At 50.9% G+C, this 57,671-nt stretch carries 55 protein-coding genes and 1 pseudogene (2 of these 56 running past the window's edge); 30 read left to right on the forward strand and 26 right to left on the reverse strand.

Annotated features, from left to right (window positions below):
- Positions 1-1,423 carry the 5' portion of an urea ABC transporter permease subunit UrtB gene (gene urtB / locus OGX99_RS20420; protein WP_286544930.1) on the reverse strand. The gene continues 152 nt to the left of window position 1, outside the view, so 1,423 of the gene's 1,575 nt are visible here — the first part of the coding sequence; its start codon is at positions 1,421-1,423; its stop codon lies off the left edge, out of view.
- Positions 1,424-1,466: 43 nt separating this feature from the next.
- On the reverse strand, positions 1,467-2,738 hold the full coding sequence (gene urtA / locus OGX99_RS20425) for an urea ABC transporter substrate-binding protein (protein WP_286544933.1): 1,272 nt from the start codon (positions 2,736-2,738) through the stop codon (positions 1,467-1,469).
- A gap of 485 nt (positions 2,739-3,223) precedes the next feature.
- Between urtA and mgtS the strand changes: the two genes are divergently transcribed.
- Positions 3,224-3,319 (forward strand): protein MgtS, encoded by a 96-nt coding sequence (gene mgtS / locus OGX99_RS20430; RefSeq protein ID WP_151219161.1) that lies wholly within the window; start codon positions 3,224-3,226, stop codon positions 3,317-3,319.
- 285 nt (positions 3,320-3,604) lie between these two features.
- Here the strand turns inward: mgtS and OGX99_RS20435 are convergent, their stop codons facing one another.
- Complete coding sequence (locus OGX99_RS20435) at positions 3,605-4,531, reverse strand: diguanylate cyclase (RefSeq protein ID WP_151219160.1); 927 nt, start codon at positions 4,529-4,531, stop codon at positions 3,605-3,607.
- 161 nt (positions 4,532-4,692) lie between these two features.
- On the opposite strand from OGX99_RS20435, the gene OGX99_RS20440 reads away from it, so the two are divergent.
- Positions 4,693-5,349 carry a class I SAM-dependent methyltransferase gene (locus tag OGX99_RS20440; RefSeq protein WP_278237932.1) on the forward strand — a complete coding sequence of 219 codons (657 nt, stop codon included), beginning with the start codon at positions 4,693-4,695 and terminating at the stop codon, positions 5,347-5,349.
- Between the two features lie 351 nt (positions 5,350-5,700).
- On the opposite strand, the gene dcp is transcribed toward OGX99_RS20440, so the two are convergent.
- The gene (dcp, locus tag OGX99_RS20445) at positions 5,701-7,746 is read right to left on the reverse strand and encodes a peptidyl-dipeptidase Dcp (protein WP_286544938.1); all 2,046 of its coding nucleotides are present in this window, start codon (positions 7,744-7,746) and stop codon (positions 5,701-5,703) included.
- 137 nt (positions 7,747-7,883) lie between these two features.
- Here dcp and ydfG point away from each other — a divergent pair, with 137 nt between their 5' ends.
- From ydfG to ydfZ, 3 genes are all read left to right on the forward strand, one after another.
- Positions 7,884-8,630 (forward strand): bifunctional NADP-dependent 3-hydroxy acid dehydrogenase/3-hydroxypropionate dehydrogenase YdfG, encoded by a 747-nt coding sequence (gene ydfG / locus OGX99_RS20450; RefSeq protein ID WP_151219158.1) that lies wholly within the window; start codon positions 7,884-7,886, stop codon positions 8,628-8,630.
- 86 nt (positions 8,631-8,716) lie between these two features.
- The gene (locus tag OGX99_RS20455; RefSeq protein ID WP_151219157.1) at positions 8,717-9,403 is read left to right on the forward strand and encodes a GntR family transcriptional regulator; all 687 of its coding nucleotides are present in this window, start codon (positions 8,717-8,719) and stop codon (positions 9,401-9,403) included.
- Positions 9,404-9,594: 191 nt separating this feature from the next.
- Positions 9,595-9,798: a putative selenium delivery protein YdfZ gene (gene ydfZ, locus OGX99_RS20460; protein ID WP_003032393.1), complete on the forward strand. Its 204-nt coding sequence runs from the start codon at positions 9,595-9,597 to the stop codon at positions 9,796-9,798.
- Positions 9,799-9,871: 73 nt separating this feature from the next.
- Here ydfZ and OGX99_RS20465 read toward each other — a convergent pair whose 3' ends face one another.
- The 4 genes from OGX99_RS20465 to OGX99_RS20480 all read right to left on the reverse strand — a co-directional run bounded on the left by OGX99_RS20465 (position 9,872) and on the right by OGX99_RS20480 (position 14,545).
- A complete protein-coding gene (locus OGX99_RS20465; protein ID WP_151219156.1) occupies positions 9,872-11,338 on the reverse strand; it encodes a mannitol dehydrogenase family protein in 1,467 nt (488 codons plus the stop codon).
- Positions 11,339-11,501: 163 nt separating this feature from the next.
- The gene (locus OGX99_RS20470) at positions 11,502-12,836 is read right to left on the reverse strand and encodes an MFS transporter (protein ID WP_187252472.1); all 1,335 of its coding nucleotides are present in this window, start codon (positions 12,834-12,836) and stop codon (positions 11,502-11,504) included.
- Positions 12,837-12,896: 60 nt separating this feature from the next.
- A complete protein-coding gene (rspA, locus tag OGX99_RS20475) occupies positions 12,897-14,111 on the reverse strand; it encodes a starvation-sensing protein RspA (RefSeq protein WP_151225436.1) in 1,215 nt (404 codons plus the stop codon).
- A gap of 107 nt (positions 14,112-14,218) precedes the next feature.
- Entirely contained in the window at positions 14,219-14,545 is a 327-nt protein-coding gene (locus OGX99_RS20480; protein ID WP_151219153.1) for a YnfA family protein, read from the reverse strand.
- 153 nt (positions 14,546-14,698) lie between these two features.
- Between OGX99_RS20480 and OGX99_RS20485 the strand changes: the two genes are divergently transcribed.
- Both OGX99_RS20485 and speG read left to right on the forward strand, forming a co-directional pair.
- Positions 14,699-15,040: a DUF1283 family protein gene (locus tag OGX99_RS20485; protein WP_151219152.1), complete on the forward strand. Its 342-nt coding sequence runs from the start codon at positions 14,699-14,701 to the stop codon at positions 15,038-15,040.
- 35 nt (positions 15,041-15,075) lie between these two features.
- Positions 15,076-15,636, forward strand: a complete 561-nt coding sequence (speG, locus tag OGX99_RS20490) for a spermidine N1-acetyltransferase (RefSeq protein ID WP_151219151.1) — start codon at positions 15,076-15,078, stop codon at positions 15,634-15,636.
- 7 nt (positions 15,637-15,643) lie between these two features.
- Here the strand turns inward: speG and OGX99_RS20495 are convergent, their stop codons facing one another.
- Positions 15,644-16,354 (reverse strand): YnfC family lipoprotein, encoded by a 711-nt coding sequence (locus OGX99_RS20495; protein WP_151219150.1) that lies wholly within the window; start codon positions 16,352-16,354, stop codon positions 15,644-15,646.
- A 102-nt stretch (positions 16,355-16,456) separates the two neighbouring features.
- Between OGX99_RS20495 and OGX99_RS20500 the strand changes: the two genes are divergently transcribed.
- From OGX99_RS20500 to clcB, 6 genes are all read left to right on the forward strand, one after another.
- Positions 16,457-16,765 (forward strand): DUF1161 domain-containing protein, encoded by a 309-nt coding sequence (locus OGX99_RS20500; RefSeq protein ID WP_151219149.1) that lies wholly within the window; start codon positions 16,457-16,459, stop codon positions 16,763-16,765.
- Positions 16,766-16,913: 148 nt separating this feature from the next.
- Positions 16,914-19,352, forward strand: a complete 2,439-nt coding sequence (ynfE, locus tag OGX99_RS20505; protein WP_286544941.1) for a selenate/tellurate reductase subunit YnfE — start codon at positions 16,914-16,916, stop codon at positions 19,350-19,352.
- Between the two features lie 10 nt (positions 19,353-19,362).
- On the forward strand, positions 19,363-19,980 hold the full coding sequence (locus OGX99_RS20510; RefSeq protein ID WP_210905053.1) for a DMSO/selenate family reductase complex B subunit: 618 nt from the start codon (positions 19,363-19,365) through the stop codon (positions 19,978-19,980).
- A gap of 1 nt (position 19,981) precedes the next feature.
- The gene (locus OGX99_RS20515) at positions 19,982-20,836 is read left to right on the forward strand and encodes a dimethyl sulfoxide reductase anchor subunit family protein (protein ID WP_252838363.1); all 855 of its coding nucleotides are present in this window, start codon (positions 19,982-19,984) and stop codon (positions 20,834-20,836) included.
- Positions 20,837-20,878: 42 nt separating this feature from the next.
- The gene (gene dmsD, locus OGX99_RS20520) at positions 20,879-21,493 is read left to right on the forward strand and encodes a Tat proofreading chaperone DmsD (RefSeq protein WP_151219147.1); all 615 of its coding nucleotides are present in this window, start codon (positions 20,879-20,881) and stop codon (positions 21,491-21,493) included.
- A 119-nt stretch (positions 21,494-21,612) separates the two neighbouring features.
- Positions 21,613-22,902 carry a voltage-gated ClC-type chloride channel ClcB gene (gene clcB / locus OGX99_RS20525; protein ID WP_286540681.1) on the forward strand — a complete coding sequence of 430 codons (1,290 nt, stop codon included), beginning with the start codon at positions 21,613-21,615 and terminating at the stop codon, positions 22,900-22,902.
- On the opposite strand, the gene bioD is transcribed toward clcB, so the two are convergent.
- The 3 genes from bioD to ynfL all read right to left on the reverse strand — a co-directional run bounded on the left by bioD (position 22,858) and on the right by ynfL (position 25,926).
- Positions 22,858-23,553, reverse strand: coding sequence for a dethiobiotin synthase (gene bioD, locus OGX99_RS20530; protein WP_151219145.1), 696 nt, complete (start codon positions 23,551-23,553; stop codon positions 22,858-22,860). The two genes, clcB and bioD, sit on opposite strands and share 45 nt — an antisense overlap.
- 125 nt (positions 23,554-23,678) lie before the next feature.
- Positions 23,679-24,899, reverse strand: coding sequence for a sugar metabolism global transcriptional regulator Mlc (gene mlc / locus OGX99_RS20535; RefSeq protein ID WP_151219144.1), 1,221 nt, complete (start codon positions 24,897-24,899; stop codon positions 23,679-23,681).
- A 118-nt stretch (positions 24,900-25,017) separates the two neighbouring features.
- Complete coding sequence (ynfL, locus tag OGX99_RS20540) at positions 25,018-25,926, reverse strand: multidrug efflux transcriptional activator YnfL/SxtR(Kp) (RefSeq protein ID WP_286544944.1); 909 nt, start codon at positions 25,924-25,926, stop codon at positions 25,018-25,020.
- Positions 25,927-26,033: 107 nt separating this feature from the next.
- Here ynfL and ynfM point away from each other — a divergent pair, with 107 nt between their 5' ends.
- On the forward strand, positions 26,034-27,287 hold the full coding sequence (gene ynfM / locus OGX99_RS20545) for a multidrug efflux MFS transporter YnfM/SxtP(Kp) (protein WP_151219142.1): 1,254 nt from the start codon (positions 26,034-26,036) through the stop codon (positions 27,285-27,287).
- A gap of 161 nt (positions 27,288-27,448) precedes the next feature.
- On the opposite strand, the gene OGX99_RS20550 is transcribed toward ynfM, so the two are convergent.
- Both OGX99_RS20550 and OGX99_RS20555 read right to left on the reverse strand, forming a co-directional pair.
- Positions 27,449-28,939: a sensor histidine kinase gene (locus OGX99_RS20550; protein ID WP_187252480.1), complete on the reverse strand. Its 1,491-nt coding sequence runs from the start codon at positions 28,937-28,939 to the stop codon at positions 27,449-27,451.
- A complete protein-coding gene (locus OGX99_RS20555; RefSeq protein WP_151219495.1) occupies positions 28,936-29,658 on the reverse strand; it encodes a winged helix-turn-helix domain-containing protein in 723 nt (240 codons plus the stop codon). The genes OGX99_RS20550 and OGX99_RS20555 overlap by 4 nt, the downstream gene beginning before the upstream one ends.
- Positions 29,659-29,847: 189 nt before the next feature.
- Between OGX99_RS20555 and msrP the strand changes: the two genes are divergently transcribed.
- The 6 genes from msrP to OGX99_RS20580 all read left to right on the forward strand — a co-directional run bounded on the left by msrP (position 29,848) and on the right by OGX99_RS20580 (position 34,562).
- A complete protein-coding gene (gene msrP / locus OGX99_RS20560; protein ID WP_187252481.1) occupies positions 29,848-30,852 on the forward strand; it encodes a protein-methionine-sulfoxide reductase catalytic subunit MsrP in 1,005 nt (334 codons plus the stop codon).
- Positions 30,853-31,479, forward strand: a complete 627-nt coding sequence (gene msrQ / locus OGX99_RS20565; protein ID WP_151225429.1) for a protein-methionine-sulfoxide reductase heme-binding subunit MsrQ — start codon at positions 30,853-30,855, stop codon at positions 31,477-31,479.
- A 45-nt stretch (positions 31,480-31,524) separates the two neighbouring features.
- On the forward strand, positions 31,525-33,012 hold the full coding sequence (locus OGX99_RS20570; RefSeq protein ID WP_286544947.1) for a carboxypeptidase M32: 1,488 nt from the start codon (positions 31,525-31,527) through the stop codon (positions 33,010-33,012).
- 137 nt (positions 33,013-33,149) lie between these two features.
- Positions 33,150-33,470: an acid resistance repetitive basic protein Asr gene (gene asr, locus OGX99_RS20575; protein WP_080625159.1), complete on the forward strand. Its 321-nt coding sequence runs from the start codon at positions 33,150-33,152 to the stop codon at positions 33,468-33,470.
- An 86-nt stretch (positions 33,471-33,556) separates the two neighbouring features.
- On the forward strand, positions 33,557-33,640 hold the full coding sequence (gene ydgU / locus OGX99_RS23925) for a small membrane protein YdgU (RefSeq protein ID WP_458778573.1): 84 nt from the start codon (positions 33,557-33,559) through the stop codon (positions 33,638-33,640).
- A gap of 100 nt (positions 33,641-33,740) precedes the next feature.
- Entirely contained in the window at positions 33,741-34,562 is an 822-nt protein-coding gene (locus OGX99_RS20580) for a trypsin-like serine peptidase (protein WP_286544949.1), read from the forward strand.
- 34 nt (positions 34,563-34,596) lie between these two features.
- Here OGX99_RS20580 and mdtI read toward each other — a convergent pair whose 3' ends face one another.
- The 3 genes from mdtI to OGX99_RS23930 all read right to left on the reverse strand — a co-directional run bounded on the left by mdtI (position 34,597) and on the right by OGX99_RS23930 (position 35,557).
- On the reverse strand, positions 34,597-34,926 hold the full coding sequence (gene mdtI / locus OGX99_RS20585; RefSeq protein ID WP_151219138.1) for a multidrug/spermidine efflux SMR transporter subunit MdtI: 330 nt from the start codon (positions 34,924-34,926) through the stop codon (positions 34,597-34,599).
- Entirely contained in the window at positions 34,913-35,278 is a 366-nt protein-coding gene (mdtJ, locus tag OGX99_RS20590; protein ID WP_161799268.1) for a multidrug/spermidine efflux SMR transporter subunit MdtJ, read from the reverse strand. Before mdtJ ends, mdtI begins: the two co-directional genes overlap by 14 nt.
- A gap of 108 nt (positions 35,279-35,386) precedes the next feature.
- Positions 35,387-35,557 (reverse strand): protein YdgV, encoded by a 171-nt coding sequence (locus tag OGX99_RS23930; protein ID WP_151219137.1) that lies wholly within the window; start codon positions 35,555-35,557, stop codon positions 35,387-35,389.
- A 136-nt stretch (positions 35,558-35,693) separates the two neighbouring features.
- On the opposite strand from OGX99_RS23930, the gene OGX99_RS20595 reads away from it, so the two are divergent.
- A complete protein-coding gene (locus OGX99_RS20595; RefSeq protein ID WP_151219136.1) occupies positions 35,694-36,728 on the forward strand; it encodes an AI-2E family transporter in 1,035 nt (344 codons plus the stop codon).
- Between the two features lie 45 nt (positions 36,729-36,773).
- Here OGX99_RS20595 and pntB read toward each other — a convergent pair whose 3' ends face one another.
- Both pntB and pntA read right to left on the reverse strand, forming a co-directional pair.
- Positions 36,774-38,162, reverse strand: a complete 1,389-nt coding sequence (pntB, locus tag OGX99_RS20600; protein WP_151219135.1) for a Re/Si-specific NAD(P)(+) transhydrogenase subunit beta — start codon at positions 38,160-38,162, stop codon at positions 36,774-36,776.
- A gap of 10 nt (positions 38,163-38,172) precedes the next feature.
- Complete coding sequence (gene pntA, locus OGX99_RS20605; protein WP_151225426.1) at positions 38,173-39,702, reverse strand: Re/Si-specific NAD(P)(+) transhydrogenase subunit alpha; 1,530 nt, start codon at positions 39,700-39,702, stop codon at positions 38,173-38,175.
- A gap of 525 nt (positions 39,703-40,227) precedes the next feature.
- Between pntA and ydgH the strand changes: the two genes are divergently transcribed.
- From ydgH to folM, 3 genes are all read left to right on the forward strand, one after another.
- Positions 40,228-41,172, forward strand: a complete 945-nt coding sequence (gene ydgH / locus OGX99_RS20610) for a DUF1471 family protein YdgH (RefSeq protein WP_151219133.1) — start codon at positions 40,228-40,230, stop codon at positions 41,170-41,172.
- Between the two features lie 186 nt (positions 41,173-41,358).
- A complete protein-coding gene (locus OGX99_RS20615) occupies positions 41,359-42,741 on the forward strand; it encodes an amino acid permease (RefSeq protein WP_151225425.1) in 1,383 nt (460 codons plus the stop codon).
- A gap of 36 nt (positions 42,742-42,777) precedes the next feature.
- Positions 42,778-43,500 (forward strand): dihydromonapterin reductase, encoded by a 723-nt coding sequence (folM, locus tag OGX99_RS20620; protein ID WP_151225424.1) that lies wholly within the window; start codon positions 42,778-42,780, stop codon positions 43,498-43,500.
- On the opposite strand, the gene OGX99_RS20625 is transcribed toward folM, so the two are convergent.
- Positions 43,497-43,832, reverse strand: a complete 336-nt coding sequence (locus OGX99_RS20625; protein ID WP_043016398.1) for a GlpM family protein — start codon at positions 43,830-43,832, stop codon at positions 43,497-43,499. The two genes, folM and OGX99_RS20625, sit on opposite strands and share 4 nt — an antisense overlap.
- 126 nt (positions 43,833-43,958) lie before the next feature.
- Between OGX99_RS20625 and rstA the strand changes: the two genes are divergently transcribed.
- Entirely contained in the window at positions 43,959-44,693 is a 735-nt protein-coding gene (gene rstA / locus OGX99_RS20630) for a two-component system response regulator RstA (protein WP_151219130.1), read from the forward strand.
- A gap of 177 nt (positions 44,694-44,870) precedes the next feature.
- On the opposite strand, the pseudogene OGX99_RS20635 reads toward rstA, so the two are convergent.
- The 3 genes and pseudogenes from OGX99_RS20635 to OGX99_RS20650 form a co-directional block, all read right to left on the reverse strand.
- Positions 44,871-45,062 (reverse strand): annotated as a pseudogene (locus OGX99_RS20635) (HoxN/HupN/NixA family nickel/cobalt transporter); the annotation flags it as partial.
- 332 nt (positions 45,063-45,394) lie between these two features.
- On the reverse strand, positions 45,395-45,919 hold the full coding sequence (locus OGX99_RS20645; RefSeq protein WP_252838358.1) for a hypothetical protein: 525 nt from the start codon (positions 45,917-45,919) through the stop codon (positions 45,395-45,397).
- A 41-nt stretch (positions 45,920-45,960) separates the two neighbouring features.
- The gene (locus OGX99_RS20650) at positions 45,961-46,305 is read right to left on the reverse strand and encodes a DUF1294 domain-containing protein (RefSeq protein WP_187259495.1); all 345 of its coding nucleotides are present in this window, start codon (positions 46,303-46,305) and stop codon (positions 45,961-45,963) included.
- Positions 46,306-46,511: 206 nt separating this feature from the next.
- On the opposite strand from OGX99_RS20650, the gene rstB reads away from it, so the two are divergent.
- The gene (gene rstB, locus OGX99_RS20655) at positions 46,512-47,813 is read left to right on the forward strand and encodes a two-component system sensor histidine kinase RstB (protein WP_151225422.1); all 1,302 of its coding nucleotides are present in this window, start codon (positions 46,512-46,514) and stop codon (positions 47,811-47,813) included.
- Between the two features lie 74 nt (positions 47,814-47,887).
- Positions 47,888-48,817, forward strand: a complete 930-nt coding sequence (tus, locus tag OGX99_RS20660) for a DNA replication terminus site-binding protein (RefSeq protein ID WP_187252487.1) — start codon at positions 47,888-47,890, stop codon at positions 48,815-48,817.
- Here tus and fumC read toward each other — a convergent pair.
- Both fumC and fumB read right to left on the reverse strand, forming a co-directional pair.
- Complete coding sequence (fumC, locus tag OGX99_RS20665) at positions 48,814-50,217, reverse strand: class II fumarate hydratase (RefSeq protein ID WP_252838357.1); 1,404 nt, start codon at positions 50,215-50,217, stop codon at positions 48,814-48,816. The two genes, tus and fumC, sit on opposite strands and share 4 nt — an antisense overlap.
- Before the next feature lie 141 nt (positions 50,218-50,358).
- Positions 50,359-52,005: a class I fumarate hydratase gene (gene fumB / locus OGX99_RS20670; protein WP_286544954.1), complete on the reverse strand. Its 1,647-nt coding sequence runs from the start codon at positions 52,003-52,005 to the stop codon at positions 50,359-50,361.
- Between the two features lie 262 nt (positions 52,006-52,267).
- Between fumB and manA the strand changes: the two genes are divergently transcribed.
- Together manA and OGX99_RS20680 are read left to right on the forward strand one after the other, a co-directional pair.
- The gene (gene manA, locus OGX99_RS20675; protein WP_151225421.1) at positions 52,268-53,443 is read left to right on the forward strand and encodes a mannose-6-phosphate isomerase; all 1,176 of its coding nucleotides are present in this window, start codon (positions 52,268-52,270) and stop codon (positions 53,441-53,443) included.
- A 106-nt stretch (positions 53,444-53,549) separates the two neighbouring features.
- Complete coding sequence (locus OGX99_RS20680) at positions 53,550-55,058, forward strand: YdgA family protein (protein ID WP_286544957.1); 1,509 nt, start codon at positions 53,550-53,552, stop codon at positions 55,056-55,058.
- A 45-nt stretch (positions 55,059-55,103) separates the two neighbouring features.
- On the opposite strand, the gene OGX99_RS20685 is transcribed toward OGX99_RS20680, so the two are convergent.
- Positions 55,104-56,132: a Mal regulon transcriptional regulator MalI gene (locus OGX99_RS20685; protein ID WP_151219121.1), complete on the reverse strand. Its 1,029-nt coding sequence runs from the start codon at positions 56,130-56,132 to the stop codon at positions 55,104-55,106.
- A gap of 169 nt (positions 56,133-56,301) precedes the next feature.
- Here OGX99_RS20685 and malX point away from each other — a divergent pair, with 169 nt between their 5' ends.
- Positions 56,302-57,671 carry the 5' portion of a maltose/glucose-specific PTS transporter subunit IIBC gene (malX, locus tag OGX99_RS20690; protein WP_151225419.1) on the forward strand. The gene runs 223 nt beyond the window's last position, so the window shows 1,370 of its 1,593 coding nt (coding positions 1-1,370); its start codon is at positions 56,302-56,304; its stop codon lies off the right edge, out of view.

The following is a 57,671-nucleotide window of genomic DNA, read 5'->3' on the forward strand; positions in this document are numbered from 1 at the left end:
CCACACTCCCGGCAAGTTGTCCCACGCCGCCCAGCACCACCACCAGAAAGGAATCGATAATGTAGCTTTGTCCCAATTCCGGTCCTACGTTGCCCAATTGTGAGAGCGCGACGCCCCCCAATCCGGCAATACCTGAACCAAGGCCAAAGGCCAGCATATCGACGCGTCCAGTAGGTACGCCGCAGCATGCCGCCATATTTCGATTCTGCGTCACCGCACGTACGCGCAGCCCAAGGCGCGTTTTATTCAACAATAGCCAGGTGAAAAACAGCACCAGAATGGCAAAGCCAAGCACCACAATTCGGTTCCACGGTAAAATCAGATTGGCATAAACCTGAATCCCCCCGGAAAGCCATGCCGGATTGGCAACTTCAAGGTTCTGCGCGCCGAAGGTCATACGCACCAGTTGGATGAGCATCAGACTAATCCCCCAGGTCGCCAGCAGCGTTTCGAGAGGACGCCCGTATAAATGGCGGATCACTCCGCGCTCAAGCAGCATTCCTACCGCCGCGGTAAATAAAAAGGCAACCGGCAGCGCAATAGCCGGATACCAGGCTAACCATTGCGGGAAAAACTGGCCCATCAGCTGTTGCACAATCCAGGTACAGTAAGCCCCGAGCATTAACATCTCGCCATGCGCCATATTAATAACGCCGAGTAGCCCGTAGGTAATGGCCAGACCCAATGCCGCCAGCAGCAAAACAGAACCCAGCGACAACCCCATAAAGGCCTGTCCAAGAAGATCGCCAATCTTCATGCGATACGCGATGGAACTCAGACTGTCGCTGGCGGCAGCACGCACGCTGGCATCGGCCTCATGTTCAGCAAGGGTGAAAGGTTGCAGGCGCGCCTGGGTTTCAGGATCGTTTGAAGCCCCTATAAGCACAATGGCCTGCCGTCTGACCTCAGGCGAGCTGCTGGTTAACTGCAGGTTTGCCAGCGCAATAGCCAGCGCGGATTTCACATCGGCATCGGGCTCCTGTGCCATTCGTTGCTGCAAAAATGGCAGCATGCCTGGCAATGCCTCTCGTTGTAACGTGCGCGCTGCCTCAGCTCTTTTAGTGACACTGTCACTAAAAAGTTGATGGACGGCCAACGTTCCGGCAACCAGATTACGCAGTCGGTTAGTCAGCCGGACTTTTTTTAACTCGCCGTTCGGGCCTTTCGCCGTTCCTAACGGCTGTACGTGCGAGCCGCTTATGATGAACGCGTTTCTTGCGTTATCGGTCAGCAATTGCTCTTCACGCAACGCGTTGAGCATCGGCAAACGCTGAACGTCGGGATTGATCGACCATTGTTCGAGCAAGGCAGCCTGCTGAGTTCGATTTGCGGCTGTAAAGGTATCGGCATCTGATGCCTGCGCTATCCACGGCAAAAACCACGTCAGCAACAACACACCACGAATAAAGCGCATAGCTTTCATGAGCGTTCTCCAAAGCGTTGCCCGCCCGCAGGAGGGCACACGATCAATTGCTGGCAGTTTTAACGGGCTGTGCAGATTTTTTGTCATTACCGGCGATGTACGGACTCCACGGCTGGGCGCGGACCGGTTCATCGGATTGCCACACCACGTTAAACTGGCCGTTGCCTTCAATCTCGCCAATCATGACGGGTTTATGCAGGTGATGATTGGTGGCATCCATGGTCAGGGTAAAACCTGATGGTGCAGCAAATGATTGTCCTGCCATCGCTACGCGGACTTTATCCACATCAGTCGTTCCGGCTTTTTCTACCGCCTGCGCCCACATATGCAAACCAACATAAGTGGCTTCCATGGGGTCATTGGTTACCACCGAATCAGCATTTGGCAGTTTGTGCGCTTTGGCATACGCCCGGTAATCCGCAACGAATTTCTTGTTGGTCGCGTTATCTACAGACTCAAAGTAGTTCCACGCGGCAAGGTTGCCCACCAGCAGTTTGGTATCAATACCGCGTAACTCCTCCTCCCCCACGGAGAATGCCACCACCGGAACATCGGTGGCTTTCAGGCCCTGGTTCGCCAACTCTTTATAGAATGGAACGTTAGAATCGCCGTTGATGGTCGACACCACCGCCATTTTTCCTCCTGCAGCAAATTTCTTGATACTGGCGACGATGGTCTGGTAATCGCTGTGTCCGAATGGGGTGTACACCTCTTCGATATCTTTATCAGCAACGCCCTTCGAATGTAAAAAGGCGCGTAAAATTTTGTTCGTTGTACGCGGATAAACATAATCCGTGCCCAACAGGAAGAAGCGCTTAGCACTGCCGCCGTCTTCACTCATCAGATACTCAACCGCCGGGATCGCCTGCTGATTTGGCGCAGCTCCGGTATAGAAGACGTTAGGCGACATCTCTTCACCTTCATATTGCACCGGGTAAAACAGCAGACCGTTTAGCTCTTCAAATACCGGTAAAACTGATTTACGTGAAACCGATGTCCAACAGCCGAAGACCGCCGCCACTTTGTCCTGGCTCAACAACTGGCGGGCTTTTTCAGCAAATAAGGGCCAGTTCGAGGCTGGGTCAACGACCACTGGCTCCAGCTTTTTTCCTAACACCCCGCCCTTCGCATTGATTTCATCAATAGTCATCAACGCCATATCTTTTAACGGCGTTTCGGAAATGGCCATCGTGCCGGATAACGAATGCATGATGCCGACCTTAATGGTATCGGCCGCCTGAACGCTAAAACTCATTCCCATCGCGACTACAGAGGTGGAAAGTGCAAAAATTTTTAAAAATTTACGACGCTGCATAGTTTCACTCCTGAAATTAGACTTGTTGAAAGCTCCGGTGCAGCCGGGCAGACAAAACGGTGCAAAATAAGGGTGTTCAGAAGTGATAAGGCAAAAACAATGCCAGATATTAAAAAATCATATAAAATCAATGAATTAAAATTAATTTACGAAGAGGGGCATTAAAATTTTCTGCTACAAGGAATAATTGCACGATCAATTGAACCACGATGAGACAACGCTGCATTATAAGCGTGCAACAATTTGTGTCCGTATTACAGCATCATGACAACGTGTCCCGGTATAAAATCAGGGCTATTTGTGCGCAGATAAACGATCCTCGTCACTATTATTTATTTTTCCCGACGTTATCGCGTCAAAACTTTACTTTTTAGCCGAAATATTCAGACAGTTCAGCCTTTGTTTAAGATTGAATTGCTACTATAGTCATAAGCGAGGTGAACTTAAGGTAAGAGAGGAAACTCACAGATAAAGGAGCATTTACTATGCTGGGTAATATGAATATTTTTATGGCTGTTCTGGGAATTATTTTATTTTCCGGTTTCCTGGCCGCGTATCTTAGCCACAGATGGGATGATTGATGAACGGAGATAGTCCTGAACCGACCCGGCCCCTTGTTGCGTAGCTGCACAAGGGGCCATTTTTTTTACCTGCATCGCCCTTCCGCATCTTGTCCCTGATTAGCAGATAAAAAAAACCGCCGGTTAAACCAGCGGTAAATGCTTGCATGGATAGATTTGTGTTTTGCTTTTATACGCTATCTGGCAATTCCCTGCGAAGATAACGGATAGTCAGCTAACCTATCACTGGCAACCCCAATGAAAGCTAAACGAAACGTAACTACTTCGAAACGGTGTTCGCAAATCTCATGCGCTAAGGGGGTATGAGATCACACGATTAGTGTCAACCTGAGTGATCCGCTCGTATTCATCCATAAACATACAGCGATTCCTGCCGTTCTGCTTCCCTTGATACATCGCTCTGTCAGCGCGATCCAGTGCGGTATCCAGCGTTTCACCCTGTTGAACCCGGGTTATTCCAGCCGTTACCGTTATACCAATTTCGCCATCAGCATAGGGTATTTTTTTCTGGCCAATAAGCTGACAAAGCCGCAATCCCGCCAGGCAGACCTGTTCGTCAGTTTTAGTCCGGATGATGATGATAAACTCTTCACCGCCGTAGCGGTACGCTACCTCGTCATATCGCGTCCATGCCAACAAATTTGAGGCCATAGCACGCAACACTACATCCCCCACCAGGTGACCATAAGTATCATTAACGTGTTTAAAACGGTCGATATCCAATAACAATATATAAAGATTTAGCGGTTCGGCGTCGAGTAGTTGTTGATCAAATGACTCATCAAGCATTCTTCTCCCGGGTAAACCCGTTAATACATCGATATTACTGCGGATGTTCAATAAATATATCTTGTAGTCCATTACAGCAGACGTAAATGCCAATAGCGCGTCCTGGAAGCTGTCGAAATGCCATGTATGGCTACGATTCTCCACTATTGCCAATAGCAACTCCTTTCCTATTACATGCATTTTTTCATGAACAGAATAAATCTTGCTCACATAACTACTATCATCCTCATTGTTCAGCGATTGATCATTTATCCATTTTCCAAATCGACAAACAAAATGAGCGTTGTCACCCGTAATATCGGGATGAGTAACATCTGAGGACACAGCGCAGCGGAACATTTTTACCAGCCATTTGTAGTGGGCATCAATTGAGTTGTTCAACTCATTTATGATTGCATCTATTTCCGCTGTGTTTTTCATCATCACGGTTTCCTTCCCTGAATGAACACTTTGAACCGGGATTTTAACCATAAAAAAGAAAATTTATGTAAATTTAGTTATAGAAATCAATGGTGTCATAGCACTTGCCATTTATCGCGATTATTGATTTAATTCCCAGCCAAAACAATAACAGATAGAAACTAATGAATAAAATGACTGATGATGGCGCTAAAATTTACACACCAATGACGCTAAAACTTTATGACTGGTGGGTGCTAGGAGTATCAAATCAATATGCCTGGAAGTGTCCGACCAGGGAACACCTTCTTCCCCATTTTCTCCAGCATTTGAGTAAAACACATCTGGATATTGGCGTTGGAACCGGATTTTACCCCTATCACGCTCCTGACGGCTGTGTAATATCGCTAATGGATTTGAATGAAGCCAGTCTGGACGCTGCTGCATCAAGAATCGGGGAAGCGAAAATTCAGCGCAAAATTAAGCATGACGTGTTCGAATCTTACCCTACGGATTTGCACAATGAGTTCGATTCCATTTCCATGTTTTATCTCCTGCACTGCTTGCCTGGCAATATATCAGCGAAAGCCAGTGTGATAGCAAATGCCGCACGGGCTTTAACAGACACGGGTACGCTGTATGGCGCAACTATTCTTGGCGATGGTGTTATACACAACACTTTCGGAAATAAACTCATGAGCATCTACAATAAGAAAGGTATTTTCTCAAACGCTAATGATTCTGAAGAGGGACTGAAACAGATTCTGTCAGCGCATTTTGAACATGTTAATACGCAAGTAACCGGTACTGTAGCGATATTTTCAGCATCAGGTAAAAAATAGCGCCCTGACATTATTAACTGACAGCCTGGAGCATTACCATTAGGGAAAGACAATAAAAAAAGCCTGTCATTCATGACAGGCTAATGGGGTGGATAATGTTGATAACATTTATTATACCTGTGGTGCCGGGTGCCTCCCGGTGAAACAGCCCCAGCCGGTTAGTTTCGCGTTGCATACCAGGCAAAGGAGGTATGGCTGGACGCCCCACCGCTCAGGGGGATTCACCACCATTGGGAAGATAAAATTATTCATGACGCCAGGCAACGTTCGCTGATGGCTTTTCAGAATCAGATATTTAAATACGCAAATACCGGGCATTACACCCGGTTACTCTCACTATCTGAACAAATCCTACGCGCTCAAACCACGATGTTCCAGCATTGGAGCCATTCGTGGATCGCGCCCGCTCCACTGGCGATAAAGCTCAGCTAAATCACTACTGTTCCCGCAAGATAAAATCGCTTCGCGGAATTTCTGCCCATTTTCACGCGTTAATCCGCCCTGCTCCACAAACCACTGATAGCCGTCATCGGCCAGCATTTGCGTCCACAAATAGGCGTAATAACCTGCGGCATAACCCCCGCCGAAGATATGGGCAAAGTAACTGCTGCGATAACGCGGTGGCACGGCTTTAAGGTCCAAATCTTCCGCCGCCAGTGCCTGCTGTTCAAATTGATCGACCGAGCGAGATGAGTCACTCACATCCAGGGAGTGCCAGCGCATATCCAGCAATGCGGCGCTGAGCAGTTCAGTCATGTCGTAACCTTTGTTAAACAAGCTGGCCTGTTGCATTTTATCCCGTAATACCGGTGGCATTTGCTCCCCGGTATCAACATGACGCGCAAAACGGGCAAAGACCTGCGGATGACTCGCCCAGTGTTCGTTAATCTGCGATGGAAACTCGACAAAATCACGCGGAGTGTTAGTCCCTGAGAGCGTGGCATAACGCTGAGTGGCGAAAAGGCCGTGCAACGTATGTCCAAACTCATGAAATAACGTAACAACATCATCCCACAGCAGCAAGGCGGGTTGGCCCTGAGCGGGTTTCTGATAGTTGCAGACGTTGTAAATCACCGGTCTGGTTTCGTTTAGCCGCGATTGCTCAACAAAATTGCCCATCCAGGCACCGCCGCTTTTTGATTCCCGGGCAAAGAAATCACCATAAAATAACGCCAGTCCTACGCCATCATGATCGAATATTTCCCATACCCGTACATCGGGGTGATAAACCGGAATGTCGAAACGCTCGATAAACTTGATGCCAAACAGTTGATTAGCCGTCCAGAAAACCCCCTCGTTCAGCACCGTATCCAGAGCAAAATAAGGTTTGAGCTGCAGCTCATCAAGCGCATATTTCTCACGGCGGACCTGTTCGGCATAGAATGACCAGTCCCAGGCCTCTGGGCTAAATTGCCCGTTTTCTTTAGAGATAACCTTCTGGATTTCAGCCTGCTCATCCAACGCCCGCGCTCGCGCGGCAGGAACAATCGCCCGCATGAAATTTAGTGCCGCTTCCGGCGTTTTTGCCATTTGATCGGCAATTTTCCAGGCGGCGTAATTGGCAAAACCGAGGAGTTTTGCCTGCTGCATCCGAATATCAACCAGCCGCTGAATGATCGCCCGCGTGTCGTTGGCGTCATTATTTTCGGCCCGTGTCCATGCGCGGGTGAACAGGTTTTCACGGGTCTGGCGATCGCGTAACATCGCAAGCGCCGGTTGCTGAGTCGTGTTTAGGAGCGGAATAACCCAATGCGCTTCAAGCCCTTTTTCCCTTGCTGCTTCGGCGGCAACGGTAATTTCGTCAGCGCTGAACCCGTCCAGATGCCGGACATCGTCCACCACCAAAGCACCGGACTTGTTCGCTGCCAACAGCCGTTGATTAAACTGACTGGTCAGGGTGGCGGATTCCGTGTTGAGCGCTTTCAGGCTGGCTTTATCCGCCTCATTCAGACGGGCACCAGCCAGTACAAAACGCTGGTGGACGATCTCCAACAGGCGTAATGACTCGCTATCCAGACCTGACGTACTGCGCCGTTGCCAGACGGCTTCGACGCGCGCAAAAAGCGCGTCATTGAGGTAAATGTCGTTGGCCAGCGCGGCAAGCTCTGCGGAAAACATTTCGTCGAGGCGCTGTATTTCATCATTAGTGTGAGCCGCCGTCATCGCGAAGAAAACGTTGGTCACGCGTGTGAGCAGCGCGCCGCTTTGTTCAAGTGCCAGCAAAGTATTTGCAAAATCAGGGATCTGTGGGTTTTGCACAATCACTTCGATCTCTGCGCGTTTTTGCCGCACGCCTTCCTCGAAAGCAGGACGATAATGCTGCACGTCTATCAGATCAAATTGCGGTGCCTGATACGGCAATGTGCTGTGGTGTAAAAAAGGATTCGTTAACGACATCTTTCACTCCTGAAAACGATTTGTTTACCAGAGTAGACTTCCCTGTAATCTACCGCAATCGCGTTAAGCAGGAATAGCTCTGAACGGAAATGACGTGCTATGGTAGTGCTACATAAAAAGCGTTGAGGAACAGTGAGATGATCGTTTTAGTAACCGGAGCAACCGCAGGTTTTGGTGAGTGCATTACGCGTCGTTTTATTGAGAATGGGCATAAAGTTATTGCTACCGGACGCCGTCAGGAGCGCCTGCAGGAGCTCAAAGACGAGCTGGGTGACCGCCTCTATACCGCACAGCTGGACGTACGTAATCGTGCATCAATAGAAGGGATGCTCGACGCCCTACCTGCTGAGTGGCGCAATATTGATGTACTGGTCAACAACGCGGGTCTGGCGCTGGGTCTTGAGCCAGCCCATAAGGCCAGCATTGAAGACTGGGAAAATATGATCGACACCAATAATAAAGGTCTGGTTTATATGACCCGTGCCGTTTTGCCAGGCATGGTTGAGCGTAACCGCGGTCACATTATCAATATCGGTTCTACCGCGGGCAGTTGGCCATACGCTGGTGGTAACGTGTACGGCGCGACCAAAGCGTTTGTTCGCCAGTTTAGCCTGAATTTACGTACTGACTTACACGGCACCGCGATTCGCGTTACCGACATTGAGCCAGGCCTGGTTGGCGGTACGGAATTCTCGAATGTGCGTTTCAAAGGCGATGACGCCAAAGCTGAAAAAGCTTACGAAAATACGACCGCGCTGACCCCGCAAGATGTCACAGAAGCGGTATGGTGGGTGGCGTCCTTACCTGCTCATGTCAACATTAACACCCTTGAAATGATGCCTGTCACACAGTCATTTGCAGGACTGAGTATTCATCGGAGCTAATTTCACTGCCCGGCCTTGTGCCGGGTATAGATAGCCTGAAATAAGTGATAAGATCTCTGGGTTAACTCTCTAAAAAGTAATAATTAATGACCGAAGAAACGCAGCTCAACCCTACACAGCCGGTAAATCAACAGATCTACCGTATTCTTCGTCGCGATATCGTGCACTGTCTGATTGCACCCGGTACACCGTTGTCGGAGAAAGAGGTTTCCGTACGCTTTAATGTGTCCCGCCAGCCGGTACGAGAAGCATTCATCAAACTGGCAGAAAACGGCCTGATTCAAATTCGCCCGCAGCGTGGCAGTTACGTGAACAAAATTTCGCTGTCGCAAGTACAAAATGGCTGTTTTGTACGCCAGGCAATTGAATGTGCCGTAGTTCGCCGCGCCGCAGCATTGATCACCGATAAACAGAGCTATCAGCTCGAACAGAATCTGCATCAGCAACGTATTGCGATTGACCGAAAACAAATTAATGATTTCTTTCAGCTCGATGACGAATTTCATCAGAAACTGGCTTTAATCGCCGAGTGTCAGCTCGCCTGGGATACCGTCGAAAATATAAAGGCCACGATTGACCGCGTTCGCTATATGAGTCTGGATCATATCTCTCCGCCAGAAATGCTGCTGCGCCAGCATCACGACATCTTTGCCGCACTTGAGAAGCATGATGGCGATGCCGTTGAGCGCGCAATGATGCTGCATCTTCAGGAAATAGGTGAGTCCGTTCAGCTTATTCGTCAGGAAAATAGCGACTGGTTCAGCGAAGATTAATATTACGCTCACCTCGCGCAGAGGTGAGTTTATTCTGCATCCCCCACTCTCCTGCACATCTGCATAAAAAAAGCTGTGATTTTGATCGAAAACAAAAAAAATCATTAACGAGAAGCGTATTTATATTGCGCCCGTTACGTGGGACTAAAAGCCCACGGGCTTTGACGGTAAGTTGGAAAGGAGAAAACACCATGAAAACATACGATCGTAACCGTAACGCAATCACCACTGGCAGCCGCGTCATGATTAGCGACACCGGACTCACAGGCCGCATTACAGCGATAGATACCGATGGCCTGACCGCTGAGCAAATTCGTCGCGGTAAAACAGTGGAAATCGAAGGGTGTGAAGGTAAATATGCCCCCCTCGAACTGATTCGTTTGGGCATGAACTAATTGGTGTGAATGCCAAAACAATGCGCCATCTGGCCCGTTTACAGCCAGATGGCGAGCTAAATCGATGCTTTTGTTACTTCAGTTTTGCAACATACTTCGCAACTGTTGTCTTTGCCCCTTCAGCCACTAAAGCAAGATATGCTTGTGTAACTTTGTTTTTGAACAATTCGACCTGCGGCAGTTCACGACCAAAAATAGCATCGATCGCCAGCAGCGCCCGAACACGATCTTCGCCCTCGTTACTACTACGCACCGCATTCTGGATCACTGGCAACAACGGATCGCTAATTTCAATCGCCTGGCCCTGCTCATCAACACCGCCGACGTAGCGCATCCAGCCAGCCACACCCAGCGCCAGTAGATCAAAGTGACTGCCGTTTACAATGTGCCAACGAACGGAATCAAGCATACGCTGAGGCAATTTTTGACTGCCGTCCATAGCGATCTGCCAGGTTCGATGACGCAGTGCCGGGTTGCTGTAGCGCTCAATTAACAGATCGGCATAGTGCTGTAGATCCACACCTTTAACTTTTAACGTAGGCGCTTGCTCCTGCAACATTAGCGCGCGAGCGGCAAGACGATAATTTTCATCGCCCATGCAGTCGTTAATGTGCTGATATCCCCCCAGATAACCAAGATAAGCCAGAAAAGAGTGGCTGCCGTTGAGCATGCGCAGCTTCATTTCTTCAAATGGGATGACATCTGCCACCAGCTCCGCTCCTGCTTTCTCCCACTCAGGGCGACCGGCGACAAAGTTATCTTCGATGACCCACTGACGGAATGGCTCACATGCCACGCCTGCCGGGTCGCGTACGCCAGTGATGTGTTCAATTTTGTCCAGCGTTTCTGGGGTAACCGCCGGGACAATCCGGTCAACCATAGTCGACGGGAACGTCACATGTTGCTCGATCCACGCCGCCAGTTCTTCATTCACCGCCCTCGCATACGCTGTGACAACATTGCGCATTACGTGACCGTTTTCTGGCATGTTGTCGCAAGACATCACGGTAAAGGCGCCTAAACCTGCCGCTTTGCGACGTGCCAAAGCCTCAACCACTACGCCTGGCGCAGTTTTTGGCTGTTTTGGGTTTTGCAGATCGGCGGCAATCATTGGATTGTCGAACATCAGTTGACCGGTCGCCGGAGAATGGCAGTATCCTTTCTCCGTTATGGTCAGGGAAACGATCGCGACCTGCGGTTCACACATCGCAGCCAGTACGCTTTCCAGACCATCAACCTGTGCATGCAGCGCTTTTTTCACCACGCCCACGACTCTTGCAGTCCAGGCATCCGCTGACATTTCCGCAACGGTATACAGGTTATCTTGCTGTTTCAGATCGGCAATTTGCTGCTCACCGCCAATCAGGTTCACTTCACAATAGCCCCAGTCACTGTCGTGATCTGCAGCCAGAATGTCAGCGTAAACACCCTGATGTGCGCGATGAAACGCGCCAAATCCCAGATGAACAATACGCGGAACCAGTTTTGTACGATCGTAGTCGGGAAGCGCAGCCTTCGCTGCCAGGAGCTTGTTTTGCATGGTATGGCCTATTTATTTATGAACTCAGGATTGTTTCAGAGTAACGCCTGTAGGGTTGTATGTTTTGACTTGCATTAAGCTTTTCTCGATTGGTATGACATCAATCACTAAGTTATATGTCATCTTAAATGGTGAATATGGCGGCACACTGCCGCCAAAGGTATTAATGTTTCTGCCACTGCTGGTATTCACGTTTTAGTCTCTGTGGCGCGGTTTCAGGCATCATTAGCAATCCAATGACTGAGATGACGCCAAGTACAATCACATAGGTTGCGAGTCCATAATAATGTCCACCGGTTACCTGTAGAATTTTTACTGCCACTAAGCCAAGAATCCCACTGCCTATTAACGATCCCAACTGCCAAATTAATGCTATTCCGCTACAACGAATATGGGTAGGGAAAAGCTCAGGAAAATAAGAAGCCTGAGGTGCATAGCACATACTATGTCCAATACTCAGTACCAGGATCATTACTATTTGCGTAAGCCAAAAACTATCCTGATTAATCGCAAGGAAGAAAGGTATAATCATAACTACCTGTAACAACGCTCCGATAATATAGACTGGTTTGCGTCCAATCTTATCGCATAGCGAGCCCATCAATGGTATTGCTATTATTTCTATAATTACTGCAACAATCATTGTCTCCATCAAGATATTTGCATCAAGATTATTTGCTTTACCGTAAGCAAGGACAATCACAGTAAACATAGCAAATGTGCAAGCTTCTATAAGCTTAGCGCACACACCCTTAACAACAATACCTGGAAAATCACGAATCACTTCGACTAATGGGCGTGATTCCTCTGCTTTTGTCTCCCTAATCTGAGCAAAGACTGGTGACTCATCAATTTTTAAGCGGATAAACAGTCCAACAATAACCAGTAGCAGGCTCAACAGGAACGGTATACGCCATCCATAATCCATCATTGCCTCTGGAGAAAGTGTGGCATTTAACAACGCAAAGAGTGCCAAAGGTAGAAGGAAGCCAACCGGAGCACCGATTTGAACCCAACTAGAGAAAAATCCGCGATGCTTAGGTTCAGAGTATTCAGCAGTCATCAGTACTGCACCGGCCTGTTCACCTCCGACACCAAATCCTTGTAATACACGAATGAAAATAAGTAAAGCGGGTGCCCATACACCTATTTTTTCATATGTAGGTAACAACCCAATACAGAATGTCCCCAAGCCAACGATTAATATCGTAATTACTAGTGCTTTTTTGCGTCCTACTTTATCGCCAATATGTCCAAAGACAATTCCTCCTAATGGCCTTGCAAGAAAACCAACAGCATACGTTGCAAAAGCGGCGAGTGTACTAATTAACGGATCATCGCTTGGGAAAAATAGATGACCAAAAAAGAGTACAGCTGCTGTCCCATATGCAAAAAAATCATAATACTCAGCAGCAGTACCAATTGCGGATGCTGAAGCGACTCGGCGGATAATGGGCTTATTATCTACGTCATTTTTAATATCGACTGAACTAACCATAAGTTTAACCTTCTGTAGGGTATTGGGTTAATCAACATATTTCGTACGTAAAATTTATATTTACCAGTTCCACAGCGTGCCATCTTCCAGGCGGGCTACAGGCAAATATGCAGGGTCATACGGATATTTCGCCGCCAGTTTTTCGTCAAACTCGATCCCAAGTCCCGGTTTGTCTCCCGGATGCATGTAGCCGTTATCAAAGGTCCAGTTATGCGGGAACACTTCCAGCATCTGTTCCGAATACCCCATATATTCCTGTACACCGAAGTTAGGCACCCACAGATCAAAGTGCAACGCGGCGGCCATGCACACGGGTGAAAGATCGGAAGGTCCATGCGAGCCTGTGCGAACCTGATACAGCGAAGCAAAATCGGCAATCCGACGCATACCGGTGATCCCCCCCGCATGGGTGATGGTAGTGCGGATGTAGTCGATCAATTGTTCTTCGATAAGCTGTTTGCAGTCCCAGATGCTATTAAACACTTCCCCGACCGCAATCGGCGTGACCGTATGCTGGCGGATCAGGCGGAAGCACTCCTGGTTTTCAGCTGGGGTTGGATCTTCCATCCAAAACAAACGATACTGCTCAATGCTTTTGCCAAAACGGGCCGCTTCAATTGGCGTCAGACGGTGATGCATGTCGTGCAGAAGATGTTCGTTGAAGCCGAATTTATCGCGCACCGCTTCAAACAGTTTTGGCGTGAAATCGAGATATTTCTCCGTTGACCATAACTGTTCTTCCGGCCATTGCCCTTTGGTCGCGGGTTCATAGGCCAGTCCTTTACCTTTCGACATCCCGTAAGTGGTTTTCATGCCAGGTACGCCGCACTGCACACGAATCGCTTTAAAGCCCATCTCTTTATGACGCGCATAATCTTCCAGTACCTCATCGACGGTATGGCCTGTGGTGTGACAATAAACCATGACCCCTTCACGCGACGCGCCGCCGAGTAGCTGGTACAACGGCATATTGGCCGCTTTCGCTTTGATATCCCACAATGCCATATCCACTGCGGAAATCGCCGACATGGTGACTGGACCACGACGCCAGTACGCGCCTTTGTAGAAAAACTGCCAGATGTCCTCAATTCGATGCGCGTCGCGACCAATCAACTGCGGGCACACATGATCTTTCAGGTAGGACGCTACGGATAACTCGCGTCCGTTTAATGTGGCATCACCCAGCCCGGTGATCCCATCTTCTGTCGTAATTTTTAACGTCACGAAATTACGCCCCGGACAGGTGACAAAAACTTCAGCCCCGACAATCTTCATTTCTTGTTCCTTACATCTGTTCTTGAGATGCAGGAAATTTACCCAACTGAGCTACTACCATACAAGTATAACGATCAAAAAAGCGCTTCTTGATCACAAAAAAGGCGCTATGCGCGCCCCCATCCAGCCACAATGATCAGCATGCCGCACAACGCCACAAGCGCCCCCGACCAGTCGTACAGGCTGAGTTTTACGCCGTCGACGATGCGTAGCCATAGCAGCGCGGTTACCACGTAAACCCCGCCATAGGCTGCATAGACACGCCCGCTTGCTGCCGGGTGCAGCGTCAGAAACCAGACGAATAATGCCAGTGCCCCCCCTGCGGGGATCAGCAGCCAGGCCGTAGCCCCTCGCTTAAGCCAGAGCCAGGGTAAAAAGCAGCCAATGATTTCGCATAGCGCGGTGACGAAGAAAAGCAATGTGGTCTTAAGCATTGATGTTATTCAGTTACCTTCGGTTTAACCATGATACGACAGAATATCATCAGCGTATCCATATCCGCTGAGTGGGTATGCCCACGAAACGTAATAGTGTAGAATTTAACCCTGTTTTACGATTTATCCCCTTTCCCATAAAAGGAATTCGCCATGAATATTACACTGACCAAACGCCTGTGCCTGACGGCTATGCTGACGCTGGCGGCGGCTGTGTACACCTCTTCCGCATTTGCTGAAACCAGTAAACTGGTCATTGAGTCCGGGGACAGTGCGCAGAGTCGTCAACAGGCTGCAATGGAAAAGGAACAATGGAACGATACGCGTCAGCTACGCCAGAAAGTCAATAAACGTGTAGAGAAAGAGTGGGACAAAACCGACGCCGCCTTCGATAGCCGTGATAAGTGCGAACAGAGCGCTAATATTAATGCGTACTGGGAACCCAACACCCTGCGCTGCCTTGACCGCCGCACAGGCCGCACCGTTGCCCCATAAACATTGCACTTTGAAGGATATTGAAAGGATACGATATGACTAGCGCCCTCAGTGTTAAGTTGCGCCCGCTGGAGCGTGAAGATTTACGATTCGTCCATCAGCTTGATAACAACGCCAGCGTAATGCGTTACTGGTTTGAAGAACCTTACGAAGCGTTTGTTGAGCTGTCAGATCTTTATGACAAGCATATCCACGACCAAAGCGAACGTCGCTTTGTTGTGGAATGCAACGGTGAAAAAGCCGGGCTGGTAGAACTGGTTGAAATTAACCATGTGCACCGCCGGGCGGAATTCCAGATCATTATCTCCCCTGATTATCAGGGTAAAGGTCTGGCAACGCGTGCGGCTAAACTGGCGATGGATTACGGCTTTACCGTACTCAATTTGTATAAGCTGTATCTGATCGTTGATAAAGAGAACGAAAAAGCTATCCACATCTACCGTAAACTCGGCTTTATGGTCGAAGGCGAACTGATTCATGAATTCTTTATCAACGGACAATACCGCAACACTATTCGCATGTGTATCTTCCAGCAGCAGTATCTGGCAGAACATAAAACGTCAGGTCCTAATTTGCTGCAACCTACCGCTCAGTAAAGACTGACTAATAGTACTCGATGGTGTTTTCAATTGAGTAATGATGTTCAACTGCCGGCTTCACGCTCTCGTCAACGATAACAAGCTGGCAGTTGACCGGATTAGCATAGTCATCGTACTTGCACGTTTGTTTGACGTTGCCTACAGGACGATTGTTAAGCAGACTCACCGCGGTGTAATCCAGCTTCTTCAACGGATCAACCGAGGGTTTGGCATCAACTTGCAAGGTGTTATCGTTATTGACGGTTGTTTTACCCAGCGGGTAGCCTTCCGCATCATAGCGATATTGCACTTTCATCTCTTTGCCCGTAGCGGAAACGACAAAACCGTTATCATCGGTATCCCAAACCACACCCGCAGCAGGCAGCTCTGCCAACTGACATTTACCCTGTAAGCGGATCCGTTTTTCCAGCGTTTCGGCATCCCGGTAATAGTTAGCATCCAGGACCAGCGCCATGCCGCTATTATTTTCAATATCGTGCAATTCAAGCGTATCGAAGCACCCTTCCTGTGAGAGCGTACCAACAACGCGTTTAGTAACCTCACCTTTGTCATTGAGCAACGTCTGGCTGAAATCTTTCACCGGTCCGCGCAGCGGGTCGAAATCAAATTCATTTGAAAAACTGGCCATTTCCGGCGTAAAGGAAATCAGCCCTTTGGCGTTATCACATCCAACCAGCAAGAGGCACAGGAAACCTAACAAGGTCTGTTTCTTCACATTTTTCACCGGGATAAGAAGATAATTCTCAATCATATTAGCAAATACAGTTATTTACACCAGAAATGCTAATCTTAGTTTAAGTTGATCATAAAGGAGCTGATGATGAAAAACATACCAGGAATTGCCGCGATCATATTGGTAGTCGCTTCCCCGCAGGTTCTGGCTGCCCCGGCGTCATGTGAACGCGTAAAAAGCGATATCGAACAGCGTATCATCAATAATGGTGTGGCTGAATCCAGCTTCACGCTGAATATTGTCCCCAACGATCAGGCAGATCAGCCTGACTCACTGGTAGTCGGACATTGTGCAAACGATACGCACAAAATTCTCTACACCCGGACTAACAGTGGCAACGCCCCCGCGAATAGCACATCTTCGCAAGACGGACACGCCGCCGAACCGCAATAAATCACGCCCTCCGTGCGCGGAGGGTCACTCCAGTTTGATATGCATTAATATGCTCTACCTACAAGTGGGTAAACTCTCTCTATTATTAGCATGCTATTAATTGCGTTATAGAAGTTATTATATAGCGATAACAATAATGGAGTGAGTTATGTCTGAAACTGAGCAATATGGAGGCATCAGCCGCAGGGCGTTAGTGAAATCCTCGGCTATCGGTTCGCTGGCGCTTGCCGCTGGCGGGCTGTCATTACCTTTCGGAATACGCACCGCCGCCGCTGCGGTACAACAAGCTATTCAACCAGCTGAAGAAAAAGTGGTTTGGGGCGCGTGTTCCGTGAACTGCGGTAGTCGTTGTGCCCTGCAACTCCATGTCAAAGATGACGAGGTTGTATGGGTGGAATCCGATACAACCGGAGACGATATTTATGGTCAGCATCAGGTTCGTGCCTGTTTGCGTGGACGATCAATCCGCCGATGGATCAATCATCCGGATCGCCTGAATTACCCAATGAAGCGGGTGGGAAAACGCGGTGAGGGAAAATTCGAACGTATAACCTGGCAGGAAGCGCTGGATACCATCAGTGACAGTTTAAAAAATACCGTGGAGAAATACGGTAATGAAGCTGTTTATATTAACTACACCTCAGGCATTGTAGGCGGCAACATTACGCGCTCCTCTCCTTATGCCTCGCTGGTCGCTCGCCTGATGAACTGCTATGGCGGATTTCTGAGCCATTATGGTACTTACAGCACCGCCCAAATCGCGGCGGCAATGCCCTATACCTACGGCTCAAATGACGGCAACAGCACGTCCGACATCGAAAACACCAAACTGGTGGTAATGTTCGGCAACAACCCTGCCGAAACGCGCATGAGCGGCGGCGGAATAACGTACTTCCTTGAACAGGCCCGGGAACGCTCTAATGCCCGGATGATCGTCATCGATCCGCGCTATACCGATACCGCAGCGGGTCGCGAAGATGAGTGGATCCCTATCCGACCGGGAACCGATGCCGCACTCGTAGCGGGACTTGCCTGGGTTATGATTAACGAAAATCTTATCGACCAGCCGTTCCTTGACAAATACTGCGTCGGTTATGATGAGAAAACCCTGCCCTCCGATGCGCCAGCAAACGGACATTACAAAGCTTATATTCTGGGGGATGGCGATGACGGCATCGCCAAAACCCCCCAATGGGCATCCCAAGTCACCGGAATCCCAGCCGATCGCATTATCAAACTGGCTCGGGAAATCGGCAGCACGAAACCGGCATATATTTGTCAGGGTTGGGGGCCGCAACGTCAGGCTAACGGCGAACTGACCTCACGCGCGATCGCGATGTTGCCTATCCTGACTGGCAACGTCGGCATCAATGGCGGCAATAGCGGTGCACGAGAATCAACCTATACCATCACAATTGAGCGTATGCCGCTGCCAGATAATCCCATTAAGACCCAGATATCCTGCTTTAGCTGGACTGACGCCATCGCCCGGGGTCCGGAAATGACCGCTACCCGCGATGGCGTGCGTGGGAAAGAAAAGCTCGATGTGCCGATTAAATTTATCTGGAACTATGCGGGAAACACCATCACCAATCAGCACTCAGATATCAATAAAACGCATGCTATCCTGCAGGACGATACAAAGTGCGAAATGATAGTGGTCATTGAGAACTTCATGACATCCTCGGCCAAATATGCCGATATCCTGCTGCCTGATTTAATGACTGTGGAGCAGGAAGACATCATTCCTAACGACTATGCGGGCAATATGGGATACCTCATTTTCATTCAGCCAGCAACCTCACCTAAGTTCGAGCGCAAACCGATCTACTGGATCATGAGTGAAGTGGCAAAACGTCTTGGAGATGATGTCTATCAACGTTTTACCGAAGGCCGTACTCAGGAACAGTGGCTCCAGTATCTGTATGCCAAAATGCTGGCCAAAGATCCTGCCCTCCCTTCTTATGACGCGCTTAAAAAAATGGGGATCTATAAACGTAAAGATCCTAATGGCCACTTTGTCGCCTATAAAAAATTCCGCGACGATCCACAGGCCAATCCGCTCAAAACACCGTCCGGAAAGATTGAAATATATTCCAGCCGACTGGCGAAAATTGCCAACACCTGGGAACTGCAAAAGGATGAAGTGATCAGTCCGCTTCCCATTTACGCGTCCACCTTTGAAGGGTGGGATGATCCGAAACGCAGTTCATTTCCGCTCCAGCTGTTTGGTTTCCACTACAAATCCCGTACGCACTCCAGCTACGGCAATATCGATGTTCTCCAGACATCTTGCCGTCAGGAAGTGTGGATCAACCCCGTCGATGCCCAAAAACGAGGCATTGCAAATGGCGATATGGTTCGAGTCTTTAACGATCGCGGTGAAGTACGTATCCCGGCAAAAGTAACGCCACGAATCCTACCCGGCGTAAGCGCAATGGGCCAGGGCGCATGGCATGATGCCGATATGGCTGGCGATAAAATTGATCACGGCGCCTGCGTCAACACGCTGACAACTCAGCGTCCGTCGCCGTTGGCAAAAGGCAATCCACAGCACACTAACCTGGTCGAGATCGAGAAGGTTTAAGGACTAACCCATGACAACTCAGTATGGATTTTTTATTGATTCCAGTCGTTGCACCGGCTGCAAAACCTGCGAACTGGCCTGCAAAGACTACAAGGATCTCACGCCCGACGTCAGTTTCCGCCGGATTTATGAATACGCCGGGGGAGACTGGCAGGAAGACAACGGCGTCTGGCGACAGAACGTTTTCGCCTACTACCTCTCCATTGCCTGTAACCACTGCGAAGATCCGGCCTGCACCAAGGTTTGCCCCAGCGGGGCTATGCATAAACGTGAAGATGGTTTTGTGGTGGTGGATGAAGACGTGTGTATTGGCTGTCGTTACTGCCACATGGCCTGCCCGTACGGCGCACCACAGTACAATGCCGCCAAAGGGCATATGACCAAGTGCGACGGCTGCCACGATCGCGTCGCCGACGGCAAAAAGCCCGTCTGTGTCGAATCCTGTCCGCTGCGCGCGCTGGACTTTGGTCCCATTGATGAGCTGCGCAAAAAACACGGTGAGCTGGCGGCGGTTGCTCCGCTGCCGGGCCCGCACTTCACCAAACCGAGTATTGTAATCAAACCCAACGCCAATAGCCGCCCGACCGGGGACACCACGGGTTATCTGGCCAACCCGAAGGAGGTGTGACATGGGTAATGGATGGCATGAATGGCCGCTGGTTCTGTTTACGGTGCTCGGCCAGTGCGTGGCCGGGGCGCTGCTGGTGAGTGGTTACGGCTGGCTGACCGCTAAAGACGATGCGGTAAAACAGCGTATCGTGCGCAACATGTTTTTTCTGTGGCTGGTGATGGGCATCGCCTTTCTCGCCTCGGTGATGCATCTGGGTTCGCCGCTGCGCGCCTTTAACTCGCTGAACAGAGTCGGCGCATCGGCGCTGAGTAACGAAATCGCCAGCGGGTCGCTGTTTTTCGCCGTCGGTGGCCTGTGGTGGCTGGTGGCGTTTCTCGGTAAAATGCCTGCAGCTTTAGGTAAAATCTGGCTGCTGGCAGGCATGGTGCTGGGTCTGGTATTTGTGCTGGCGATGACCCGCGTCTATCTGATAGACACCGTCCCGACCTGGTATAATGGCTATACGACGCTGGCATTTTTTATGACGATGCTGCTCAGCGGGCCGCTGTTTGCCACCCTGCTGCTGCGGGCTGCAGGTGTTTCCTGTAGCCCTGCCAGATTCGCCGGCGTAAGCGTTCTGGCCCTGCTGGTGACCGTGGCGGTTATCGTTCTGCAGGGACTGGCGCTCGGTGAGATCCACAGTTCGGTACAAAACGCCAGCGCGCTGGTGCCCGACTACGCAAGTTTACAGGTCTGGCGTATCCTCCTGCTGGCTGCGGGTCTGGGGTGCTGGATATGTCCGCTTGTCCGTCGCAAAGAACCGTCCGTTGGCGGACTGGCGTTGGGCCTGGTTTCAGTCCTCGCCGGTGAAATCATTGGCCGCGGTTTGTTTTACGGATTACATATGACAGTCGGAATGGCTGTCGCAGGTTAACTCTCGGGTGCGGGGCAACCCGCACTGTTCAGGATTGTATGCATGACCCATTTTTCACAACGTGACAACTTCTCTACCGCAGCGCGTGTGCTGGGTGCGCTATTTTATTATGCACCTGAAAGCGCAGAAACCTCTGCATTAGTCAATGCGTTAAGAACCGAAGGCTGGCAGGTCCAGTGGCCGCTTGATCAGGCAACGCTTTCTCCGCTGGCAGAAAAACTGCAAGTCGAGGCCGATGAGCCTCTGCCGCAGGCCTGGCAGCGTCTGTTTGTCGGTCCGTATGCACTACCTTCTCCGCCCTGGGGATCCGTCTGGCTGGATCGTGAAAACGTGTTGTTTGGCGATTCCACTCTGGCATTACGCCAATGGATGCGGGAAAACGGCATCCAGTTCGCCATGCAGCAAAATGAGCCGGAAGATCACTTTGGTTCGTTGCTGTTGCTTACGGCCTGGCTTGCTGAGAACGAACGCCATACCGAATGCGAGCAGTTGCTGGCGTGGCATTTGTTCCCGTGGTCATCCCGCTTCCTTGACGTATTTATCGACAAAGCCGACCACCCGTTCTATCAGGCGCTCGGTGAGCTGGCCCGTCTGACACTGGCTAAATGGCAATCGCAGTTACTGATCCCGATAGCCAAAAAACCTCTGTTTCGCTAATTTCCTCACAGGCAGAATGCATCCTGCCTGTGGGACATCCTGTTGCGCACGCTAAGCTTTTGCTTCTGTTGCCAAATAACCGCAAAATGAAGCGTCTGCAACTTCCTTTCTGGACACTCATGCACCATTTACATGCTTATCCTGATCTGCGCGCCATGTTCCGCCGTCTGATGATTGCAGCGCTGATTGGTATTCTTGCCGCGTTAGCCGTTGCAGGATTTCGTCATGCCATGTTCTTGCTTGAATGGTTGTTCCTGAGCAACGACACCGGGAGTCTGGTCAATGCGGCAACAAGTCTTTCGCCTCTAAGACGTGCGCTGACGCCTGCATTAGGTGGTCTGGCGGCAGGTTTACTGCTTTGGGGATGGCAAAAGTTTAACCGTTTACGCCCACAGGCCCCTACCGATTATATGGAAGCCCTGCAAACCGACGGTCAATTTGACGTCAGTGCAAGCCTGGTTAAATCACTCGCCTCATTACTGGTTGTCGCCAGCGGGAGCGCCATCGGGCGCGAAGGCGCCATGATTTTACTGGCGGCGCTGGCGGCCTCCTGCTTTGCTAAACGCTTCACCCCGCGTACGGAATGGAAGTTATGGATTGCCTGTGGAGCCGCTGCCGGTATGGCTGGAGCGTACCATGCTCCACTGGCGGGCAGTTTATTTATTGCTGAAGTATTGTTTGGCACGCTGATCCTCGCATCGCTGGGACCAGTGGTGGTGTCTGCCGTCGTGGCCTTGCTCACCACCAATGTACTGAGCGATAGCAATGCGCTCCTGTATGCCGTACGATTCACGCGCGAGCTACATATGCTGGAATATGTCATGATCGTCAGTACCGGTCTGGCAGCCGGCGTTTGCGGGCCGCTGTTTATGTGGTTGATGACCGCCAGCCATAATGGTTTTTTGCGCTTAAAACTCTCCCCTCCGTGGCAACTGGCACTCGGCGGACTGATCGTTGGCCTGCTGTCGCTGCTCACGCCTGCGGTCTGGGGCAATGGCTACAGCGTAGTGCAGTCATATTTGACCGCCCCTCCGTTACTTGCCGTGGTGAGCGGGATCTTTATCTGCAAAATACTGGCAGTATTAGCCAGCAGTGGTTCCGGCGCGCCAGGCGGTGTGTTTACGCCAACGCTGTTTGTCGGTCTGTCGGTGGGCATGCTACTGGGACGGATGTGGGGATTGTGGTTACCGGGGCCGGATGAGATTGCTATTTTGCTGGGATTAACGGGTATGGCCACGCTGCTGGCAGCAACTACACATGCGCCAATAATGTCGACACTGATGGTTTGTGAAATGACCGGGGAGTACCGTCTGCTCCCCGGGTTGCTAATTGCCTGTGTGGTGGCGTCGGTGCTATCGCGAACGTTACGCCACGACTCGATCTACCGACAACACGCTGCCGAGCATTGACAGGCGGATGAACTGAGACAGCTCGCGCTGCTCTGCGCGAGGCAGATAAGGCAGTTCGCCGATAAGCGGTGCGGGTAATTTTTTGCTCAGCACATCAATGATTTCCGCATAATGCGCCAGCCCTGGATTGATACGGTTCGCGACCCAGCCGATTAACGGCAGTCCGTCGCTGGCAATCGCCTGCGCAGTAAGGATGGCATGATTAATACAGCCTTCCTGGATACCTACCACCAGCAACACCGGCAATTGTTCCTGTACCACCCACTCAGATAACGGACGCAGATCGTTCATCAGGCTCCGCCAGCCTCCTGTGCCTTCCACGACAACGTGATCGACTTTTTCACTGAGGCTTGCGAGGCCGTTAGAGAGCAGGGTGTAATTGACCGGCCCACTATGCGCTACGCTACTTTCGTCTTCACTGAGTGCAATCGGGTTGACCGCCTCGTAGGGCAGCTCGATTGTCGACACGCTTTGTAGCACCAGCGCGTCTTTGTTGCGCAGGCCTTCAGGCGTCTCTTTGCTTCCTTTGGCTACGGGCTTGTAACCCACAACACTTTTACCTCCTGACGCTAACGCTTGTAGTAATGCGCGGGAAACCACGGTCTTCCCAACAGAAGTGTCTGTACCTGTAATAAAGAAACGCTTCAGCATCACTAACTCCACCGTTATGCTTTGAAAATATAAATCAGGAAAATAAAACAGTGGAGAAAGTCTAAGGTATGGCGATAAGAATCGGCTTGAGATAGCGCAATTTTTCGTACAACAGTTAAAAAATGTTAACCCTGTAATAGACGAATCAACAAAGAACCGTTATACATCGCGTCCTTAACGAGCGCCGCACCGGCCATCGTTCCCTGATTGGTGAACTGCGTACTTTCGACGACAATATGCTGACTGTAGGCCGGAAGCGCCTGCTGACGGATGCTGTCAGCAATAGTGGGAAACAAAATATCCGCCGCTTTGCTGAACGGAGAACCAATCAATATCTTTTGCGGGTTGAACAAATTCACCATGATGGCAAGAATTCTGCCTACATGGGTTCCGACGCCGCTAATGATATCCTTCGCCAACAAATCTCCCTGCATGGCCGCCAGACACAGCGCGTCTACCGTTAACGGTTGCCCGTGTAGAGAAGAACTCATTGACTGTTTCAATCGCACCTGTGCGAGTTCCAGCACGCTGTCGACGCTGGCAATCGTTTCCAGGCAACCATGGTTGCCGCAATAGCAGCGTTTACCATAGGGATCCACCTGCGTATGCCCAATTTCAACCAGACTACTGCTGCCAGCATGCAGTAAATGACCGTCGGTGATCACCCCTGCACCCACGTTATGATCGATCACCACCTGAATGACATCGCGCGCGCCACGCGATGCACCAAAAAGTGCCTCGGCCATGGTCCAGGCGCTGATATCGTGCTGAATATACACCGGTACACCAGTATGATTTTCAAGAGCCTGCCCAAGCGGCATCTCTTTGACATCTTCGTAAAACGGCATGCGATGGACGATACCGTTTTCAGTATCAATAATACCGGGTAAGGTGATGGCGATGGAGGTTAAGCGCTCCAGCTTTTGCTGGTGGCGGATGAAAAACTGATCGACCTGGGTAATAACACGTTCCAACAACGGGGTTTCACTGACCAGCGCCATCTCAAGACAATCTTCAACCACCAGCTTGCTGCTCAGATCGCGCAACGCCAAAAAAATCTCTCCGCGACTGATACGAATAGATAAGTAGTGCCAGGCTTCCGTTTCAACAACCAGCCCAACGGCCGGACGCCCACGGCTTCCCGCCTCCTTGATTTCCAGCTCTTGTACCAGGTGCGCCTCGAGCATTTCGCGGACAATTTTAGTAATGCTGGCAGGCGCCAATTGTGCCAGGCGAGAGAGATCAATACGCGATACCGGACCCAGCTGATCAATCAGGCGATAAACCGCGCCCGCATTGGTCTGCTTAATTTGATCGATATGCCCAGGCTGACTATCAGCAACCACCACTTACTCCCTTTATTTTCGCGCTCCGAAATAATCTGTAGACTATGGTGAAGCACTTCAATGGCTCCCGTCAAATTTTTACTTAGCCGTGTGATTTACTGCACATTTTCGCCCATTTTTAAACTAAATTAATCGTATGAACAACCGCCAGCAGTTGCTCGCGAAAGCGCTGTGCGGCGTGACTTTGTTCATGATGCTTAGGCCACACTAACCACATTTCTGAGACGGCATCTTCTTCCGCTATCGGGAGCCAACACATTTCATATAGCTGCACCCGTTTAAAAGAAGCAGGAAGTATAGAAACCCCTAATCCTGCAGCCACCAGCCCGATGATAGTCATCGCTTCGCCAACCTCCTGCGCAATCGTCGGTTTTAGTCCATAGCGACGCATCAGGCCAAGAATATCGTCATACAACCCTGTCCCCACATGGGGGTCAAAAAAGACAAATGGCTCATTCGCCAGCTCGGCCAACGTGACCACGGGTTTTTGCGCCAACGGATGCGCGCGTGGGATCATCGCCATCAGTGGTTCATGCAGAATGATTTCACGCTCCAGTGTTTCCGGAAGCTGCGTATTGCGCAGAAGTCCCAAATCCAACGTCCCTTCATTGAGCGGGGCAATTTGCTCACGTGTGTTCATTTCGCGGGTTTGCATATGCACTGCCGGGTAGCTTTGGCGAAACAGAGATAACGTATCTGAAACGGCTTTGATAAACGGCGCCGACGACGTAAAGCCGATACGCAATTCCCCTGCTTCTCCCAGATGCAAACGCTCAGCCCTGGCAGCAGCTTCATTAACCAGACTAAGGATCTGTCGGCTGTCCGCCAGAAACTGTTTGCCGGCAGACGTCAGCGCCACGCTACGGTTAGTGCGCGCCAGAAGTCGGGCACCGACCTGCTGTTCCAGGATCTGGATTTGCTGGCTGAGTGGCGGTTGCGAAATATTCAGTCGAGCCGCAGCTCGACCAAAATGCAGCTCTTCGGCAACCGCCACAAAGTAACGTAAATGACGCAATTCGATATTCATATTTTTAAAATATTATTTGAGATTATTAATATATTAGACAGAATATTGTGAGTTTCATACTCTTAAGGCCAGACCTGTAGAGGTAATTGATTGAGCAAGGATTTCAAGTGAGCCGTACAACAACTGTCGATACCGCGCCGGCAAGCGATGTTGATGCACAGAGAGTTACCACGCCGGATGGTTTTATCAAACGTGGCACATCCCCATTTATGCGCGTCACGCTGGCGCTATTTTCTGCCGGACTGGCAACTTTTGCTCTCCTCTATTGTGTGCAACCCATTCTGCCCGTGCTCTCACACGAGTTTGGGGTCTCTCCCGCCAGCAGCAGTATTTCGCTTTCCATCTCAACGGCGATGCTCGCCATTGGTTTATTGTTTACCGGCCCACTTTCTGATGCGATAGGTCGCAAGCCGGTAATGGTAACGGCACTCCTGCTTGCGTCCTGCTGTACGTTGCTTTCCACGATGATGACCAGCTGGCACGGTATTTTAATCATGCGCGCACTGATAGGCCTTTCGCTGAGCGGCGTGGCGGCAGTGGGTATGACCTACCTGAGTGAGGAAATTCATCCCAGCTTCGTCGCCTTTTCAATGGGTTTATATATCAGCGGTAACTCGATTGGTGGTATGAGTGGTCGTTTGATCAGCGGCGTGTTTACCGACTTCTTTAACTGGCGTATCGCGTTGGCGGCGATCGGGTGTTTTGCCCTTGCCTCCGCGCTGATGTTCTGGAAAATCTTGCCGGAATCTCGTCATTTCAGACCGACGTCGCTGCGCCCGAAGACGTTATTTATTAACTTTCGTTTGCACTGGCGCGACAGAGGGTTGCCGCTGCTGTTCGCCGAAGGTTTCTTGTTAATGGGATCTTTTGTGACGTTGTTTAACTACATCGGCTACCGTCTGATGCTCTCCCCGTGGGAACTCAGCCAGGCTGTTGTCGGCCTGCTGTCAGTGGCGTATTTGACCGGGACCTGGAGTTCGCCGAAAGCAGGTTCGATGACCACCCGCTACGGACGCGGCCCGGTAATGTTGTTTTCAACCGGCGTGATGCTGGTTGGGCTGTTGATGACCCTTTTTACATCGCTATGGCTAATTTTCGCCGGGATGCTGCTCTTTTCAGCTGGATTCTTTGCCGCGCACTCCGTGGCAAGCAGTTGGATTGGGCCACGGGCAAAACGCGCTAAAGGCCAGGCCTCTTCCTTATATCTGTTCAGTTATTATCTGGGATCCAGCATTGCTGGCACGCTGGGCGGTGTATTCTGGCACAGCTATGGCTGGAACGGCGTAGGCGGATTTATCGCCCTTATGCTGGTGCTGGCGTTGCTGGTCGGCACACGTTTACACCATCGTCTGCACGTGTAATCCTCGATGCCCGGCCTCCGGGCATCATCTTCATGAACCTGACAGTAACATCTGAGCCGCCATTTGCAGGGTAATAACCGTTCAATTCATCACTATATGCAGCATAATCGGCATCAATGCCAGGAAGTGTTATAGCCTCTCTTTACTCAGGAATATCATCGTCAGCTACTCAGTGGAGAGTCCGCCAGCGGCAACGTAAAACGGAAGCAGGCCCCTGCCGATGAATTAACCAGGCTTATATCCCCCCCATGCAGCTCGAGCATTCTTCGCACAATCAGTAAGCCCAGACCACCACGTTCAGCCCGCTGCTCACGGGGAATTAACGCGGTCGGTCGCTGAAATAAGACTTCTCGTACAGCGTCCTCCACCCCAGGTCCGCTGTCCTGCACTTCCGCTAATAGGCGGTCTGCATCACACCAGACTTTCAACCATACATCGCCCCCGTCAGGCGTATGACGGATAGCATTATCCAGCAAATTCGTCACCACTCTTTCCATCATTGATAAATCGGCATTCACCAATGGCAACGGCCCCATTACTTCAAGGTGCAACTGCAAATGACGCGTGGCAACGGGGAGATCAAATTTCTGCGCCACATCCTGGATAAGCTCGCCAATTGCAAAACGCTCGCGCTGCGGTTTTATACCACCATGCTCCAGTCGCGCCAGCTCAAACAACTGTTTCGACAGATGACGAACCTTATGCCCCTGGCGTAACGCGATACTCAGATAATGCCGGTTTTCATCCGGCGTCATCGTATCCGCTTTCAGCGACAGCATTTCCAGGTACCCCAGCAGCGATGTGAGCGGCGTGCGTAAATCGTGTGAGATATTGGCAATAAATTCTCTGCGCTGACGATCGCTGTCAGCCAATAAATCCCACTGCTGTGCGATTTTCTGCGCTAACTCGATAAACGCGTTGTTCAGTAAGGCAATCTCATTCGCCGGAGCCGGATCAGGATTTTTTTGTGCCAGCTGTTTAATAACGCTAATGCTGTCCTGTTCCAGTTTGACCACCTGACCGGTCAGCCTTTTCACCGGATTCGTCACCCATCGCCACACCAGGAACCCCGCGATTGCACCAGCGAATAAAACCAGAATTAACGTCCCGGCCACGGTGTTCCAAAGCGTTTTTTGCCAGGCGTTATTTGCCAGCATATTCAGGTCTTCGCCCTGGAGAATGATGTACAAATAGCCGTGCAGCTCACCGTTGAATAACACTGGCGCGGCGCTAAAAACCTTTTGCTGACTACTGCGCGGATCGTTGCCATATACGGGCAACTCGTTCGAATTAAGGAACGCTTTAATTGGTTGTACGCTAATTTTCTGTCGCTGCAGATGCCCAGGCGGGGCAGCATCAGCGAGTAATTCACCGGACGGTGAAACCAGATACAGCTCCACGCTTGGGTTGAGCGTCATCAGGTGATTGAAAAGTCCTTTTAAGGTCTGGCGATTAACTTGCCCGCTGGAGTCAATAAGTGGCTCACTTTCAACAATCTTACTCGCCAACGCCAACGAGAGCCTTTGCACCATCGCATCACCATACTGTTTACTGCTGCGGATCTGAACAGCGCTGACGGCAACCGCGCAAATCAGCATAATGGCGGTAAAGACCAGGGTCAGTCGCTGGCTCAGCGACAGGCGATAAATCATGACTGATGCTCCGCGTTAACCGCAGCAAGCTTATAGCCTCTTCCCCAAACGGTGAGAATAATTTCCGGCTCAGCCGCATCTTTTTCAATTTTGGTCCGCAGACGATTGATATGGCTGTTCACCGTATGTTCATACCCTTCATGCTGGTAGCCCCACACCTGATCTAACAGTGCCTGACGCGAAAAAACCTCTCCTGGATGACGGGCGAAAAAATAGAGCAAATCGAACTCCCGCGGCGTCAAATCGAGGGTTTTACCTTGCAGGCGGACCTCCCGGGCTAATGGATCAATCTCTACGCCATGAACGGTGATAATCCCGGCCTCCATACGCAGGTTCTGACTCATTGCCTCCTGACGGCGAAATAACGCCTTCACCCGAGCCATTAACTCCAGCACGGAGAAAGGTTTAGCTAAATAATCATCGGCGCCCATTTCCAGCCCCAGAACACGGTGCGTTTCACTGGTACGGGCGCTGATAATGATGACGGGTAGATAGAAACTCATTTGACGAATGCGACGACAAATCTCCAAGCCGTCCACTCCTGGCAGCATCAAATCGAGGATAACGGCATCCCAGACGTGCTTCTCGAGTTGCTCAAGCGCACGCGCACCATTTGCTTCATGTATAATTTCGTACCCCTCATCCTTCAGACTCAGTTGCAAAAGTGAGGCAATATCACTGTCATCTTCCACCAGAAATATCTTTTTTGCGCCAGTCATCAGTGTCATCCCCCTCTCGTCATACTGAAAGCTTACCTCAGGCAAGGGGCGGAAGTTATCACAAAATTTTTAACTTTTCGTGAGGATCAGGGGATACCCCTGCGCCCAGTATGTCGATATAGACACGTCAGGCATTCAAAGCGAAACGTCGCTTTGTTTTCCTCAATATGACAACAAAAAGGAAAAGTTATGCAGAAAAAACGCCTACTTCGGGAAGCTGATGTAACAGCCGAGTCAGTTTTTTTTATGCAACGACGACAGATCCTTAAAGCTCTTGGGATAGGCGCGGCTGCGGCATCGTTGTCTTCCCCGACACAGGCCAATTTGTTGAATTGGTTTAAAGGTAACGATCGTCCACCTGTTCCGGCGGGCAAAACGCTCGAATTCGCAAAACCCGAGCGCTGGCAAAGCAATCTGCCCCTGACGCCGGAAGACAAGGTGACGGGCTACAACAACTTCTACGAATTTGGTCTGGATAAAGCCGATCCTGCCGCGAATGCCGGTAGCCTGAAAACCGAGCCCTGGACGTTAACTATCAGCGGTGAAGTAAACAAGCCTTTGACGCTGGATCATGATGCACTGACCACGCGTTTTCCGTTAGAAGAACGCATTTACCGGATGCGTTGCGTCGAGGCCTGGTCAATGGTCGTGCCATGGGTTGGCTTTCCCTTGCATAAATTATTGGCGTTGGTTGAGCCAACCAGCCATGCCAAATACGTCGCTTTTGAAACTCGCTACGCCCCTGACGAAATGCCTGGCCAGAAAGATCGCTTCATTGGTGGAGGACTGAAATATCCCTATGTCGAAGGTCTGCGTTTGGATGAGGCCATGCACCCGCTCACACTTCTGACCGTGGGCGTGTATGGCAAAGCGTTGCCGCCACAAAACGGGGCGCCAATACGCCTGACGGTCCCCTGGAAGTACGGCTTCAAGGGTATTAAATCGATAGTCAGTATTAAGCTAACGCGAGAGCAGCCACCGACAACCTGGAATATGTCGGCGCCAAACGAATACGGTTTTTTCGCCAATGTAAATCCACAGGTCGATCACCCCCGCTGGTCTCAGGCTTCAGAGCGTTTTATCGGTTCGGGTGGCATTCTCGATGTACAGCGGCAGCCTACATTGCCTTTTAATGGTTATGCCGATGAGGTGGCGTCTTTATATCAGGGCATGAATCTACGGGAGTATTTTTAAGTGAGGTTAACCGTAAAACAGATAACGGGCCTGAAAGTGCTGCTGCATCTCGCCGGTTTTTTACCCCTGGTGTGGCTTTTCTGGGCCGTACAGCATGGCGGATTAGGTGCCGACCCAGGAAAAGATATCCAGCACTTTACAGGTATCACTGCGCTGAAGTTTTTACTTGTGACTTTGCTAATATCGCCGCTCGCACGCTATGCAAAACAACCTTTGCTGTTTCGCACTCGGCGGTTGTTAGGTTTATGGTGTTTTGCCTGGGCCACGCTGCATTTGACCAGCTATGCGCTGCTGGAGTTGGGTATACAAAATCTGGGACTATTGGGACGTGAACTGGTTTCACGCCCATGGCTGACGCTGGGCATAATAGGTTGGATAATCTTACTGTTGCTGACGCTAACGTCCACGCAAGCCGCGCAGCGTAAAATGGGTAAACGTTGGCAAACACTGCACAATTACGTTTATCTGACTGCCATTTTGCTACCGCTTCATTACCTGTGGTCAGTAAAAGTGTTATCCCCGCTTCCCATTATCTACGCCATTTGTTTTGCCGTGCTGCTGGCTTTTCGCTATAAAAAGCTGTTACGGAAAACCGGTTACAAAGGTGTGTTTATGAAAAGTGAATGAATCACGGTAAACTTCTCATACACCTAAACAGAACGAGAACAAAAAATGAGTAGCAATGATAATTACCATCAGCTCACCCGCACGTTCCAGCGGCTCTCTCGCTTCTCCCACCTCTCGGCAATCGCCAGTTGGGACATGTTTACCATGATGCCATCCGGCGGCAGTAAAGCACGCGGTGAAGCGCTGGCCGAGTTGAGCGTGCTCGAGCACCAGCTGTTAACCGATCCGAAGGTGGCAATGTGGATCGCCGCGGCCCAACAGGAAGACCTCAACGATGTTGAGCAGGCCAACCTGCGCGAAATGTCGCGTCTGCATCACCAGGCATCGTTGTTGCCTGAATCGCTGGTAGAAGCGAAATCACTCGCGGGAAGTCGTTGCGAACACGCCTGGCGCAGCCAGCGCCCCGCGAATGACTGGGAAGGATTTTCCGACAACCTGAAAGAAGTCGTGAAGTACAGCCGAGAAGAAGCCCGACTGCGCGCAGAGGCTAAAGGCTGTACGCCTTATGACGCGCTACTGGACATTTTTGAACCAGGGATGACCAGCGCCCAGTTGGATGTCCTGTTTACTGACGTTAAGAGCTGGCTTCCTGACCTGCTCAACAACGTTGTGGCGAAGCAGTCTCAGCAGTCGCTCATTGCCCCGGTTGGTCCCTTCCCAACCGCTCTCCAGCGTGAGCTGGGTCTGGAAACAATGGCTCAGTTGGGATTCGATTTTACGGCTGGCCGACTGGATATCAGCGCACATCCCTTCTGTGGCGGTGTACCGGAAGATGTTCGTATCACCACCCGCTATGATGAAAACGAATTACTCAGCGCGCTGTTTGGTGTGATCCATGAAACCGGTCACGCCCGCTACGAGCAAAATCTGCCGCGCAACTGGTCAGGTCAACCTATCGCTTTGGCACGCTCAACCGCCATTCATGAATCCCAGAGTTTGTTTTTCGAGATGCAACTGGGCCGTAGTGAAGCCTTCCTGACGCGGTTAATTCCGGCGGTGAGGCGGTATTTTGGCGATCAGGCTGCGTTTGAAGAAAGCAATTTCATTGCCTGGAATCAGCAGGTTAAACCCGGATTTATCCGTGTTGATGCCGATGAGGTAAGCTACCCCGCTCACGTGATCCTGCGTTATGAAATCGAACGTGCGCTCATTAATGGCGATATTGAAGTGGATGATATCCCGGCATTGTGGAATGAGAAAATGCAGGCCTGGCTGGGACTGTCAACGATCGGCAACTATCGTAACGGTTGTATGCAGGATATTCACTGGACCGACGGCGGCTTTGGCTACTTCCCTTCTTATACCTTAGGTGCCATGTACGCAGCGCAGTTATTCAGTGCCGCTAACCGTGCGTTGCCGAATTTAAATCAGTCTATTGCGCAAGGCGAGTTTGGCGCATTATTTGACTGGTTACGTCAGAATATCTGGCAGCACGGCAGCCGTTTTACAACTGAACAGCTTATTACCCAGGCCACCGGGGAGCCGCTTAGCAGCCGTTATTTCCGCGCTCACCTGGAAGCCCGCTATTTGTAATCTCATACCGTGAGTCATTGTACATATCGTTACACGCCGAAACCAATGACTCACGGAAGCCCTGTGATTACAGCGATATAGTTATTTCAACGGCCCCGCAGTGGGGTTGAATGAAAAACCAAATCGAGGGTATGAGAATGAAAAAAGTATTAGCTCTGGTTGTTGCCGCTGCTATGGGTCTGTCTTCTGCTGCATTTGCTGCTGAAACAACTGCTACAACCGCTCCGGCTGCTGCAGCAACCACTAAAGCTGCGCCGGCAAAAACTACGCATCATAAAAAACAGCACAAAGCAGCGCCGCAGAAAGCACAGGCTGCCAAGAAACACGCTAAAAAATCCACCACAAAACCGGCTGTAGAACAGAAAGCACCAGAGCAGAAAGCTCAGGCCGCTAAAAAACACACCAAAAAAGCAGTAAAACACGACACTGCTAAACCAGCAGCTCAACCTGCAGCATAACGCATTTGTAGTCACTATGGCGTCCCCCACGCCATAGCATACGGCGCTAGATCGACCTGATGTAGCGCCGCCTTTCGGAGGGTAAAATGGTGTCACATTACCGCTTTGAGTTCATTCTTATTACCCTGATAATTTGCGCCATCATCGCCATGCGTTTTTATCTTTCCTGAATGTAGTTATCTGATTTTACTCCCACTTTCTCGTCGTCCCGTCTATAGTATTAACTGAGGGTTTGCTGTTAAAAATCATAATTCCCCACCAGAGCGTGATATGCCTAAAACCATTGCTGTACTACTGGGTTCACTTTGTTTACTTCCTGTCGTTGCACATGCGGACAAGCCTGCAACGGACAGCGCTGAAGCAGAAAATATAAAAACGCTGTTTTTTGGTCATGACGATCGCATAAAGGTGACTGACCCTACACAATCGCCGTGGGACGCTATCGGGCAACTGGAAACCGCCAGCGGTAACCTGTGTACCGCCACGCTCATTTCGCCACATCTGGCCCTGACGGCCGGACACTGTTTACTCACCCCCCCGAAAGGTAAGCCGGACAAAGCCGTCGCATTGCGCTTCGTGTCTAAAAAGGGTCTCTGGCGCTATGAAATCCACGACATTGAAGGCCGGGTTGCGCCCTCACTTGCCAAACGTTTAAAAGCCGATGGTGATGGCTGGATAGTGCCGCCTGCCGCAGCCCCGTGGGATTTTGGTCTGGTGGTGCTGCGTAATCCGCCGTCTGGCATCACACCGCTGCCACTGTTTGATGGCGACAAAGACGCGTTAACCGCGGCGCTAAAAACTGCAGATCGTAAAGTCACCCAGTCGGGCTATCCAGAAGATCATCTGGACGACCTGTACACGCATCAGGATTGTGTCGTGACCGGCTGGGCACAGAATACCGTCTTGTCACACCAGTGCGACACGCTCCCGGGTGACAGCGGTTCGCCATTGATGCTGCAGACAGAGTCTGGCTGGCAGTTGATTGGTGTGCAAAGCTCCGCTCCGGCTGCCAAAGATCGCTGGCGGGCAGATAATCGCGCCATATCCGTGACCGGTTTTCGCGATAAGCTGGAAGAGTTGGCGAAGGATTAACATGTGCTGCCCGCATTACCGGGCAGCACGGATATCAGGCAAGTTTTATCATTATCATTCCGGCCAGCAGCAGTACCACACCGATCCAGCCCTTATTATTCAGGCGCTGACCAAACAGCACCCAACCAGCCGCTAACGTTGCGGCAATACCGAATCCGCCCCACAAGGCATAAGCCACAGAAAGATCGATACCTTTTACCGCTTGCGACAGCGCGCTAAAGGCCGCTAATACAGCAGCCAACGACAGCACGCCATAAATCTTGCGGCGAAAACCATCGGAAAATTTCAAAAAGACGTTAGCGACGATTTCTAACACGATGGCCATACCCAGCCAGGCACCGTGAACCCATTCAAACTGTTGCATGAGTCACCTCTTTGCCCGGTTTAACAGGCTTTCGGGTGCCGGATTTGATCAGCACAATGCCGACCACCAGCGAAGCCAGTCCTGCCACCTTCAGTGTGGACAAGGTTTCGTCAAATAACAGCACGCTAAATAGCGTAATAAATAAAATACCGATCCCTTCCCACAGGGCATAGGCCACACCAAGGGCAATTTTTTTAACGGCAAAACTGAGAAAAATATACGATAAGGCGATCATTACCAGCATTAAAATAAAGCCCGAATTACCATGACCGACGCTTGCCCATTTCATTGAAAGCGTACCGGTAATTTCAGCCGCGATGGCCAGACCTAATAATATCCAGTAAAACATGATGCTTCTCCTGCGTGAGAATATAGTCCTTTGGGCCTACTGCATGCAGTAAACCAAAAAAATAAAGTGAGTTAGCTCAGCGCGCAGCGCCAGCTCAGGCAGAAGAAGGGACTATAGCGCGTTGCGCCAGTGTTGCTCACCTGCAAGCAGGAAAGAGGAAGAAGTACGAAGAAGTGTAGGTAAACGCAAAAACATCCTGAACATATTGTCCATAATATTACAATTATCCGCAGTGTTGCTTCTCATCATCGCGGATGATAATTGTCCTCGGTAGTTAAACACAGATGATTTGTATCATAGCTTCAATACGAACTCAAAACCTTTTCACTTCTTTACTCAGTGCGTTTGATTTTTATTATAACGACTCGACGCAAGTCACATTATTATTAAGGTTCAAAATAAAAACGAAGGAATACACATGACAAAACCGATCATCACGCTTAACGGTCTTAAAATAGTCATTATGCTGGGCATGTTGGTGATCATCCTGAGCGGCATCCGCTTTGCCGCAGATATCATCGTTCCCTTTATTTTGGCGTTATTTATTGCCGTTGTGCTTAACCCCGTGGTGCAGTGGTTGGTCAAACTTCGCATCCCGCGTGTAGTCGCGGTGTCATTGCTCATCGTAATTATTGTGATGCTAATGGTGCTGCTATTAGCGTATTTAGGTACATCCTTAAATGAACTTGCGCGTACGCTGCCACAGTATCGATCTTCACTGGTAGTCCCGCTAAAAAATCTTGAGCCGTGGCTACAACGCGCAGGAATCGGCGTTTCCGTGGATGAACTTGTTAAATATATCGATCCAAACGCGGCAATGACGCTGGTGACCAATTTGCTGGCACAGCTTTCGAATGCCATGTCATCGATATTTTTACTGCTGCTGACGGTGGTTTTTATGCTGCTGGAAGTACCGCAATTGCCCAATAAGCTAAAACAAATGATGAGCCGCCCTATTGAGGGAATGGCAGCGATTCAACGCGCCATCGACAGCGTATCCCACTATCTGGTGCTAAAAACGGCGATCAGCATTGTCACCGGGCTGGTGGCCTGGAGCATGCTCGCCGCGCTGGACGTACGCTTCGCCTTTGTCTGGGGATTGCTGGCGTTTGCCCTCAACTATATTCCTAATATCGGTTCGGTGCTGGCAGCCATTCCCCCTATTGCTCAGGTTCTGGTATTTAGCGGCCTTTATGACGCTCTCGTTGTTTTGGCTGGCTACCTGGTCATTAACCTGGTGTTTGGGAATATCCTTGAGCCGCGGATCATGGGGCGTGGACTTGGACTGTCTACACTGGTGGTATTTTTGTCGTTAATCTTCTGGGGTTGGCTGCTCGGCCCTGTCGGGATGCTGCTTTCTGTTCCGCTAACCATCATTGTGAAAATCGCGCTTGAGCAAACCAATGGCGGTCAAAGCATTGCCGTGTTACTGAGCGATCTCAATAAAGAGTAAAATAAAAACGGCCTCCGCAGAGGCCGTTTCAGTTTTCGCTGACGATTACAGCGCTTTCAGGATCGCATCCACGCTGGCTTTGGCATCGCCAAACAGCATTTGGGTGTTTTCTTTGAAGAACAGCGGATTCTGCACACCAGCATAGCCCGTGTTCATCGACCGTTTGAACACAATGACGTTCTGCGCTTTCCACACTTCCAGCACCGGCATACCGGCGATAGGGCTGTTCGGGTCATCCTGCGCCGCCGGGTTCACCGTATCGTTGGCACCAATCACCAGCACGGTATCGGTATCGGCGAAATCATCGTTGATCTCATCCATTTCCAGCACAATGTCATAAGGTACTTTGGCTTCCGCCAGCAGTACGTTCATATGACCTGGCAAACGCCCTGCTACCGGGTGAATACCGAAACGCACTTTAATGCCGCGCGCGCGCAGCTTCTCGGTGATTTCCGCTACCGGATACTGCGCCTGAGCAACTGCCATACCGTAGCCCGGGGTGATAATCACAGAGTGCGAGTTCTTCAGCATTTCTGCCGTATCTTCTGCATTAATCTCACGGTGCTCGCCCACTTCTTCATCAGAACCAGTAGAAGAACCATCGGAACCAAAGCCGCCCGCAATAACGCTGAAGAATGAACGGTTCATCGCCTTGCACATGATGTAAGACAGGATCGCACCTGAAGAACCGACCAGCGCACCGGTGACGATCAGCAGATCGTTGCTCAGCATAAAGCCCGCCGCCGCCGCCGCCCATCCTGAGTAAGAGTTGAGCATTGAAACGACTACCGGCATATCCGCACCGCCGATGGAGGCCACCAGATGCCAGCCAAAGGCCAGGGCAATAATGGTCATCACCAACAGCGCCAGAACCTGTAAGCCCACGCTTTCTGTACGAACAAACACCACCAGCAACAGGAAAGAAACTACCAGCGCTGCCAGGTTCATTTTATGACGATTCGGCAGCATTAGCGGTTTAGAAGAGATCTTGCCGCGTAGCTTGCCAAACGCCACCACGGAACCGGTAAAGGTCACCGCACCGATGAAGATACCCAGGAAGACTTCCGTCAGGTGAATGTTCACCAGAATCGGTTCCAGGCCCGTGTCGTGATACAGATAGCTGTTGAAACCCACCAGTACCGCAGCCAGACCGACGAAACTGTGTAGAATCGCCACCAGCTCCGGCATCTCGGTCATCTCGACTTTCTTCGCCAGACGAATACCAATCGCGCCGCCGATGATCATCGCCACCAGAATCCACGCAACGTTGCCGGTATCCGGGCCAAAAATCGTGGCAATCAGCGCAATCGCCATCCCGGCGATACCGTAGTTGTTACCCTGCTGTGAGGTTTCGTGTTTCGAAAGCCCCGCCAGACTGAAAATAAACAGGATCGCGGCAACAATGTATGCAGCTGTAACTAATCCTCCAGACATATGTTACCCCTTAGTTTTTCCGGAACATTTTCAGCATGCGCTGAGTCACGGTGAAGCCACCGAAAATATTAATGCTGGCAATAAGCACCGCGATAAAGCTCAGGAAACTCACCCAGCCACCCTGGCCAATTTGCAATAACGCCCCGACAACGATGATGCCGGAGATGGCGTTGGTCACGGACATCAGCGGAGTGTGCAGCGCGTGCGACACATTCCAGACCACGTAGTAACCCACCACGCAGGAAAGCGCGAACACCGTAAAGTGACCCAGGAACTCTTTCGGAGCAACGTCGGCGAGCCAGCCAAACAGAATGATCACCAACGCCATCAGCGCATATTTGCGCCACGGTGAGGTAGGTTTTTTCTCTTCTTTTGGCGCGGGCGCGGCTTTTGCCGCAGCCTGCGGCTGAGCAGAAACCTGAATTGGCGGCGCAGGCCAGGTGATTTCACCCTCACGAACGACCGTGACACCGCGCACTACCACGTCGTCAAAATCGACGGTGATATTGCCGTCCTTCTCTTTGCACAAAAGTTTGAGCAGGTTGACGAGGTTCGTGCCATACAGCTGGGAAGATTGCGTTGGCAAACGTCCCGGCAGGTCGGTATAGCCGATAACCTTCACTCCGTTCTCGGTGGTGGTCACCTGGTTAGGCACGGTATATTCGCAGTTACCGCCGTTTTGCGCGGCGAGATCGACAATCACGCTACCCGCTTTCATCGAATCGACCATCTCGCGGGTGATCAGTTTCGGGGCAGGTTTGCCCGGGATCAGCGCGGTGGTGACAATAATATCGACGTCTTTCGCCTGCGCGGCGAAGAGTTCCATTTCGGCTTTGATGAACGCTTCGGACATTACCTTAGCGTAACCGTCGCCGCTGCCCGCCTCTTCTTTAAAGTCCAGTTCGAGGAACTCGGCGCCCATACTCTGAACTTGTTCTTTCACTTCCGGGCGGGTGTCAAATGCACGCACGATAGCGCCCAGACTGTTTGCAGCACCGATCGCCGCCAGACCAGCCACACCCGCACCAATCACCATAACCTTGGCAGGTGGAACCTTACCTGCGGCGGTGATTTGCCCGGTGAAGAAGCGACCAAATTCATGTGCAGCTTCAACAATGGCGCGATACCCGGCGATATTTGCCATCGAGCTTAAGGCATCCAGCGACTGCGCACGCGAAATACGCGGCACGGAGTCCATCGCCATAACCGTCACGTTGCGCTCTGCAAGCTTTTGCAGCAGCTCAGGGTTTTGCGCGGGCCAAAGAAAACTCACCAGCGTCGTGCCCGGGTTGAGTAACGGAATTTCCGCCGCCTCCGGCGCATTGACTTTCAAGATAATCTCTGACTGCCAGACCGCATTTCCGTCAACAATTTCTGCGCCTGCTTGTACAAACGCCTTATCGTCAAAACTTGCAAGTTGACCTGCGCCGCTTTCAACCGCGACGCTGAAACCCAATTTAAGCAGCTGTTCAACCGTCTTCGGCGTGGCAGCAACACGGGTTTCATTGGTTAACCGTTCTCTTGGTATGCCAATTCGCATAATGTTCCCTTCCATCTGTATTTATGATGATGGTTTATCAATGTTCGCACGAGGCATGCGCGCACTCTCGAAAGAGGTCAGTGTTACCTCAATAAAATAAAACAGTAACAAACTCTGTATAACCTACTGAAAATGACGCCTGTGATCTAGCGCCAAAAAACAGTATTTATTATGAAATTTGCAAAATAGAGATGATTCGAACCTCAGACAGATAAAATGCCCTAAAAATAGCCCACAAAGACCGATAATTCGCTCAAACGAAGCGGCAAAACATGATTACGCACCTGTCAAAAACAATTAATTAACATTAAATTAACTTATTAAATTCAACTGCTTTATCAGTTTTTGTCACCAAACGCCGAAATTTTCGACATATCACAAAATATTATCGATGTTGTTACGTCAGGTGGCACGATGAGTGAAAAATGACGCAGACACTGACACAATTTAAATGCAATAATCAGCGACGTTTCTAGTCAATAACAATACCAGTACCTGGTTTGCGCAAGGCGAAGGATTATTTTTATGAAGCTTAAGAACACTTTCCTGGCGTCCGCACTTATTTCTGCGACTGCTTTTTCTGTAAATGCAGCGACAGAATTGACGCCGGAGCAAGCTGCTGCCCTTAAACCCTATGACCGCATTGTGGTTACCGGTCGTTTTAATGCGATCGGTGATGCGGTGACTGCCGTATCACGCCGTGCAGATAAAGACGGTGCAGCCTCCTTTTATGTTGTTGATACCTCAGATTTTGGCAGCGGCGGTAACTGGCGCGTTGTCGCTGACGTTTACAAAGCCGACGCTGAAAAAGCGGAAGCATCCAAAAACCGTATCATTAACGGTGTAATGGAATTACCCAAAGATCAGGCCGTTTTGATAGAACCTTATGATACCGTTACGGTGCAGGGTTTCTACCGCAGCCAACCTGAAGTGAACGATGCCATCACCAAAGCGGCGAAAGAGAAAGGTGCTTACTCCTTCTATATCGTGCGCCAGGTCGATGCCAACCAGGGCGGCAACCAACGTATTACTGCATTTATCTACAAAGCTGATGCGAAAAAACGCGTTGTGCAAAGCCCTGATGCGATCCCAGCTGACTCTGATGCCGGTCGCGCCGCATTAGCAGCAGGCGGGGAAGCCGCGAAGAAAGTTGAGATCCCGGGCGTTGCGACTACCGCGTCTCCGAGCGCTGAAGTGGGTCGCTTCTTCGAAACGCAATCCACCAAAGGTGGGCGTTACACTGTCACGCTGCCGGATGGAACGAAAGTTGAAGAACTGAACAAAGCGACTGCCGCCATGATGGTTCCGTTCGACAGCATCAAGTTCACCGGTAACTATGGCAACATGACCGAAATCTCGTACCAGGTGGCCAAACGCGCTGCGAAGAAAGGCGCGAAATACTATCACATCACTCGCCAGTGGTCTGAACGTGGTAACAACATTACGATCAGCGCTGACCTGTACAAGTAATCGTCATTAGTAACATTAAAAGGCGGCTTTATGCCGCCTTTAGCATTTTTAGTCACAAATCTGCCTATCCCCATTGCATGCAATCTCTTCTCTCCGTAAAATCCCGCGCCTTAGTGGCTTTCACCATTTTTATGCGGTTTGCCAAAATAATTATTCTCTCACTCTCGTTTTTGTAACTGGATAGAAATGGAAAAGAAATTGGGTCTGAGCGCGCTGACAGCGCTGGTTTTAAGCTCAATGCTTGGCGCTGGCGTGTTTAGCCTGCCACAAAATATGGCGGCAGTAGCCAGTCCGGCCGCATTACTGATTGGTTGGGCAATTACCGGCGCGGGTATCCTGTTGCTCGCCTTTGCCATGCTGATCCTCACGCGTATCCGTCCTGAACTGGACGGTGGCATCTTTAGCTATGCGCGGGAAGGTTTCGGCGAACTGATTGGCTTCTGCTCCGCGTGGGGATACTGGCTGTGTGCCGTTATCGCTAACGTTTCTTATCTGGTCATCGTTTTCTCTGCACTCAGCTTCTTTACCGATACGCCAGAGTTACGTCTGTTTGGCGACGGTAATACCTGGCAGGCGATCGTTGGCGCATCGGTGCTACTGTGGGTCGTACACTTTCTTGTGCTCCGCGGTGTGCAAACCGCAGCCAGTATTAACCTGGTCGCCACGCTGGCGAAGTTACTGCCGCTGGGTCTGTTTATCGTGCTGGCTTTCATGCTGTTTAAGCTAGACACCTTTACCCTTGATTTTACCGGCGTTGCATTGGGCGTTCCCGTCTGGGAGCAGGTTAAAAACACCATGCTCATTACCCTGTGGGTATTCATCGGTGTGGAAGGTGCGGTAGTGGTTTCTGCCAGAGCCAAAAACAAACGCGATGTCGGGCGTGCTACGCTGCTGGCGGTACTCGCCGCGCTGGGCGTATACCTGCTGGTCACTTTGCTGTCTCTGGGCGTTGTCGCGCGTCCCGAACTGGCGGAAATACGTAACCCATCAATGGCCGGTCTGATGGTTAAAATGATGGGTCCATGGGGCGAAATAATTATTGCTGCAGGTCTGATTGTCTCAGTGTGCGGCGCCTATTTAAGCTGGACGATTATGGCGGCGGAAGTACCGTTCCTCGCCGCCACACACAAAGCCTTCCCGCGCATCTTTGCCCGCCAGAATGCACAAGGCGCACCTTCCGCATCGCTGTGGCTGACCAACATTTCCGTCCAGATCTGTCTGGTACTGATCTGGCTTACAGGTTCGGACTACAATACGTTACTGACCATCGCCTCTGAAATGATTCTGGTGCCCTATTTCCTGGTCGGTGCCTTCCTGGTGAAAATCGCCTCCCGTCCGCTTCATCGGGCTGTCGGTGTCGGCGCCAGTATTTATGGTATATGGTTATTGTATGCATCAGGTCCGATGCACCTGCTGCTGTCCGTGGTGTTGTATGCGCCGGGACTGCTGGTTTTCCTGTATGCCCGAAAAACACACGAGCATGAAAAAGTATTAAACCGCCAGGAGATTGCGCTGATCGGCCTACTGCTTGTAGCTTCTGTTCCGGCGACCTGGATGCTGATGGGGTAACGTTATCCCCATCGTTCGCGACACATGGAGATTACGATGGGTCAAAAACCCCCATTGCCAATTCTTATCACCGGTGGAGGCCGTCGCATCGGCCTCGCCGTTGCATGGCATTTTCTGAATCAAAAACAGCCGGTTATCGTCAGCTACCGTACGCATTACCCCGCTATTGATGGCCTGCGGGGTGCGGGCGCGCTGTGTATCCAGGCTGATTTCTCCAGCGATGAAGGCGTGCTGGCCTTTGCTGATGACGTAAAGGCACATACCAATGGCCTGCGCGCCATTGTGCATAATGCCAGTGCCTGGCTTGCAGAAAAACCCGGCACTCCGCTGAGCGACGTGCTGTCAACTATGATGCAAATTCACGTCAATACGCCCTACCTGCTTAACCATGCGCTTGAAGGATTGCTGCGCGGTCATGGACACGCAGCCAGCGATATTATCCATTTTACGGATTATGTGGTGGAGCGCGGCAGCGATAAGCACATTGCCTATGCTGCCAGCAAAGCGGCGCTGGATAATATGACCCGCTCGTTCGCGCGTAAACTGGCGCCGGAAGTGAAAGTGAACGCCATTGCCCCTTCGCTAATCCTGTTTAACGAGGGTGACGATGCAGAGTATCGCCAGCAGGCATTAAATAAATCCCTGATGAAAACAGCGCCAGGTGAAAAAGAGGTCATTGATTTAATTGACTATCTGCTAACCAGCTGTTTTGTCACCGGACGTAGTTTTGCCCTTGATGGTGGACGTCATCTGCGTTAATGCAGTTTAATCCAACAGAAAATCAGCAACCACGCGCTCAGGCCCCAGCACACCACTGAACTGCCGAGCGCGACAGGCAAACGCATAAATCCAGTGAAATACCACAGCGAAACGAGGTAGACAAAATAAGGAATAATCGACCACATGCTGAATACAATGGTTGTACGCAGCGCCTCGATCCCACGTTCACTGGCCACGATGTAGTGGGCAATCAACGCAAAGGTTGGGAACAACGGAATTAATCCGGCAATATAGTAATTCTTTGTTTTCGCCAGCAAACCAATCAACACCACCACCAGCGCACCTAGCGCCGCTTTTATAACGAGTCCCATCACTCTGCCTTAACACATCAATAACATCAGCCTCTAGCATAACGGAAGCATTCTTGTTTAGAAAAGATTAATGGAAGGAAAAACGAGGGCGGTGTATGTTGACGTTTTATATTCAAAATTAATGATATGAATACCATCGTATTTGTTGAAGATGATCCCGAAGTGGGTTCGCTGATCGCGGCCTATCTGGCTCGGCATGATATTGAGGTTATCGTGGAACCTCGTGGCGATTTAGCCGAGGAGAAAATCCTGCAAGTTCAACCCGACCTGGTGTTATTAGATATCATGCTGCCGGGCAAAGATGGGATGACTATCTGCCGCGATTTGCGTGGACGCTGGCAGGGTCCAATTGTCCTGCTTACCTCGCTGGACAGCGACATGAACCATATTCTGGCGCTGGAAATGGGGGCCTGCGATTATATTCTGAAAACAACGCCACCAGCGGTGCTGCTGGCCCGCCTGCGCCTGCATCTGCGCCAGAATGAACACTCTGCGCAGTCTAAAGGCATTCAGGCGGCAACAATCACACCACATGCAACGCTGCGCTTTGGCACACTCGCCATCGACCCAACCAATCGTTCCGTGCTGCTTGGCGGCGAGCAGGTATCTCTTTCCACCGCCGATTTCGAATTACTGTGGGAACTGGCAACTCATGCCGGGCAAATTATGGACCGCGATGCGTTGCTGAAGAATCTGCGCGGTGTAAGTTATGACGGCATGGATCGCAGTGTCGATGTCGCAATTTCCCGGTTACGCAAAAAACTGCTCGATAACGCGACGGAACCCTACCGAATCAAAACGATACGCAACAAAGGTTATCTGTTCGCGCCGCATGCCTGGGATGTCGGGCCTCAGAAGTAATCCACCGAGCCGGTCATATTGATCGGCAAACCCACCCTTTTCGTTACACTGTCACACAAACTCGGATGCATAACAGGCATACAAACGCCCTCCAGCTCCATTCTACATTTTTGAATGGCCGCTCACCTTCTCGCTCCCTATATTCCGTTCCCACTATTTTAAAACCGTCTTTTTGTCTCAACTAAACGTCAGTCCGTCGTATTTTTTCCAACGGTAGTTTAGTGCAGAAATAATCCAGCAACCGATAAAGACGCCAATAATGGCAAACCCGACATTCCCCATATGGTCACTCAAATCACTGACGGCATCCCACAATCCTCCCTGCAGTGAAAACGCCTGCGAAAGAAGTCCCAGCGCCTCCACACCGCCGTTCACTGATTGATTATTAAAACGTTTACCGTGCTAATGATAACTTTTAAGAATTACCAACCCAGTGTCGTAGAACAAAGTTGATGGCCACCTGAAGCAAGTTCCGCAGTCGCTAACTCCGCTACGCACAGGGGGACTGTCGCTCTGCACCCGTCTTGCATAAACCAGGCGGACGATAGTCCACACCAGGCAATAATCCACATCAGCAAACGTTGCCGTTATATCTGTTCGCCATCAGGAACGAGCCCCCATCGGCTGAGCCAGCCATTGACTACTGATTTATCCAATGCGGCCCTTTATTTGATTGAGCCTTGAGGCGAAAAAGCATACTGTTACTCTACTTTATAGGGAAATACATGAACAACGTTGCCTGCCAGTAGATACAATCCAAGGCTCTCGGTTCTTTGCTTAACTTCTTCAAAAGGAAGTTGCGGATCGGGCTCGCGTCCCCCCCAGACCAGCAGCCCACTTTTGGCATAATGCTCCATGAACTCCAGAGTTTTGCCATTATCAAGCGCGATAACCACCCTGTTTTGTTTTACCGGTTGCAAAGAACCGTCATCATCAGCAATAAACATTCCTGTAACACCGGAATCAGCTTCTTTAATCGGCAGTGGTGAAACAATCATGCCATTGGCCGCTACCGGTTTAAAATCCAGTTGCGAGGTCTTCACTTCTTCTGACGTCTGATACGGAATTCTGCCCCCCCAAATATGAAGCCCTTCAGGAATTCCCTCTGGTAAAGGTTGTGGGCTACCAGCCAGTTCAAGCGATTTGCCATCAGCAAACTCAACAACAATACTGCGACCGTTTTGTAAGGTTAAATCGCCATTCTGGTCAATAATATAGATCTTCATATCATCCTGTCTCCGCTGTTTATAATGCTTGTGATTGATGCTCAGGAAAATGAAAGTGGAAAGAGCCAATAAACAGCTGCCATCGCTGAAACACTCAATAAGATACTGATAATGAAATAAGTTTTGAATGGCTGTTTCTGTGTTTTATGATGAAAGAGTTGTTGGCCCACAATCGCGCCAGGCCACCCGCCCACCACGCCAAACACCAGCAAAGTGGATTCAGGCACTCTGCGCCAGGCCCTGCGAGCCGCCATTTTATCTGCGCCGTAAATGACCAGCGTCAAAACATTAGCAAGCAGACACCACATGACAAAGGGATGTGAGGTGAACATACTGCCTGACGCGGCCAAAATCAGTAGCAAGTAACAGAAACGATTGAGAGTCATTTTATTAGTCGTGGAATAGCTCAGAATGCATCAAAGCCGCATTATACGTCATACATGCCAAAGCGCCGAGCGGAGCATGGCAATGCAGAAATAGTCGATACAGTGTAATCTGCTCCACTGAGTGTGCTTAATGGCATTCGGAGAGTTATCCGCACCCGCACATTTTCGATGAGATTTGCTAACCTTTTGAGCGTCTGGTGATTTTGATGAAGAAGCTGTTTGTGCAGTTTTATCTCCTGCTGTTTGTCTGCTTTCTGGTGATGACCCTACTGGTCGGTCTGGTATACAAATTCACCGCAGAACGCGCAGGCCGGCAGTCGCTCGACGATTTGATGAAAAGCTCGCTATACCTGATGCGTAGTGAGTTACGCGAAATCCCGCCACGTGACTGGGGTAAGACGCTAAAAGAGATGGATTTGAACCTCTCTTTTGACCTGCGTGTTGAGCCGCTAAATAAATACACACTGGACGCGCCAACCATGCTGCGTTTGCGCGAAGGCGATATCGTCGCGCTTGACGATCAGTACACCTTTATTCAACGGATCCCTCGCAGTCACTATGTACTGGCCGTTGGCCCGGTCCCGTATCTCTATTTTCTCCATCAAATGCGCTTGCTGGACATCGCGCTGATGGCATTTATTGCTATTTCTCTGGCCTTCCCGGTGCTTATCTGGATGCGTCCGCACTGGCAGGAAATGCTCCGACTGGAAGCCGCTGCACAGCGTTTTGGCGAAGGGCATCTGGGTGAGCGCCTCCATTTTGACAGTGGTTCCAGCTTTGAGCGATTGGGCGTGGCGTTTAATCAGATGGCAGATAATATCAATGCCTTAATCGCCAGTAAAAAACAGCTTATCGATGGCATTGCCCATGAGCTTCGCACCCCACTGGTACGCTTACGCTACCGGCTGGAAATGAGCGATAACCTCACCGAGCAGGAATCGCTGGCCCTGAATCGTGATATTGGTCAACTGGAAGCGTTAATCGAGGAGTTACTGACCTATGCCCGGCTGGACCGCCCACAAAACGAATTAAAGCTCACGGTACCGGACCTGCCCGTTTGGCTGACAACCCATCTGGAGGATGTGCAAAGCGTAAACCCTGATCGAGCGGTGCGCTTACGCCATCTAAAGAGCGGCGACTATGGTGCGCTGGATATGCGCCTGATGGAGCGTGTTCTGGATAATCTCCTGAATAACGCCCTGCGCTATTGCCAGTCTACGGTACAAGCAAGCCTGCTATTAAACGGAAATCAGGCGACGCTGGTTGTGGAAGACGACGGACCCGGTATTGCACCTGATGCCCGCGCACAGATTTTTGAACCGTTTGTACGCCTTGATCCCAGCCGCGACCGGGCGACCGGTGGTTGCGGGCTTGGTTTAGCTATCGTTCATTCAATCGCACTGGCAATGGGCGGCACGGTCGTCTGCGATGAAAGTGAGCTCGGCGGCGCCCGCTTTTGCTTCAGTTGGCCCGTCTGGCATGACATTCCTGAAATTTCACCTGCCTGACCCGTTCTGCTCGGTAGTCAGGTGGCAGATGTTATGCTATAAAAAAGTATGTTGTAACTAAAATGGTAACCCCAATGACCCGTTACGATCTCGTCGACCGCCTGAACGGCACCTTCCGCCAGATGGAACAAGAGCTGGCACTTCTGAATGAAAATCTGTTGCAGCAGACGCTGCTGATTGCACGCGTATTCTCGTTACCGGAAGTGGTTAAAGAAGCAGAACACGCCCCGCTACCGAGCATTGATGTTAAACAGCATTTAGGTAAAGAAGCAGAAACACTGGCGCTGCGCCACTATCGTCATTTGTTTATCCAGCAACAATCCGAGAATCGTAGCAGTAAAGCAGCTGTCCGCCTGCCTGGCGTGCTGTGTTATCAGGTGGATAATGCGACTCAACGTGATCTGGAAGCGCAAATACAGCGTATTAATCAGCTCAAAACCACCTTTGAGCGCATTGTCACAGTGGAATCCGGGCTCGCACCGGCAGCCCGTTTTGAATGGGTGCATCGCCACCTGCCCGGGCTGATTACGCTGAATGCCTACCGTACACTTACCCTTGTCAGAGAACCGGCGACTCTGCGATTTGGTTGGGCCAACAAACACATTATTAAAAATCTGAAGCGCGATGAAGTGTTGCAGCAACTGGAAAAAAGCCTGACGTCGCCGCGTAGCGTACATCCCTGGACGCGTGAAGAGTGGCAGGCAAAACTTGAACGTGAATATCAGGATATTGCCGCTCTGGGGCAGCATGCGCGCCTGAAGATTAAACGACCGGTAAAAGTGCAGCCGATCGCCCGCGTCTGGTACAAAGGAGCACAAAAGCAGGTACAATACGCCTGTCCGACGCCATTGATCGCGCTGATCAACAATGAAAACGGTATGACCGTACCGGATATCGGCGAGTTACTGAATTACGATGCCGACAATGTCCAGCATCGTTTTAAACCTCAGGCGCAGCCGTTGAGATTGATTATTCCCCGGCTGCACCTGTACGTTGCTGATTAACTGCCAGGCCGCATGCTACCCACCATCAACTCCGGGCGTACCCAGTTGTCAAACTCCGCTTCGGTCAAATACCCCAGTGCCAGGGCGGAGGCTTTTAAGGTCAGCCCTTCTTTATGCGCTTTTTTGGCAATTTCAGCCGCTTTATCGTAACCGATATGGGTATTGAGCGCGGTCACCAACATTAGCGACTCGTTAAGCAGCTGATCGATTCTTTCACGGTTGGGCTCAATCCCCGTTGCGCAGTGCTCGTTAAAGCTTTCCATACCGTCTGCCAACAGCCGTACCGACTGCAGGAAGTTGTGGATGACCATTGGTCGGTAAACGTTGAGCTCAAAATTACCCGACGCCCCCCCCATGTTGATCGCGACATCGTTGCCCATCACCTGACAGCAAAGCATGGTTAGCGCTTCACACTGGGTAGGATTGACCTTGCCCGGCATGATCGAGCTGCCCGGTTCATTTTCCGGAATCGAAATCTCACCAATGCCACAACGCGGACCGGATGCCAGCCAGCGCACATCGTTGGCAATTTTCATCAGCGTCGCCGCCAGCCCTTTTAGCGCGCCGTGGGCATGAACTAGCGCGTCACAGGTGGCGAGCGCTTCAAACTTATTCGGTGCGGTAGTGAACGGCGCACAGGTGATGACTCGCAGTTCATCCGCGACCCGCCGGGCATACTCCGGATGGGTGTTGAGTCCGGTCCCTACCGCTGTTCCACCAAGCGCCAGTTCCGCCACATGCGGCAAGCTGTTTTCAATGTGCTTCAGGCTATGTTCGAGCATTGCCACCCAGCCGGAAATCTCCTGGCCCAGCGTCAACGGTGTGGCATCCTGCAGATGCGTACGACCAATTTTGACAATATTCGCAAACGCGTGGGATTTATCGCTTAACGTTTTGGTTAACACCTGCAATTGCGGGATCAGCGATTTGCGCAGAGCCAGCAGCGCGGCAACGTGCATTGCAGTCGGGAAAACATCGTTTGAACTTTGGCTTTTATTGACATCGTCATTGGGGTGTACTTTACGCTCCATCCCCCGCACGCCGCCCAGCAATTCGCTGGCCCGATTTGCCAGCACCTCGTTCATGTTCATATTGCTTTGCGTACCAGACCCGGTCTGCCAGATGGCCAGCGGAAACTCATCAACGTGCTTATCCGCCAACACCTCATCTGCCGCCTGCATAATTGCGCGGGCTTTATCCTCCGCCAGCAGTCCGAGATCCTGGTTAACCTTTGCTGCGGCGCGTTTCGTCAGCGCAAGCGCGTGGATCAGCGAGACCGGCATTTTCTCCGTAGAGATACGAAAATGCTCCAGCGATCGTTGGGTTTGCGCGCCCCAAAGCTTATCAGCCGGGACATCAATCGCCCCCATTGAATCATTTTCGCGGCGTACCGTTACCATTACCTGCTCCTCACATTAACAATTGATTAGGTTATGTTTCGACATTGCCCACTTGCGTTGGTCTTATGAGTATTAACGAGGATAAAACTGTCGTTTGGTGGTTCGTGCGGTAAAAAAAACCGCCCCGTAGGGCGGCTGACGTTACTTAACGCAGCGTGCGCACTGCGACGTCTGAATCTGCTGGAAGAAATCATTGCCTTTGTCATCCACCAGGATAAACGCCGGGAAATCTTCCACTTCAATTTTCCAGATGGCTTCCATCCCCAATTCAGGGTATTCCACACACTCCAGACTCTTGATACTGCCCTGCGCCAGTACAGCCGCAGGACCGCCAATACTGCCTAAGTAGAAACCGCCGTGCTTATGACAGGCATCGGTAACCTGCTGGCTGCGGTTGCCTTTCGCCAGCATGATCATGCTCCCACCAGCGGCCTGAAGCTGGTCAACATACGAGTCCATACGCCCGGCTGTGGTCGGACCAAGCGAACCAGAGGCGTAGCCCTCTGGCGTTTTTGCCGGACCGGCGTAATAGATCGGGTGATCTTTAACATACTGCGGCAAACTTTCACCGTTATCCAGACGTTCTTTCAGTTTCGCATGAGCAATGTCTCGGCCAACGATGATTGTACCATTGAGCGACAGTCGCGTAGAAACCGGATACTGCGACAGCTGAGCCAGGATCTCTTTCATCGGACGATTGAGATCAACGCGCACCGCTTCCCCCTCTCCAGCCTGACGCAACTCTTCTGGAATGTACTTGCCTGGATTATGTTCCAGTTTTTCGATCCAGATACCTTCGCGGTTGATTTTAGCTTTGATATTACGGTCAGCAGAGCAAGAGACTCCCATACCGACCGGACATGAAGCGCCGTGACGCGGCAGGCGGATTACGCGGATATCATGAGCAAAGTACTTCCCGCCAAACTGGGCGCCCAGCCCCAAATTTTGCGCCTCAATCAGTAACTCTTTTTCCAGCCCCACATCGCGGAATGCCTGGCCATGTTCGTTACCTTCGGTCGGCAGATCATCGTAGTATTTAGCAGACGCCAGTTTCACCGTTTTCAGCGTGGCTTCCGCTGATGTTCCACCGATTACAAACGCAATATGGTACGGCGGGCAGGCCGCTGTTCCCAGCGTTCGCATCTTCTCAACCAGGTAACTTTTTAATTTTCCTGGCGTGAGCAGTGCTTTGGTTTCCTGGTACAGATAGGTCTTATTCGCCGAACCACCGCCTTTAGCAATGCACAGGAATTTGTATTCATCGCCGTCGACAGTATACAAATCTATTTGTGCTGGCAGGTTGGTACCGGTGTTCACCTCTTTATACATATCCAGCGCGGCGTTTTGTGAATAGCGCAGGTTATCTTCGATGTAGGTGTCATACACACCGCGCGCCAGCGCCGCTTCATCACCGCCGCCGGTCCAGACGTGCTGGCCTTTTTTACCCACAATAATCGCGGTGCCAGTGTCCTGGCAGGTCGGCAAAATACCTTTTGCCGCAATGTCAGAGTTACGCAGGAATTGCAGTGCCACATATTTGTCGTTTTCGCTGGCCTCAGGGTCACGCAGAATATCGGCTACCTGCTGTTGATGCGCAGGACGCAGCATAAACGATGCGTCATGGAACGCCTGCCGAGCCAGCAAAGTTAATGCTTGCGGCGCAACTTTGACAACCTCCTGCCCTTCAAATTCGGCAACGGAGACATGGTCGCTGGTCAGCAGATAGTATTCGGTATCATCCTTTTTGAGGGGAAAAGGATGTTGATAATGAAAGGGTTTGTTTGACATTGTGCTCTCACTTACTGCTCGGTCTGGTTATTCTCTGGGCAGATGTTCCATTGCCCTGCTTCCCTGCCGCAGGTCGGGTTGCAGAAGGAAGGGCTTTCCGCAACCGGAATTACTCAGGGTATTAAAAGCGAGTCACCATATCCTACACAATTTTTTAACAAAAACTGAGACAAGGACGACTTTTTACATGTGCAGGTTACTTCCCCACGGGTTTCTTGCTTTAATAGCCGTAGAAAATTCCACATTGAAACAGGGCTTGAGCATGCAAAAACTCATCAACTCAGTGCAGAACTATGCCTGGGGAAGTAAAACTGCGTTAACGGAACTTTATGGGATTGCCAATCCCACTCAGCAGCCGATGGCTGAGCTGTGGATGGGCGCGCATCCGAAAAGCAGTTCGCAGGTTATGGGCGCTAACGGCCAGACGATCGCGTTGCGCGACGTCATCGAGAATGACAAATCCGCACTGTTAGGCGATGCCGTTGCGAAACGCTTTGGTGAACTGCCTTTCCTGTTTAAAGTACTCTGCGCCGCGCAACCTCTTTCGATTCAGGTCCATCCTAACAAACACAACTCTGAAATCGGTTTTGCTAAAGAAAACGCGGCGGGGATCCCGATGGATGCCGCCGAGCGTAACTACAAAGACCCTAACCACAAGCCGGAACTGGTTTTTGCTTTAACCCCTTTCCTGGCGATGAATGCATTTCGCGAGTTCTCAGACATTGTTGCATTGTTACAACCGGTTTCCGCAGCGCATCCGGCTATTGCACATTTCCTGCAGGAACCGAATGCCGAACGTCTGAGCTATCTTTTCGCCAGTTTGCTGAATATGCAGGATGAGGAGAAATCCCATGCGCTGGCGATCCTGAAATCCGCGCTGAACAGCCAACAGGGTGAACCCTGGCAAACCATTCGCCAGATCGCTGACTTCTACCCGAACGACAGCGGGCTCTTCTCCCCACTGTTGCTGAATGTGGTGAAACTTAATCCTGGCGAAGCGATGTTCTTATTTGCTGAAACTCCACACGCCTACCTGCAAGGTGTGGCGCTTGAGGTAATGGCCAACTCAGACAACGTGCTGCGCGCCGGACTGACGCCAAAATATATTGATATTCCCGAGCTGGTCGCCAACGTTAAGTTCGTCGCCAAGCCTGCGAACCAATTGCTGACGACACCGATAAAAACTAATAGCGAGCTGGACTTCCCCATTCCGGTAGACGATTTCGCATTTTCTCTGCATGAACTGACCGCCGATGGCGCAGATATCAACCAGCAAAGTGCGGCCATTTTGTTCTGCATTGAGGGTGAAGCCGTGCTGAGCAAAGGCGAGCAGCGTCTGGTGTTGCAGCCGGGTGAATCGGCCTTTATTAGTGCGAATGAATCACCGATAAACGTCAGCGGCACGGGTCGTTTAGCTCGGGTTTATAACAAGCTGTAGCAAGATACTGATATTTTTAACATCTCTTGCTAAGCTGTAGTAGGTTAGAGACATGTCACTCCTCCAGGCGTCTTCAAGCGTCTGGTTTTATTATATGGATATCAAAATGAAAAAATCGCTGGTAGCTGCGGGTGTGGTGGTTGCACTGGGTATCGTCTGGACGGGCGGCGCCTGGTACACAGGAAAAAAACTCGAAACGCATCTCGCCGAGATGGTGACGCAGGCAAACGATCAGTTAAAACGCTACTCTCCCGAGGCTGGCATTGAACTGAGTTATCAGAACTACCAGCGCGGCGTGTTCAATAGCCAACTGCAGTTGGTGGTAAAACCTATTGCCGGACAGGCAGATTCCTGGCTGAAACCGGGGCAAAGTATTGTCCTGAATGAAACGGTGGATCACGGTCCTTTCCCGCTGGCCCAACTGAAGTCACTGAATCTGGTTCCAGCGATGGCCTCCGTGAAAACGACGCTGGTGAATAACGACGTTACCAAACCACTGTTTGATATTGCCAAAGGCGAGACGCCATTCGTCATTAATTCGCGCATTGGCTACAGCGGGGATACCCGTTCCGATCTTACTCTCAAACCACTGAACTACGAGAAAGGCGATGAAAAAGTCGCCTTTAGCGGCGGTGAGTTCCAGTTTACCGCTGACAAAGACGGTAATGCTGTGTCGTTAACTGGCGATGCGCAGAGTGGTCTGGTTAATGCGGTTAATGAGTATGATCAGAAAGTACAAATTACGTTCAATAACCTGAAAACTGAAGGTTCCAGCAGTATCGCCAGCTTTGGTGAACGCATTGGCGACCAGAAACTGTCACTCGAAAAACTGTCGATTTCAGTCGAAGGCAAAGAGTTAGCGGTTCTGGAAGGCATGGGCATCGATGGTAAATCCGATCTGATCAACGATGGCAAAACCGTCAACAGCCAGTTGGATTACACCCTGAATAGCCTGAAATTGCAGGGTCAGGATATGGGGAGCGGTAAGCTGACGCTGAAAGTTGGCCAGATTGACGGGGAAGCACTGCATCAGTTTAGTCAGCAATACAGCGCCCAAACCAAAGCGCTGATGGCGCAGATTGATGTGGTACAGAACCCTGAGCTCTATCAACAGAAAGTCACTGAAGCCTTCTTTAATGCGCTGCCGATTCTGATGAAAGGCGAACCGGTTATCACCATTGTCCCACTGAGCTGGAAGAATGCAAAGGGTGAAACCGCATTTAACCTGTCCCTGCTGCTAAAAGATCCGACCACAAATACCGTGGAGCCGCAAACGCTGGCTCAGGAAGTGGACCGTTCAGTCAAATCACTGGATGCGAAGCTGACAATCCCTGTCGATATGGCGACCGAGTTCATGACGAAGATTGCCAAACTGGAAGGATATCAGCAGGAAGAAGCGGCGGATCTGGCGAAGCAACAGGTTAATGGCCTGGCGGCAATGGGCCAGATGTTCCGTATTACGACGCTGCAGGACAACGTTATCGGCTCCAGCCTGCAATACGCTAACGGCCAGGTAACGCTGAACGGGCAAAAAATGCCACTGGATGAGTTTGTTGGTATGTTCGGTATGCCTTCTCTGGCAGAACCGGATGCTCCAGCCATCCCTCAACAGTAATCACGTCTCGATGACAGGCCCGATAACGTTGTTTGTCGGGCTTTTTTATTTCGCTGCCACCAGACGAGCGGAAAGCGTCAGATTGCGTGAATGACTTTCATCGTGGCCAATGCGTTGTAACATGCGTTCAGCAAGGGTGTATCCCATTTCACGCGCAGGCGTGCATGCCCAGATAATGGGAATATCGTCCAGCGCGTTTTCTGCCACATCGGCGAATCCGGCCAGCGAAATTTGCTGTTCGAAATAGCGATCTACGCCAATTTCACCACTCTGACGCCCCGCTCTCATCAGGCCAAACCAGGCACCTACGGCAATGATTTCGTTGTAGCATACCACCGCACTGATCGTTGGATTGCGACGTAATAGCGCCGTCACCTCTTCTGCGGCCTGCTTCTGACTGGATGAACATTCCAGCACCCACTCGCTATGAAACGGTAAACCATATTTTAGCAACGTAGCACAATAGCCGCCGACGCGCTCTGCGCGGGTCAATGAAGAACTCTTGCCACCCAGCCAGGCAATTCGTTGGTGTCCGTGGCGGATCAGATGTTCAACCAGTAACTGTGCAGCCTGCATGTTATCGGGCCTGACGGTGTCAACATCGTCCATATAGCTGGCTCGTGATGCAAAAACCACTGGGATCCCTTTGTCAGCAGCCAGCTGTTGCAGTGTGTCACTGCTGCCAGCTACCCCCGCGATCACCACGCCATCTACCCCTTGATTGAGTAACATCGCGAAACGCTGGGCCAGCTGGTCACCATCTTTCCCGCCGTGCAGTAAGAACACCATGCGCCCCTGTGCTTCTAACGCTTCCGTCAGGCCCGCCGTCAATTCGGCGTAAAATGGCGCAGAAAGATCGCGCACAATCAAACCAATAACACCGCTCTGCCCACCGCGCAATGCAGATGCTTGCCGGTTACGTACAAATCCCAGTTGCTCAATAGCAGCATTCACCCGTTCGCCGGTTGCTGATGAAATTCGCCCTTTTCCACTAAGCACCAATGAGACAGTACTGACCGAAACCCCTGCAGCCAGCGCAACATCATGGATGGTTATTTTTTTGGCTATAGCCATAAAAACAGAAAACTCCCTGATAACGTGATGGATAAAACGTTTTATCAATCACTTATATTTATACGCTCTATTATCGTTCGATAATGTGATTTGTACCGCACTAAAATTAGGTAAAACGTTTTATCTTCTCGCCATCATTAGTCAGCCAGCTTTTACAAGGAGTCGTTTGATGACGACGAGAACCACACCAAAAATAACGTTATGGGAATTTTTTCAGCAGTTGGGCAAGACCTTCATGCTGCCCGTCGCACTGCTCTCATTTTGTGGGATCATGTTGGGGATCGGCAGCTCGTTAAGCAGCCATGATGTCCTGACGCTGATCCCGGCGTTGGGAAATCCGCTGCTACAGGCCATCTTTACCTGGATGAGTAAAGTTGGCTCATTTGCGTTTAGCTTCCTGCCAGTGATGTTCTGTATCGCCATTCCTCTTGGTCTGGCGCGCGAGAACAAAGGCGTGGCGGCTTTTGCCGGTTTTGTCGGGTATGCGGTCATGAACCTTGCCGTCAACTTCTGGTTAACCGCCAAAGGTATCTTACCCACCACTGATGCAGCGATCCTGAAAGCCAACAACGTGCAAAATATTTTGGGGATCCAGTCGATCGATACCGGGATCCTCGGCGCAGTAATTGCCGGGATCATTGTCTGGATGCTGCATGAACGCTTCCACAATATTCGCCTGCCGGATGCGCTGGCATTCTTCGGCGGAACCCGCTTTGTGCCTATCATTTCCTCGGTGGTGATGGGACTGGTCGGGTTGGTTATTCCCCTGATTTGGCCGGTTTTCGCCATGGGTATTACCGGGCTCGGCCACATCATCAACAGCGCAGGCGAATTTGGTCCGATGCTGTTTGGTACCGGTGAACGTCTGCTGCTACCTTTTGGCCTGCATCATATTCTGGTGGCATTAATTCGCTTCACGGAGGCCGGTGGTACTCAGGAAGTCTGCGGTCATAGTGTGAGCGGCGCACTAACTATTTTCCAGGCTCAGTTGAGCTGCCCGACAACGCAAGGTTTCTCTGAAAGCGCAACTCGCTTCCTGTCCCAGGGTAAAATGCCGGCGTTCCTCGGTGGTTTACCGGGTGCGGCATTAGCGATGTACCACTGCGCGCGTCCTGAAAATCGTCATAAAATTAAAGGGTTATTAATTTCTGGTCTGATTGCCTGCGTTATTGGTGGCACTACCGAACCCCTCGAGTTCTTATTCCTGTTCGTCGCCCCGGTTCTGTATGTGATCCACGCCCTGTTGACCGGGCTTGGCTTCACCGTAATGGCGGTACTTGGCGTCACCATCGGTAATACTGACGGTAACCTGATTGACTTCGTGGTGTTTGGCATTCTGCACGGGCTGTCCACCAAGTGGTATCTGGTCCCTGTTGTAGCGGCGATCTGGTTTGCGGTGTACTACGTGATCTTCCGCTTCGCCATCACACGCTTCAATTTGAAGACGCCGGGTCGTGAAGTAGAACTTGCCAACAATATCGAGAAAGTCATGGCTGGAGCGCCTGGTAAATCGGGTTACAACGTTCCTGCTATTCTGGC

The sequence above is a fragment of the Citrobacter sp. Cu096 genome (genome assembly GCF_030332285.1).
Lineage (GTDB): Bacteria > Pseudomonadota > Gammaproteobacteria > Enterobacterales > Enterobacteriaceae > Citrobacter > Citrobacter meridianamericanus.

Coding starts and splice junctions, on each gene's coding strand:
- urtA (WP_286544933.1), bottom strand. CDS start 2,738: ATGCAGCGTCGTAAATTTTTAAAAATTTTTGCACTTTCCACCTCTGTA.
- mgtS (WP_151219161.1), top strand. CDS start 3,224: ATGCTGGGTAATATGAATATTTTTATGGCTGTTCTGGGAATTATTTTA.
- OGX99_RS20435 (WP_151219160.1), bottom strand. CDS start 4,531: ATGATGAAAAACACAGCGGAAATAGATGCAATCATAAATGAGTTGAAC.
- OGX99_RS20440 (WP_278237932.1), top strand. CDS start 4,693: ATGAATAAAATGACTGATGATGGCGCTAAAATTTACACACCAATGACG.
- dcp (WP_286544938.1), bottom strand. CDS start 7,746: ATGTCGTTAACGAATCCTTTTTTACACCACAGCACATTGCCGTATCAG.
- ydfG (WP_151219158.1), top strand. CDS start 7,884: ATGATCGTTTTAGTAACCGGAGCAACCGCAGGTTTTGGTGAGTGCATT.
- OGX99_RS20455 (WP_151219157.1), top strand. CDS start 8,717: ATGACCGAAGAAACGCAGCTCAACCCTACACAGCCGGTAAATCAACAG.
- ydfZ (WP_003032393.1), top strand. CDS start 9,595: ATGAAAACATACGATCGTAACCGTAACGCAATCACCACTGGCAGCCGC.
- OGX99_RS20465 (WP_151219156.1), bottom strand. CDS start 11,338: ATGCAAAACAAGCTCCTGGCAGCGAAGGCTGCGCTTCCCGACTACGAT.
- OGX99_RS20470 (WP_187252472.1), bottom strand. CDS start 12,836: ATGGTTAGTTCAGTCGATATTAAAAATGACGTAGATAATAAGCCCATT.
- rspA (WP_151225436.1), bottom strand. CDS start 14,111: ATGAAGATTGTCGGGGCTGAAGTTTTTGTCACCTGTCCGGGGCGTAAT.
- OGX99_RS20480 (WP_151219153.1), bottom strand. CDS start 14,545: ATGCTTAAGACCACATTGCTTTTCTTCGTCACCGCGCTATGCGAAATC.
- OGX99_RS20485 (WP_151219152.1), top strand. CDS start 14,699: ATGAATATTACACTGACCAAACGCCTGTGCCTGACGGCTATGCTGACG.
- speG (WP_151219151.1), top strand. CDS start 15,076: ATGACTAGCGCCCTCAGTGTTAAGTTGCGCCCGCTGGAGCGTGAAGAT.
- OGX99_RS20500 (WP_151219149.1), top strand. CDS start 16,457: ATGATGAAAAACATACCAGGAATTGCCGCGATCATATTGGTAGTCGCT.
- ynfE (WP_286544941.1), top strand. CDS start 16,914: ATGTCTGAAACTGAGCAATATGGAGGCATCAGCCGCAGGGCGTTAGTG.
- OGX99_RS20510 (WP_210905053.1), top strand. CDS start 19,363: ATGACAACTCAGTATGGATTTTTTATTGATTCCAGTCGTTGCACCGGC.
- OGX99_RS20515 (WP_252838363.1), top strand. CDS start 19,982: ATGGGTAATGGATGGCATGAATGGCCGCTGGTTCTGTTTACGGTGCTC.
- dmsD (WP_151219147.1), top strand. CDS start 20,879: ATGACCCATTTTTCACAACGTGACAACTTCTCTACCGCAGCGCGTGTG.
- clcB (WP_286540681.1), top strand. CDS start 21,613: ATGCACCATTTACATGCTTATCCTGATCTGCGCGCCATGTTCCGCCGT.
- bioD (WP_151219145.1), bottom strand. CDS start 23,553: ATGCTGAAGCGTTTCTTTATTACAGGTACAGACACTTCTGTTGGGAAG.
- ynfL (WP_286544944.1), bottom strand. CDS start 25,926: ATGAATATCGAATTGCGTCATTTACGTTACTTTGTGGCGGTTGCCGAA.
- OGX99_RS20550 (WP_187252480.1), bottom strand. CDS start 28,939: ATGATTTATCGCCTGTCGCTGAGCCAGCGACTGACCCTGGTCTTTACC.
- OGX99_RS20555 (WP_151219495.1), bottom strand. CDS start 29,658: ATGACTGGCGCAAAAAAGATATTTCTGGTGGAAGATGACAGTGATATT.
- msrP (WP_187252481.1), top strand. CDS start 29,848: ATGCAGAAAAAACGCCTACTTCGGGAAGCTGATGTAACAGCCGAGTCA.
- OGX99_RS20570 (WP_286544947.1), top strand. CDS start 31,525: ATGAGTAGCAATGATAATTACCATCAGCTCACCCGCACGTTCCAGCGG.
- asr (WP_080625159.1), top strand. CDS start 33,150: ATGAAAAAAGTATTAGCTCTGGTTGTTGCCGCTGCTATGGGTCTGTCT.
- ydgU (WP_458778573.1), top strand. CDS start 33,557: ATGGTGTCACATTACCGCTTTGAGTTCATTCTTATTACCCTGATAATT.
- OGX99_RS20580 (WP_286544949.1), top strand. CDS start 33,741: ATGCCTAAAACCATTGCTGTACTACTGGGTTCACTTTGTTTACTTCCT.
- mdtI (WP_151219138.1), bottom strand. CDS start 34,926: ATGCAACAGTTTGAATGGGTTCACGGTGCCTGGCTGGGTATGGCCATC.
- OGX99_RS20595 (WP_151219136.1), top strand. CDS start 35,694: ATGACAAAACCGATCATCACGCTTAACGGTCTTAAAATAGTCATTATG.
- pntB (WP_151219135.1), bottom strand. CDS start 38,162: ATGTCTGGAGGATTAGTTACAGCTGCATACATTGTTGCCGCGATCCTG.
- pntA (WP_151225426.1), bottom strand. CDS start 39,702: ATGCGAATTGGCATACCAAGAGAACGGTTAACCAATGAAACCCGTGTT.
- ydgH (WP_151219133.1), top strand. CDS start 40,228: ATGAAGCTTAAGAACACTTTCCTGGCGTCCGCACTTATTTCTGCGACT.
- OGX99_RS20615 (WP_151225425.1), top strand. CDS start 41,359: ATGGAAAAGAAATTGGGTCTGAGCGCGCTGACAGCGCTGGTTTTAAGC.
- folM (WP_151225424.1), top strand. CDS start 42,778: ATGGGTCAAAAACCCCCATTGCCAATTCTTATCACCGGTGGAGGCCGT.
- OGX99_RS20625 (WP_043016398.1), bottom strand. CDS start 43,832: ATGGGACTCGTTATAAAAGCGGCGCTAGGTGCGCTGGTGGTGGTGTTG.
- rstA (WP_151219130.1), top strand. CDS start 43,959: ATGAATACCATCGTATTTGTTGAAGATGATCCCGAAGTGGGTTCGCTG.
- OGX99_RS20645 (WP_252838358.1), bottom strand. CDS start 45,919: ATGAAGATCTATATTATTGACCAGAATGGCGATTTAACCTTACAAAAC.
- OGX99_RS20650 (WP_187259495.1), bottom strand. CDS start 46,305: ATGACTCTCAATCGTTTCTGTTACTTGCTACTGATTTTGGCCGCGTCA.
- rstB (WP_151225422.1), top strand. CDS start 46,512: ATGAAGAAGCTGTTTGTGCAGTTTTATCTCCTGCTGTTTGTCTGCTTT.
- tus (WP_187252487.1), top strand. CDS start 47,888: ATGACCCGTTACGATCTCGTCGACCGCCTGAACGGCACCTTCCGCCAG.
- fumC (WP_252838357.1), bottom strand. CDS start 50,217: ATGGTAACGGTACGCCGCGAAAATGATTCAATGGGGGCGATTGATGTC.
- fumB (WP_286544954.1), bottom strand. CDS start 52,005: ATGTCAAACAAACCCTTTCATTATCAACATCCTTTTCCCCTCAAAAAG.
- manA (WP_151225421.1), top strand. CDS start 52,268: ATGCAAAAACTCATCAACTCAGTGCAGAACTATGCCTGGGGAAGTAAA.
- OGX99_RS20680 (WP_286544957.1), top strand. CDS start 53,550: ATGAAAAAATCGCTGGTAGCTGCGGGTGTGGTGGTTGCACTGGGTATC.
- OGX99_RS20685 (WP_151219121.1), bottom strand. CDS start 56,132: ATGGCTATAGCCAAAAAAATAACCATCCATGATGTTGCGCTGGCTGCA.